The sequence below is a fragment of the Vibrio sp. 1874 genome, from assembly GCF_033344395.1.
GTDB lineage: Bacteria > Pseudomonadota > Gammaproteobacteria > Enterobacterales > Vibrionaceae > Vibrio > Vibrio alginolyticus.
This window is the reverse complement of record NZ_JAWPOR010000001.1, coordinates 230,687-288,357: the sequence shown is the minus strand read 5'-3', so window position 1 is coordinate 288,357 and position 57,671 is coordinate 230,687. Positions and strand designations below refer to the sequence as shown.

Here is a 57,671-nt window from a genome sequence, read left to right as displayed (position 1 = left end):
TTCAATTTGAGAACAGGATTCCATGTCAGTGACGTTTACTTTTCCACATGTAAATTCTTAAGCTAAATTTTGGCTGCTCAATCACATTTCGGCAAACCATTCGAAAGGGTGGGACGCAAAGCTTCCGGTCTGTCAGCATTTAAAAATCTAAAAGAATGCTCATGATAGCGGGGTTACCATGACGCAGTGTTACAGAAGTCCAATTTCTGTAGCGTTGCTTTATGCTCAGCATGCGCCGGGGTGTGACACTAGTTTGTCAGCCATAACAGAGGACATGTGATGAAATCATTTCCAACCAAATCCGTACTCGCGTTAGCACTTGCAAGCATTAGCTCAGGTACTGCGGCTCACGGTTATGTATCAGAAACCAATGGTGGTGTCGCTGCAAGTCGCTCGGCACTATGTAAGTATCCAACGCCAGATACTAACGAAAAAAATAATAACTGCGGTGCGATTCAATATGAACCGCAAAGCGTTGAAGGCCCTGATGGCTTTCCCGAAACAGGGCCTCGCGATGGTAAAATAGCGAGTGCCGAAACCGCTTTAGCAGCTGCCCTTGATGAGCAAACTGCCGACCGTTGGGTAAAACGCCCTATTCAAGCAGGTACACAAACTTTTGAATGGACATTTACCGCTAACCACGTGACGCGCGACTGGAAATATTACATCACCAAGCCTGATTGGAACCCAAACGCTTCACTATCACGAGACTCTTTTGATTTAACTCCTTTCTGTGTCGTCGACGGCAATATGGTTCAACCCCCGAAACAGGTAAGCCATCAATGTAATGTGCCTACTCGCGAGGGATACCATGTCATCCTGGCAGTATGGGATGTTGGCGACACTGCAGCCTCATTTTATAACGTGATCGATGTGAAATTTGATGGTGACAGTCCCGTAATTCCAGATTGGAAGCAAGGCGGTCAAATTATTCCTACAATGGATTTAAATATTGGGGATTCGGTTTATACGCGCGTATTTGATCAAGCAGGTGAAAACGTGGCGTATAGAACTGAACTAGAAATTACCGATGCAGCAATGGGCCAAGCGAAAAGCTGGTCTTACGCACTCGCGACTAAGCTAAACCAAGAACAAGCAAAACTGCAAGCTGGGCAGTATGCAGAGGATAAATTCACTCCTGTTTATGGTACTAATCCGGTGTATCTGCAAGCAAATAGCGGCCTTAAGCGAGTAGAGATCGGCTATAATATTGAAACTCCTGTTCCAGAATACTCACTCACAGTAGATGGCTTAGCAGACGAATATATCATTGAGTCAACACCGACAACGTTGGATCTGACACTAACTGCTGAAGGCGATTTAAATGCAGAACTCACCGTTTACAATCACCATCGCGAACCACTTGCAAGTTGGGCAAACGAAATGAAAGACGGCTCGGTAGAGGCGATATCGCTCGCTTTAAGTAAATCAGAGCCGGGTCACCATATGCTCGTGACACGTATTAAGGACAAAGATGGCAACTTGGTGGATCAGCAAACACTCGACTTTCACTTAAAAGAAGAGTCAGTTACTCCACCACCATCTGGTGAGTACGATTTTGTCTTCCCTGAAGGACTATCTAGCTACACTGCGGGCACAAAAGTGCTTGCCAGCGACGGGGGCATTTATCAATGTAAACCTTTCCCATACTCTGGTTACTGTATGCAGTGGAAAGAAAGCGCAAACCATTACGAGCCTGGAATAGGTTCACACTGGGAGATGGCTTGGGATAAAGTCAACTAAATCACCCTTCGAACGTTAAGTAAAAAGAGCCTCACTATGAGGCTCTTTTATAATCAAACGCAAAAATGACAATTTTCCCGGTCTAAACCATGAACACCAGATAAACTAGTGAGATGCGCTCGCCCCTCAATCAGCCCCATTTCATACCCTTCTAGTAAAACGGATTGTCGCATTGATAAGCGCTGAACATGAAAATTATCTGGTGGGGCAATCACCCTAACATGTGTTCCTGGTGGAGGGTTACGAATAAACTCTAATGATTGATTATAGTTATCTGCACGTCTTAACATCGCATCCGCCATTTTGGGGTGCTCCGCAAACAGTTTCTTCATCAGCCATGTGGTCTTAACTGGCTTTTTGGCATAATTCAGTGGGTGAGAGAGTACTACGGTTATGTCGCGAGCCCCTCGACGATAAGCCTCACGCACTGGGATAGAATCAGCGACCCCACCATCGGTATAACAACCACCAGAAAAACAAGGGGTATGCTTGTAGGCAATCGGTAATGCTGTTGTCGCTTCAATCGCATGGTGAAAATTATCACGTGTCACGCGATAGTAATCTGCCTGCCCTGTATCTACATTTGTTGTCGCTGCGAGAAAAGGAACGCCATTAAACAGTTTATTTTCATCGACGGGATACAAGCGATTAGATTCTTCAAACAACCACTTCACATCGATGAGATCCCCACCTTTAACGAAGCGAGTCGGGTCAAAAAAGCGTTTACTTGTGGCCAGCTTAGTAATGACGTTAATACTGCGATGCGGGTAGTCGGTCAAATACCCAATCAAATTTGATGCACCAGCAGATACACCGATTGCAAAATCAAACGGTTTATAACTCTGCTCTAAAAACGCATCTAACACTCCGCTTGCGAAGACGCCTCGCATCGCGCCACCTTCTACTACAATTGCTTTTGTTGCCATATTTCCCCCATTCTCCTTGCCAAAAGAGTAATGAAATTCGTGCAATCACAACAATTGAATATTCTTATTATTGAAATAGGTGAAGTCTATTTATTTCTCTCTTAGAAAATGAAAACTAAAGTTCAAAAAATCCGTACCCGTTAGAAATGTAATTGCGGGCTTAACCAAGGTGGCAAGGTCTAAGAGAAATCTAGGAGAAAACCGTTTTATAGGCTTCGCCCGCGCCATCAATGAACATTTGAGTACCAATAACCGCTAGAATTAAGCCCATCATTTTAGTCACAACATTTAGAGCACTTGGTCCAACCGCTTTGACCAATTTGTCTCCAAACAAAAACAGTACATAGGTGATCACACAAAGGACAGCGAAAGAAACGATAGTAATAATGGTTTGATCGAAACCACCCGCTGTCGCAAAGTTCATCGCGGTAGCAATCGTTCCAGGCCCAGCTAATATTGGCATCGCCAGTGGAGACACTGCAATACTCAATGCCGCCCGTTGCTGAGCTGGTGAATACGCCTTCTCTTTGGTTTTTTGATGCGTCGAATCACCTTGAAGCATGTTAAAACCTATCAAAAACACCAAAATACCGCCTGTTATTCGCAATGCATAAAGCGTGATACCAAACAAATCAAAAATTAACTTACCGGCAATAGAAAATATCGCGATGATAATAAATGCAATAAAAACCGAGCGGAGCGCAATGGAACGGATGGTTTCTTTATCTTCATCAGCAGTTAAACTCAAAAAGATGGGAATATTGGCGATAGGGTTCATGATGGCAAAGAAGCCCATAAACACCGTAACTGTATGAACAATGAGTTCTTTCATATTTTCCACTGCATTTAAATTATTGATTCTAAAAACAGTATATACGCTCTCAAACAGAACGAGTGGTGTATTCTCGATTCGTCTTCACACTTATGCACCAAGCATTGTTTTTCTTTTGAGATAGTTTACCGACTCATCAAATGTCGCTAAGGTGAGTCTTCAGCCTTTAACGTAACAGGGGATGTTAAGTCACCATGAACAGCACGATTCAAACAATTCTCAATCACCGCTCAATTCGAAAATTCACCTCACAACCGATTGAGAGTGAACAATTAGATGCCATTCTTCAAGCCGGCCTTGCGGCATCCTCATCAAGCATGTTGCAAGTCGTTTCAATTATCCGCGTGACCGACAAAGAAAAACGCACGCTATTAGCTCAATATGCCGGAAATCAAGGGTACGTTGAAAGCGCGGCTGAGTTTTTGGTGTTTTGTATTGATTACCAGCGCCATGCCAGTATCAACCCAGATGTTCAAGCTGACTTTACCGAGTTAACGCTAATAGGCGCTGTAGACTCGGGCATCATGGCACAAAATTGCTTGCTTGCGGCGGAGTCGATGGGACTAGGAGGTGTGTATATTGGTGGTTTACGAAACAATGCCCAAAAAGTAGACGAATTATTAGGTTTACCTAAAAATACCGCCATTTTATTTGGTATGTGTCTTGGTCATCCAGATCAAGCCCCTGAAGTAAAACCTCGCCTACCTAAGCATGTCGTGGTGCATGAAAATCAGTATCAAGACCTAAGCTTGGATGATATTCAGACGTATGACCAAACTATGCAAAACTACTATGCAAACCGTTCGAGCAATCAAAAACAGAGTACTTGGTCACAAGAAGTCACCAGTAAACTGGCTGGCGAATCACGTCCGCACATCCTTCCGTATTTGAATGGGAAGGGGTTAGCGAAGAAGTGACCATGTCGAAAGACAACAAAACAAAAAAGAGACATGAGTCACATTTTTAATAATCCTATTTAATACAACGAGATAATTAGTCGGTAGACTTTCTTGGTTGTATTTTAGAAAGAAAACACTACATATAGAGCTAATAAACAAAATTTGAGCTAATTGAACAAGTTTTTTATCCGCAATATGAAATCTTGTAAGTGAAAACATAAAAATACGATATTTATTTGGACACTTGCTGCATTACTGTCTATTGCTCTAACCATTGAAATTCATTAGAGTTCATGCCTCCAGATGCAATCAATCCCTTATTGAGCACTTTATAAATAGAAGAAGGTGGTGCTTATAAGGTTATGTTGTGAAGTCTTTTCTGGAAAAGAATGTTGCTACCAGCAACTCGCTCTTTACGTCAGATGAATGAAAAAACATGAATTTCAAACATAAAAAGCTAGCTAGTTTAGTGCTTTCCTCAGTACTTCTTTCTGGATGTACTGTACCCGGTAGTCACCTTTCCACAGATGGAAAAAACTTCGTCGAAGACAGCAATGTTAGTCGCACTTCTGATTTCAATGTTTTTCCACTTACACTTGATAAAGTATCTCAACTTAAAATTTTGGGGATAGAAGCCAAATCCAACCCTGAACTAGATCGCCAACTTAGCTCTTATGAGTATGAGGTTGGCCCTGGAGATATACTAAACATTACTATTTGGGATCACCCAGAACTAACTATTCCTGCTGGTTCTTATCGCAGCTCTGCTGAAGCGGGGAACTGGGTACATGCTGATGGCACTATCTTCTATCCATATATAGGTATTGTTGAAGTTGCGGGTAAAAACGTTCGTCAAATTCGTGCTGATATTTCTCGCCGATTAGCAAAGTACATAGAAAGTCCTCAAGTGGATGTCAGCGTAGCAGCTTTTCGTTCGAAAAAATCCTACATTACTGGTGAAGTAAGTAATCCTGGACAACAACCAATCACCAACATCCCACTCACCTTGTTAGATGCAATTAACCGTGCAGGTGGATTAGCCGAAAACGCCGACTGGAAAAATGTAACACTGACAAGAAACGGCATAGTTGAAAACATATCTCTTTATGCGCTGATGCAAGAAGGCGACCTCACTGAAAATAGGCTACTTCAACCAGGTGATATCATCCATGTGCCAAGAAATGATTCACAAAAGGTTTTCGTTATGGGTGAAGTTAACGATCCTAAACTACTGAAAATAGATCGCGCTGGCATGAGCCTTACGGAAGCTCTGAGCAACGTTGGCGGTATTAATCAGATATCAGCGGATGCGACAGGTGTATTCGTAATTAGGAGGTCACAAGACGCAGGTTCACTGGGCGACATATATCAACTTGATGTCTCCGATGCGGCAGCGCTCGTTATTGGTACTGAATTTGCTCTGAAACCGTATGACATCGTTTATGTCACTGCGGCGCCTATCAGTCGTTGGAATCGCGTTATTGCACAACTAGTACCTACCATCTCAGGCTTCAATGAACTTACAGAAGGCGTCCTTCGAGTCAGGACTTGGCCATAGAAAAAGCATTCTGAAGGGCTTGTTTGAACATAAACAAGTCATTCAAACGTTGTCTATAAGGAGCAAAACATGTTTTCGAACATTCTTGTCGTGTGTGTAGGTAATATTTGTCGCTCTCCCACAGGAGAGCGGTTACTACAGCAACTACTCCCAGATAAACAGATTTCTTCGGCGGGTATTGCCGTAGAAAAAAGTCGCCTAACCGGAAAGCCAGCAGATGAAACCGCCAGACTTGTCGCGTCAGAACGTGGTATCTACCTGCTAGACCACAAAGCGCAGCAGCTAACCGCTAAGTTGTGCGCAAAACAAGACCTAATATTGGTGATGGAACAAGGTCATATCGATGCTTTGACGGAGCTGGTACCAGAGGCTAGAGGTAAAACAATGTTATTTGGTCACTGGATAGGTTCCGTGGATATTCCAGATCCATACAGACAGAGTAGAGAAGCCTTTGAGCATGCATTATCTCTGATTGAAAATGCTGCTCATGCATGGGCAAAAAAAATATAAATTCAGATCACTTGGCGAAATAAAAAATAATGGCTAACCAAACAATACAACCATCTGCTCTTGCTGATGATGAGATCGACCTAGGCAAGCTCTTCGGCATATTGATAGACGCGAAATGGTTTATCATCAGTATTACACTCTTTTTTGCAACATTAGGTATCGCGGTCGCGTTGCTATCAACTCCGATTTACAAAGCCGACGCGTTAATACAAATCGAAAAGAAAAGTTCAGGTGGTATTTCGGCGATGGTCGGTGACATGGGAGAACTCTTTTCTGCCGAATCATCTGCAACTACAGAGATTGAAATAATTAAATCGAGAATGATTCTTGGCGATACCGTTGATAAGTTTAACTTAACAACCATTGCCACTCCTGATTACTTACCTTTTGTTGGTAAAGGTCTAGCACGAATCAACGGTACTCAAAACTACATTTCTTTGACCACGTTTGAAGTACCTCGAACGGCTAAAGGATTATCTCATCAACTGATTGCTACAGACATCGAGAAAGGTCAATTCAGCTTGATGCTTGAAGACCAAATGGTACTTTCTGGTTCAGTTGGTCAACTAATTGAGATGAATGGCTATCGTGTAAAAGTGAACCAGCTCAATGCTCAAAATGAAGATACTTTTACAATAAGTAAAATAAGCAAGTTAGATGCTATCAACAAGTTAGCCTCACAACTTTCTATTTCAGAGAGAGGTAGCCAAACAGGTATTGTATCTCTAAGTATTGAAGGTGAATACCCAGACCACAGTCAGCTTGTTTTAAATGATGTTGTTCAAAACTATTTTTTGCAGAATGTTAGAAGAAACTCAGCTGAAGCTGAGCAGAGCCTCAACTTCCTTAAAGGTCATTTACCCGAGATTAAGGACAAGCTAACTATTTCAGAAGATACATTGAACAGTTTTAGACAAGAAAACGAATCTATCGATTTAAATCTCGAAGCACAATCTACTCTAAAAGTGATGGTGGCACTTGAAGCCCAACTTAATGAGCTAACATTTAAAGAAAGTGAAATCAGTCAAAAATTCACCCAAGACCACCCAGCTTATAAATCGCTGTTAGACAAACGTCAGACATTACTACAAGAGAAAGAGCGTCTTAACAAACAAGTTCAAAAACTGCCAAAAACACAGCGCGAAGTCTTGCGTATGACTCGTGATGTCGAAGTAAACCAGCAAATCTACATCCAACTTTTGAATAAAGTTCAAGAGCTAAATATCATAAAAGCTGGCACCGTAGGTAATGTGCGTATTATTGACAACGCACAATCTTACGCAATTCCTATTAAACCGAAAAAACCTTTGATTGTAGTTTTGGCTACTCTTCTAGGAGGCATGGTAGCTGTCGCATTTGTTCTGGTAAAAACCGCGTTTCATCGTGGAGTGACTTCTCCTGATGAAATTGAGCAAACTGGAATATCTGTATATGCAAGTGTTCCAAAATCAGCACAACAATTGGAAGTTGCGAACAAGCTAAAACGTAAAAACAACAAAGACTTACTTCTTTTAGCAAATGCCAATCCAGCAGATCTATCAATTGAAGCACTACGTGGACTTCGAACCAGCTTACACTTCGCAATGTTGGAAGCCAAAAACAATGTCTTAATGATTTCAGGCCCAGCGCCTTCCATAGGTAAGACGTTCGTATCAACTAACTTTGCTGCAGTTGCGGCTAAAACGGGTCAAAAAGTCCTTTTGGTGGATGCTGACATGCGAAAAGGTTATTTACAGCAATGTTTTGGCCTCACAGCAGAGCAAGGGTTATCTGACTTACTAAGTGGAAAAATTGATCGAGCAACCGCAATCAAGCCAAGTCAAGTTGAAAACTTGGATGTGGTTACTCGCGGCCAAGTACCACCAAATCCGTCAGAACTTCTTATGCACCCTCGCTTCAAGAGCTTTGTTGACGAGATGTCTGCACAATACGATCTAGTCATCATCGATACGCCGCCTGTACTCGCAGTTACCGACCCAAGCATTGTTGGCGCGCTTGCAGGAACAACTCTGATGGTCGCTCGTTTTGATCAAACGACTTTGAAGGAGATTGAAGTCGCGCAAGGTCGCTTCGAGCAATCAGGCGTTGAAGTTAAAGGTGTGATTCTCAATGCAGTTGAGAAAAAAGCATCTAACTCATACGGCTATGGATACGGCTACTATAACTACGCGTACAAAAGCGAATCATAACTTGAATTTAGATCGCTAATTAAACCAAATATGACAAAGCCCTGCTAGAAACAGCAGGGCTTTTTCTATTGCACTCTTAATTGCTTGTACGTAATCAAACTAAGCAAGACAAAGAATATTGGGTCACTCCAACCAAAACCGACAAATACTCCGATAATGCCGGCATAGGTAGTAATCACTGCCCCTAAGCCATTAGTAATCAATAATGCTTTAAACAGCTGTTTCGCAGTATGCCCTGATTCCACATTACGTAACATCAAACTCACCGCTGCGATTCCACCTAAAAAGATCGAAGTATGCTGCGATAAAAACAGCGCGTACTGGTCGTTAATTTGTACTCCATACATCGGCCACATTATGGTTGGTACAAAAAACAACGCAAAAGCGAATACCGTATATACGACACCATGAACGGTTAGAAAAGTGCGGTTGGTCATCATCTCCTTATCCTCTAATAGGCCCTTGATTGAGCGTCGTTAACGGCACATTGATATCGAAAATTTGACCTCGTACTTCGACTACGCCCATTTTTCGTAAGCGTGCGGCATGCATTTCGAGATAAGCTTGCGCCGTGGCTTCATCTTCAAAAAGATAGATACCACCACCGAGTTTGTCTTTTTCGCTTTCCGTCCAGATTTTCCAAATCATGCCCGGCTCTTGGTTAATCGACTTAGCTAAGTCGACCAGAGCATTCGACATCTCGTCACCAAACGGACCATAAAATTCAAAATCAACTTGCAATAATTTCGCCATCTTGAGTCTCCTCTTCTTATTGACTCGTTTTCGATGACAAGATTATTACCTTTATAAAACTGACAGAAAAGTTCATAATTTCGCCATTAACTGTCTAAAAAATTGACTCATGAGACTAAAAACGACCTTAGAACAATGGCAAACGCTACAAGCGATTAATCAAGAAGGCAGCATTCAATCCGCAGCTTTACTGCTCAACAAGAGCCATACCACATTGATCTACTCGGTGAGGAAGTTAGAAGACCAACTTGGTATTCAACTTATCGAAGTACGAGGGCGCAAAGCGGGTTTGACAGAGCACGGCAAAACCATACTGCGTCGTGCACAATCCATGCTTGAACAAGCGCGGGAACTAGAAGTCATCAGCGAGCAGTTAAAAAGTGGGGTGGAATCTCAAATCACGGTCGCAGTAGATCATCTTTGTGACCCTTGTTGGCTTTATGCACCACTCAGTCAATTTTTGGAGGACAACAACACAACCTCCGTTCAAGTGGTTGAAACGTCACTGAGCAAAACAACCGAAATGGTCGTAAATGAGCTCGCTGACATCGCAATCATCAACTTACCGATAACCAACTACCCTGCCGAAGCATTTGGCGTAACAACCATGCTGCCTGTAATCGCAGCACACCATCCACTCGCTAAAAAGCCGCATGTTTCCATCGACGATTTTGCAACCACCAGCCAAATTGTCATCCGTGACTTAGGTGATTCAGACAAAACGAAAAGAGATGTGGGTTGGTTACGCGCACGTCAGCGTATTACCGTCGATAACTTCGACCACGCTTTTCACGCCGTAGAGCAAGGCGTTGGGTTTTGTCGGCTACCAGCGCACTTAGTCTCAGCCCGAAAGAGCGATAAAATTAAAGTATTGGAGCTCGAACACTCCCATCAATATCAAGTTGCGCTACACCTCACTTTGCCCAAAGGAGCCAAAAGTGGTCCTGCGACTCAAGCGCTTTATCGTACTTTACTCAAAAGTGTAGAAACTCGAGTCTAGCAACAGTGGTATTGAGTTGAATCGCTAGTGTTATCGGCTATTGATTCTCCCTAAATATAGAGAAACGGCCATTTTGTGACGCTACACTCTCACAAAAGGTTGCACGAAGGATAGCGACCACCTACTATCACTCTGCTCATGCCTAAAGCACCCAACACTCGCGGAAAGAACTCGGTTCACGGCAATATCCTCACCTGCTTGGTTTAGCAGGCACAATCTGTTTTTACCTTCTTTTTAGCTTCTATATAGGCGAGTGTGGAAGAAATAAGAAAGGTGAAATATGAACTCTACAAATAGCTTCTCGATCAATATCAATCAGCAAAAATCCATTGCTAAAAAAAGGCTCAAAGCTATCCGCCTATACGATGACGCCACGTTGGAGTTAGTTAAGCGATTTCACTCCAAACCAGAATCTTTGGCTCCCAATACAATTCAATTGGCTGACGTTCAACATGCACTCGCAAGAGAACTGGGCTTATCCAGTTGGAGTAAACTAAAAGTTCATGTCGAAGAGCTAGAAGCGCACAAACTAGCCATCAAAGAACAAAAACCGCCCCTAGATGCAAAAGTAAAAACGCTACACGTTCGTTGTGGCCACGACATTCAACAACAACTTAAAGCCAGCGGATTTGAAGGGGCATTTTTAGCCCTGATCGATCCGCTTTGTATTGGCCCCATACCAGCAACACCACAGAACTTCCTTGCCATTCGTGCCCAATATGTCGTAGAGACTCTGCTGCCTGTGATGAAGCGTGAAGACTCGGTTCAAGATATAGTCACATTGGAACAATCAAACCTCGATCTGTTGCAAAGTGATGTATTTGAACGAATCGTCTTTTGGGTCGAACATGACAGTTATGATCAATTGATGCTAATTCGTGCTCTAACACAGTTAGAGAATGTAGAGAATAAAGTGATAGAGGTCATTGAGTTGAACCAGTTCCCGGGCACTGAACGATTCATCGGCTTTGGGCAGTTGCCTGAAGAAGCTATTCGTTCTTGTTGGCGATACCGTAAACCTGTGACAGCAAAATTATTCAGTCAGGCTAAACGGTGTTGGCACGCTATTACATCACCGACACCTATTTCCATAATTAATTTGATTCAGCAGCATAACCTGGATTGCTTGCCCAATATATTCAACGTGCTTAAACGCCATTTGCAAGAGTTACCTAATTCACAAACTGGATTGAGCTTGACACAACACCTCGCACTAAAGGTTTTGAACTCGCAAAATCGTTCAATTCCCATCAAAGATTGGTTTGAGCAATATCAACAACTAGAACCTCTTCCTTACCTAGGAGACGTGATGTTTTACGCGTTACTCCTCCCTCTAGCACAGTGTCAAACACCTTTGATCACGATTGAGTCACGTGAAAGGCACTGGTGGGAACAAAGCGTCCGTATCACTGAGGCTGGCAAGCAGTGTTTGGAAGGCTTAATACGAGCGAAACAATGCTATTGGGTTGGAGGGATTAAAAATACCAGTCAAAGTTATTGGAGCTGGGATCACCTCCAACTAACTACACTTGCCAACCATCATTGAGTTGACAAATATGAAAGCATAACGGGTTCGTTGGCTCTGATGAACACTCAATACTAAATTATCCCTAAAGAAGCGACCGCTAGCCTGAATATAACTTAAATAGTTATGCAGAAATGCATCCACTCAAAGAGAGTATGCACTCTATCTCTTATTAAAATTTATTGTAAATCCTCTTTGTTATCGGTTGTATATTCGATAAAAGTGTTAAAATACAAACTTTTCATCCGGCCAATTCGTTAATATTTGGTTAAAATCCCATTTTTATTAGTGATAAAGTTCACATCTATTAACCATTTAGAGGATTATTCTTTCGTATTTTCTCACTCCGCTGCTAATCTGCTCGCCGCTTTGAAGTGAACTCAAGGTGCATAACTATAAGGAGTGTTCTCATGAATACCAAGAAACCGATGTCGCTTACCAGCCGCGTAATTTTAGGTATGGTTGCGGGTATCTTGACAGGATTTGCAATTCGCACACTTTTTGCCGACAACGGATTTGTCGACGCATACATTGTTAATGGATTATTCGAAGTTGGTGGACAGATCTTCGTTGCCAGCTTAAAAATGCTTGTTGTACCGCTAGTATTTGTTTCGTTAGTTTGTGGTACTAGCTCTCTCAAAGACCTCTCTACACTGGGTCGCATGGGCGGTAAAACCCTCGCTTTCTACGTTACGACAACGGCTATCGCGATTACGCTTGCTCTAACTATGGGTACTCTATTCCAGCCAGGGGCAGGGGCAGATCTAACGGCAGCAAGTTCATTCAAATCAGCCGAAGCGCCATCTTTAGGTCAGGTGATCATCGATATGTTCCCGACCAACCCAATCAGCGCAATGGCAGAAGGTAAAACTCTGCAAGTTATCGTGTTCGCCGTGCTATTCGGTATCGCGATCAGTGCAGCGGGTAAACCAGGCGAACGCATCGCAGCATTCTTCTCTGATCTGAATGAAGTGATCATGAAACTGGTCGCGATTTTGATGAACTTGGCGCCTTATGGGGTGTTCTTCTTAATGGCGAAGCTATTTACTGGTCTTGGTCTGGGCGCGATCGTCAATCTGGCAGAGTACTTCTTAGTACTGGCTGGTACGCTTGTCCTACACGGTCTAGTTACTTACAGCTTAATGTTAAAAGGTTTCACAGGTCTAAACCCAATTACGTTCCTACGTAAGATGGAAGACGCGATCATGTTTGCTTTTTCTACAGCATCATCGAACGCGACGATTCCAGTGACAATGGAAACAGCAAAGCACCGCATGGGTGTTGAGAACCGTGTATCATCGTTCACAGTACCACTTGGTGCAACCGTGAACATGGACGGTACGGCGATCATGCAGGGCGTAGCAACTGCGTTTATTGCTCAAGCTTTCAATATTGATTTAACTATGGGCGATTACCTAATGGTTATCATGACGGCAACTCTGGCGTCTATCGGTACCGCAGGTGTTCCTGGTGTGGGTCTTGTCATGCTTGCTATGGTATTGAACCAAGTTGGTCTGCCGCTTGAAGGTATCGCGCTCATCATGGGTGTTGACCGTCTTCTTGATATGATTCGTACCGCGGTAAATATCACTGGTGACAGTGCTGTAACCGTCATCGTTGCGAAATCAGAAGGTGCATTGGATGAAGCTCGCTTCAACGACCCAATGGCAGGCGTAGCCGAAGAAGAAGTGCATCTGAAGCGCGCGGAAGCTTAAATACTTCCAAGTTAAATTATCCTGTCTAAGCAAAAACCACCTTACTCTAAGGTGGTTTTTTATTTCCAATTAACCCGAAATCAAAAAGGTTTAGATAAAATTCTCGTCCCCCGAGGTTGTTTCAATTACTAATAGGTCAGTAGTTAGATTCTATATTAGTTCATCTAGAGGGTTAAGATAACTCGCCTATGTTTATCACTTTGAAAATGATATAAGGGACATTTTCATCATATAGAGATACAAATTCCATTATCAAATTAAAGTTCAAAACCAAATCGCGATAGATAGTAGTCTGATAATTAAGTTGGTACTAAGATACATACATCATAATTTCATGTTTAAAAATAGTCTTTTTTATTCATATTCTCACTTCCAATACTTGCATTAGGTTTCAACGAAAGTATGTTCGATTTTTTTAAGAAATTTAAATATACATTAAGCCCAGAGGTAAAAGGTACTTTAGTTCTTGATCAAAGACCTCTAGAAAATGTAACGGTTTACTTAGAAGCTAATTTTTTAAAAAATAATTACAAAAGGAGTTCAAGTACTAATGAGTTAGGTGAATTTCACTTTAAACCAGTCATACATGCTCAAAGGTTCAAAGAATCAGCTTTGAATCAAACATATTCATATATCGGAATATATACCTATATAAATGAAGAAAAGAAATATATTTGGGAGTCTCAGTTAAACTACGTTTCACCACCTATATTTATAGAGGACAACTTAAGTAATCTTTACTGTGAGCTTGAAGATACCGAGTTTCGATACTTTTTCAAGAATATCAATCTAGAAAATGCTGGAGATCTAATGGTTATTAGCAACTGCAATTTAAATGGATTTTTATATAAAAGACATTTTTCATAGAGTTTATGATTGTGATGATTATTAAACTCAAAGTTCTTTAAAAGAAAAAGCTATACCTGCACGCCTCAATCAAGTTTAAACATATCAATCAAAGTGCTAATTCGCAGAATATTTCTCTAAAGTAATTCACTACTTAACTTTCGTATACTCCTGATTCTACATAACCAGTTAGTTTGCACTGACTGTACACATAAGTATCATCTTCACCATTTCCAAAATAAGAAAAAGCGAAGTAGTAAACTTCATTGGTTACTTCACAATTCAAATTTCCCATATTTTCTCTAGCAAACTCATAAGTCTCATAACCATCAATTGAAGACTCCCATATCGTCACCTCTTCTCCATTTGCTAGATGAGTCTTCAGGAAAACGAGCACGTATTTCTGATCTAAGTTCAATAAGTCTTGAGACTCATGCTCTTCAAATACAGGGAAGGCAAACGATCCGTTAGCATCAGTAATAGTTTGAAACTCATGAATGGTTCCACGCACACCGACTCGGAGGACCACTAATTGAGATGACAACGGTTTTCCGTTCAAAGTTAGCATACCAATAATATCTGGCGTATACCTGTACATGAAAGGTTTCTCTTAGATAAAAACTTGAATCTGAAAGTACCCTTTCAAATCGAGCAAATCTACTACGGAAAAACGTATTGTGACGAGCTCGTGTGCTTTGAGTAAATGTTAAAAATAACAATTTCTTGTTTGCGCTAAACCAAACATAGAACATGTTTGATGGGCCATACCTACTCCACCATCGAATTCAGTTTTTCTCTAGCTTGTGCTTCGTGTTCTTTAGTGATGGCATTACCGACTGAGTTCGCGGCTAAGGTAAGTGCCGCCATATCATCGGTAAAACCGACGCCAGCTAGTACGTCTGGCACCATATCTGTTGGTAGGACGAAGTAAGCCAGTCCGCCACCTAAAATAGCCTTGTGGCGAACAGAGGTGTTGGAATCTGCCATCGCGAGCCATGATTTTATGCCCATTACGGCAATTTCTTCACCCGCTTTCTTAACCGACCCTTTCATTTTTCGCCAGAATGTTTTCTCATCTGGCGCTTGCATCGTTTGATCTTTGGCGTCTTTCGGCGCCGATTTTACAGACATTGTTGTGGTCATCGTTGCCTCCGAAATTTATGACTATGTCCAACATATTAATAAATCGAACCTGAACGCAAGATTAATAACAAGAAATGATAGTAAAGTGAAACACAGATAGAAAAATCCCCAAACCGAAGTCCGGGGATTATTGCCTTGGAAACAAAAAGTCTTGGAAAACAAAAGTTTTGAAACCAAAAGTTTTGAAACCAAAAGCTTTGGGAGCCAAGCTTTAGAAGCAGAATGCCTTATTGAACAATCTTCTCCAGTACACGTATCAACATTTTGATACTTGGTTCAATAGACTCAAGCAACAAGTACTCTTGATCGCTGTGGAAGCCCGCACCGATAGGTCCTAGACCATCCAAAGTTGGAACACCAAGAATCGCCGTGTTGTTTGCATCAGAGCCACCACCTACTTCTTTCCAGTTGATGTCGATCGCCAGTTCACTTGCGGCTTCTTCAACTAGCATCATCAGGCTTTCTGTTTGTGGGCTTGGCACCATAGAAGGCTTATAAGCTTCACGAACCAACTCAATTCTCACGCCATCAACGAATGGTGTTTCCAGCATGCCATTTAGCTTGCTATCGACATCATCGTATTCTTCGTTGCTCCAGAAACGCACATCCACGATCGCTTCCGCGTGCTCAGGGACGATGTTCGCACCGTTGCCGCCAGAAACAATGCCGACGTTCAGCGTAGTACCAGATTCAAAGTTGGTCATTGCATTGACAGCCAGAATCCAATTCGCCATCTCAGTGATTGCGCTGCGGCCGTTTTCTGGCTCGTTACCTGCGTGAGCAGCAACGCCATTAAAGGTCATTTTGTAGCGAGCCATGCCTTTGCGCGCTTTCACTAAACCACCGTCTGCACGTGCTGCTTCTGCAACCAGCACATTCTTAGCGTTTTTCGCAACTGATTGAATCCAATCCACAGAGTCCAGAGAGCCCGTCTCTTCATCTGGGTTCATGCAGATAGCGATAGACAACTTATCCAACACCGCTTGGTCTAGATTGCGCATCGCGTATACGATGTTCAGCAAGCCAGATTTCATGTCCGAGACGCCCGGACCGTAGGCTTTCTCTGCATCTTGAGACATTGGACGAAGCTCAGCAGTACCCACAGGGAACACGGTATCCATGTGACCAATCAGCATTACGTCGATTTGCTCAGCTTCCGGCTTGTTTCGAACTTCAAGACCGATGCCCGCTCTGCCACAGTCGATGCGTTTTACGCTCCAACCTGACATCGCTTGGTACTTCTCTTCAAATTGAGAAGCGATAAACTCGATACCATCAGTCGTGTAAGTGCCACAATCCACATTAATCAGCGGACGTAGCTCTTCTAGATATTCATTTAGAGAGAATTGCATGACTCACTCCTAGACAAACAGATTCATCACCAGCATTGCGCCAAACGCGTTCAATACTGAGATTGCAATCATAACTGGGATGTAACGACCTTCAGTACCGATTGGGCCCATGATACGACCCATGTACTGAACTTGAGAGCCCATAAGGTAGATGGCAGGCGCTAGAATCGCAATGTGCGTGCCGTTAAGGATACCTTGGTCAAACAGCGTGATAACCACACCCACTGCGCCACCCATCGACATCCAAGCACCGATCAATACCGCTGCAGCTTCACCCGGAAGACCAAACACCGCCATGATTGGAGAAAACACAGTGCCCATCAGATCCAACGCGCCAGTGATTTGCAGCGCTTTGATGATTACGAACGCCATCAATACGTTAGGCACCGTAGAGGTAGTCGCAATCACCCAACCTTTCTTAGCACCTTCGACGAAGATATCCGTCACCATTGGTTTTTTCGCTTTAACGTCACCCATTATGCCGTCTCCTCTTTTAAGTTCTCTGATTTGTTTTGGTCTTGCTTGTCTTCTTTACCTTCCGTCATGTTCAGGTAGATACGGAACAGGTTCGCGCCGATGATCTTAAATGCGAACATCACCACAACTGCTAAACCAATAGAAGACGTTACTGCTAGAGAGCCGTCAGCCATCGTCAGTGTGAACAGCACAGCACCCGATGAGAAGAAGTTCACGATGGTTGCACCTGCTGTGAACTGGAACATGGTAAATACGTCCGTTTCACGCTTAGTTAGGTGACCTTCATCTTTTAGCTGACGCGTCATTGCCGCACCTGCATCGGTACTTTGTAGAGAAGCAATTAAAGCCAGACCAGAGTTACCAGGGATGCCCATTAGAGGACGTAGAAGAGGAGTAAGAAGCTTACGAGCTGCTTCAAGTGCACCGTAGTGCTCAAGTACGTTGATCATACCTAAGGCGAACATAACAGTTGGAATCAAAGTAAGTGCGAAAATGAAACCGTCGCGAGCACCGCTACCACCAGTACCGCGAAGCGACGTTGTTGCAACTTGCACACCGTCAGCCGTTTCGGTGACACCATACGCCACCTTGCCGAAAGAGCCATTGAGCGTTGTAAAATCGAATACACCGTACCATTCGCTAGATTGCATCAGGCCAGAAAAGAACACAACCGCAAACGCCAGAGCAACGTAGCACCCCAGTGTAACTTTACGCTCAGTTTGAACAGGAATTTTCATAACATTACCTACACATGTGGAACTTAACACATATGTTCACCTGAATAATGTGCTAGAGAGATGATCAAAATCAATCCGCCTGCCGAACATTATCGCGACTCAGTTATGAAGTTTTGTTTTATGATTTCAATCACAATTGAAAGATAATGAAAGTTTGTTCTAACAATTAGGTATTTTAATCTATATCGATACCTCGGGACTTCTTTATCAACCCAACAAATGATTCTGACGAATATTACTTTCTACAACATTCATGACGAACTTCATACTTTGGCATTGAGGCAATATCGATTAACTCGAAAGTAACATTCAGCCACGAAATTTAGGTTAGGATGGTCCGGTCATATGTAAACGGCATAAACCAGAATTAACAGGACTATACGACCCATTGTTACGCTCACAATATAAAATAGCCAAATGGACACTCGCCCTCGTGCTTTGGGTGGTGATGATATGCTTAAGCCAAAATTCTGGTTTCTCGAAAAGCTGCCCGAAGGCTCACCAAATACAGAGTCAGCAAGATGAGAGTGTGAATTTATCACCATCTTGCGACCTTTCAGAAAAGCTGGTTCAAGCTTACCAACATCAGTTTGATCATATTCTTATTCCATTTTTTCTGTTTGCTTTGATTGTGGCGCTGCCGATGACAACCACAGCAATTCGTTATCTGGAATACACAGAACCGATACCGGAAAAGTATCGGGTTCACCTAAAACTTTGCGTGTTTAGAGAATAAAGCCAGCAAGGCGAGAGACCTTTCTGCCTGACTTTTGTGCATATTTTATTCACTTCACATAACAAACAACGAAATTTAAAAGTTTTAGGAAATATTATGACATTCACTCGTACACTTTTGGCGTTAACGATGGCTATCGTATCTGCCGTATCTTTCGCATCAGAAAAGACCGCAGAACAAAAGCTAGAGGAAGTTAATCAGATACTAAAAGATAACCCTCAAATTCTTGATTCATTGCACCAAAACCTTCAAGAGTACATTGCGTATCAACAGTCATTTGGCGACACCTTGAAGGAGGTTCGTCAATATCTAAGTGATGGCAAACATTCCTCTTTTGGTGCTGAAAACCCTGAGTTAACCATTATTAACGTAACAGACTACAGCTGCCCTTTTTGTAAACGTTTAGAAGGAGAGCTGGTCAAAGTTGGTAAGGAATATCCGCAGGTAAAAGTGCTTAACCTCAATGTCTCTTTTAAAGAACAATACGAGAAAAACGGCTACAACTCGGCAAGTTACGCATTAAATGTTTGGCAAAACCAGCGAGATAAGTACGAACAAGTGCATGAGTTATTGGTGAAAAAACCGGGCGCACATGACGCACGTTCCTTAAATCAAATCGCGAAAAAAACGGGGACAGAAGCGCAGCTTGTCGACGACAAAGAGACCAAGGCGTTGCTTGATAAAAACTATCAGTATTTCACGCAACTTGGTTTACGCGGCACGCCTGCGTTGATCATTAATGATCAAGTCATTCCTGGCTATGTGCCGTTTGACGAGCTAGAACAAGTCATCGACCAAGAACTGGCGAACTAAAACAACAAAGCCCTTCCCTGATAACTCAAGGAAGGGCTTTTTCTATCTAGGCTTAAAACGAAGTTCTAACTACTTTTCGCGACCCACAAACGCCACAACGACTTTGTCATTGCCAAGCGAGCGAGAGAACACATACGCACCTTCTTGTTCAATCACTTGATGTTGACCTGCACCAATCGCTGGGTGCGCTTTACGGAACTGACCAAGGGTTTGCCAGTGTTTGAGTAGCGCTTGCTTCTCATCCGATAGCTTCCACACCATGTCAGAACGTGTGCCTTGGTGGAAATCATCCGCGTAAGGACCAATGTTACGACCAACTTCATCACCATAATAAACCTGAACAGCACCAGGACTCAGAAGCAGTGCATTCGCGGCGTTACGCTGCATACCGTAATCTTTGAAGCGAGAGAAGAACAGCTCGGTATCGTGAGAAGACATGTAGCTCACAGGGTTAAAGTCTTTCTCATTGGCGATAGTATCTGCGTAACTTTGGTAAGTGTCTGCCATTTGGCTGAAACACGCCGCGCCTTTGTCTAACTTCTTCTGCATGTCGAAGTTAATCAACGCGTCAAAGCCATCGTCAAAGTAAGGGCTGCGATAAGCGCTATGTCCCCATACTTCACCCATCATCCAGAATGGCTGACCTGACTTACCGTTCTCTTTACGCCATTGCTCAAGGCTGCTTGATGCCTCTTCTTTCAAGCGTTTCCACACATCGCCTTCAACGTGCTTCACCGTGTCGACACGGTAACCATCAATACCAAAGCGTTTCACCCAATCAGTTTGCCACTCAATTAGGTAGTCCGAGACGGTGTAATTATCACGCGCCTCAACGCGAGTGCCAGGGTTATCCAATAGCCATTGAGCTGGCTTCACGGCTTTGTCTGATTCAGTGATAAAGTCAGGCAAACCCGCCAATGACATGGTGATATCACTGCTGCCCGGAACTGGGTATCCCGGTAGACCTGTTCTTATCCAGTCACCGCCCCACCATTTCGCCCAGTTTGGACTCTGGTAATCAATATTCTGGTGGTAGCTATGCCAATTTTCACCCGCTTTTGGTTGCCAATCCCCCCACTTCTTAGGTAGTTCAGCGTTTGGTTTTAACACCTCAATACCATCAAATTGCAAATCGGCTAACGTTGAGTAACCGGTGTGGTTGATTACTGCGTCCATCAATACTTTAAGGCCACGTTTGTGTGCCTCTTCCACCAGCTTTTTCAGGTCATCTTCGTTACCGAAGTTCTCATCAATCTTGGTGAAATCACGCGTCCAGTAACCGTGGTAAGCGTAAAATGGGAATGAGCCGCTATCGCCGCCGCCCACAAAACCATGCACTTGCTCAACGATTGGCGACAGCCAAATTGCATCTGTACCTAGGCTCTTGATGTAATCTAGCTTTTCGATCACGCCTTTTAGGTCACCACCGTGGAAGGTACCAATCTCTTCTTTGCCGTCTTTCTTGCGCCCATAGCTGTTATCATTGCTGGTATCGGCATTGTTAAAACGGTCGACCATCACGAAGTAAATGTTGGCATTACGGTAATCAAACGGTACTGCTTCTTTGGTTTTCTTCACTGGCTCTAGTAGCACCAAACCGCCGGAATCTTTGCTTGGTGTCAGCGATACTTGCTGATCTTTTACTTCGACCATTTGACCAGAATAGGCATCACGCAACTTGGTGCCATCGGGGAAACTGTCACCCAGCGCGATGGTGACTTCGCCGCCTTGGTAAACCTCACATTGCACTTGTGGGATTGGGCGTTTGAATTCTGTCTTGGCAGCTTTCTTAGGTTCACGCTTGAAGCGTAGAGTTTTGGCTTCCGCATCAAAAGCAAAAGAGTAATCGCCAGTAAAACGGATTTTTAACGGCAGTTCTGTTGGTTTTCCGCAGTTCAGCGCGATAGGTTTGTTGAATTTGACCTTCTGACCATCAGGCGCGACACAGTCGCCTTCAACACCCGTGATTTTGAGCGTGTATCCGTCTTTGGTTAAGGGCACAACCAAAGGTTGCTCTGCACTTAAAGGAAAGTCACGGCTGTTGGTCGTGGTAGAAATGGTGATGTTTGGCTCGGCGATGGCACTTGCCGATGCAAGCAATAAGGTCGTCGTAATCAGATTCAGTTTCATCGTTCAGTCCATTGGTTGCGCATAGGCGCAGTATTCGTGTTGTAGTTTTATTCACACTAATAGTAAATGGATGAAAAACTGAGCACATCATTCTGAAAGGCTACGCCCTAAAGCTTGTGACGCTTCACATTTTGCTTTTATTGGGGCGTAGTTCTATTTACGAGCAGGATAAAAGGGAGTTTAAAGCTGCACGCTGCCTAGGTTGCGCATTTGTCTCATCGCCCAATTGACGCGGCTGATGGTGTAAGAAGTCTGAGGGTAGACTTTGATGCGATACGGATTTGGCAGCACCACCGCAAGCCTTGCTGCTTGGCGTGTTGAAAGTTGTTTAGCTGGAATACCAAAGTAGTTTTGTGCAGCGGCTTCCGCCCCATAAATACCCGGCCCAAACTCCACCACATTCAAATACACTTCGAGAATGCGTTCTTTACTCCACATTGCTTCCATCAGCAGAGCAAAATAAAGTTCATACGCTTTGCGCACATAAGAGTGTGAAGGAAACAGAAACACGTTCTTTGCAGTTTGCTGAGTAATCGTGCTCGCACCGCGAGAGGGACCGTTCTCGCCAGACTCTGAGATCACTTTAAACAAGGAATCAAAATCCACTCCGTAATGGGTCGGGAACTTTTGATCTTCTGTCGCAATCACAGCCAATTGAATGTGTTTAGAAATATCACTCAAAGGCACCCATTCATTTTGACTCTCTTCAGGAAATCCTTCAGGAGGAGAAATCATGCGGCTGATCTTCCATCCCCAAATTGGTGGATCGATGTATTTCACTATGCCAACGAGCATCACTGGTAAAAGCAAAAGCACCAATAAGATATTGAACAGAAGGGATTTAATCTTTCTCAAAGTCCGACCTAGCCTGATTTAATAAAACAATATGATGCAAGTATAGAGTATGCAGTCTGTTTATCGTTAGTGAAAACTTGGTCAAAAAAAGCCCGATTTACAATGTAAAACGGGCTTAGAATTTGATTAGACTAAATTATTTGTGCAGCTTGTAGAACACGGTTGAAAGTGGAGGCAAACGAAGCTCAAGTGATTGAGGCAGTGATTCACTTTCAACTTTTTCCGTTTTCACACTGGTCAGCACTTTAAAATCGCTGCCGCCGTATTTGCTGTCGTCTGTATTCAGTAGCAGTTCGTATTGACCTGCATTTGGAACGCCTAAACGAAAGCGCTCGTGTGGTACGGGCGTAAAGTTGGTGATGATCAGAATACGCTCACCTTCTTTACTAATACGCTCGTGCGCTAGGATGCTCGCATCCGCTTCGTCTTGTAGACGCCACTCAAAACCAGCAGGAACACAATCTTGATCGTGCATCGCAGCTTCATTTCGGTACAAGTGGTTCAAATCTCGCATCAGCTTTTGAACGCCTTGATGACGCTCGTATTCTAGCAAGAACCATTGCAACTGATCATCGTGGTTCCACTCCGCCGTTTGACCGATTTCCGCGCCCATGAAGTTCAGCTTTTTGCCCGGTTGACCATACATATAACCGTAGTATGCACGTAGGTTTGCGGTTTGCTGCCATTCATCGCCCGGCATCTTGTTATGGATAGAGCCTTTTCCGTACACCACCTCGTCGTGAGAGAGAGACAAGACGTAGTTTTCGCTGTGCGCATAAACCAGCGGGAAGGTGATGGTATTGTGGTGGTATTTGCGGTGAACAGGATCTTCTTTGATGTATGAAAGACTGTCGTGCATCCACCCCATATTCCACTTGAAGCCAAAACCTAAACCACCCATAAAGGTTGGCGCAGACACCCCCGGAAACGCCGTTGACTCTTCCGCAATCGTCATCGCATTCGGGAAGTGCTTGTACACTTCTTCGTTCATCCATTTTAAGGTTGCGATTGCGTCGTAGTTTTCGTTGCCACCATCGACGTTTGGAACCCACTGGTCGTGGCTACGTGAGTAGTCGAGGTAAAGCATCGATGCGACTGCGTCCACGCGAATACCATCAATATGGAATTGTTCAAACCAGTACAGCGCATTCGAGACAAGGAAGCGGCGCACATGTTCACGGCCTAAATCGTAAATGTAGGAGTTCCAGTCTTGGTGCCAACCGCGACGCGGATCTGGATCATGGAACAGAGGCGTACCATCAAAGTTCGCTAAACCATGATCATCCGATGGGAAATGCGCAGGAACCCAATCCAGCACTACACCGATACCAGCTTGGTGACACGCATCCACGAAGAATTTGAAATCATCAGGTGAGCCAAAACGGCTAGTTGGTGCAAACAAGCCAACAGGTTGATAGCCCCATGAACCATAGAATGGATGCTCAGACACAGGCATCAGCTCAACGTGGGTGTAGCCCATATCCACAAGGTATGGCACCAACTGCTCCGCGAGTTCGCGGTAGTTCAAGAAATCACCGTTCTCGTCGCGCTTCCATGATCCAGCATGTAGCTCGTAAAACGATAACGCTTCATCACGCTTTTGTGTCACTGCACGGTTTTGCCATTTCGCATCTTGCCATTGGTAACGCTTGTGATCGTAGGTAATGGATGCGAACGATGGGTATTGCTCAGAGTAGAAACCCCAAGGGTCTTGTTTGTGTGGCAACCCTTCCCCATTTGGCCCTTTGAGCTCAAATTTGTATTGTACCCCCTCTTCCAAACCAGGAATGAATAGGCCCCAGATACCGTAGTCTAAGCGTTGCATTGGATGACGACGGCCATCCCATTGGTTGAAGCAACCCACAAGGCTAACAGCAGATGCATGTGGTGCATAAACAAGGAAACGCACACCAGAGATGTTTTCACCGCCACGCTCTAGCGTGACAAAGTGCGCGCCCATGTAGTGATACATGTCTTTTGGCGTATGCAGATGCTCGTACTCTTGGTAGATATTGTGGTACTGGTACGGGTCATCAATAATTTGTTCAACACCATTCCAATCGACCGCTAAACGGTAGTGGGTCAGATGTAAATCGCGTTGCTCTTTTAAGATGAAACCGCTGTCGCCATCACGCTCAAGCGCCACGCGAGGTTCACCATTAACAAGCAGTTCAACCTTGTTTGCGCCCGGCATCCAAACTCTCAGCGAAGCTTCGTCGTCAATGAATGGACCCAGCGCCGCAAATGGATCTGAGTAAGCCGCCTCAGCAAGCAGTTCGTATGCGCGTTCGTGTTGTTTCTTTATTTTCTTGGTTTTGGTGGTTTTCAAATCTTTCTCCCTAGAGCCAACATCCTTTTCAAGACCAGAGATCTGAATCAAACATCGGTTTCTCCACAGCCAACGTTGTGAACTCACAAAAAGACTCCGCTTCTCACGTTCGTTGCGTAAACGGCGTCAAAATACAAAAATGCCCGCTATTGTCGCGGGCATAATAACGGTACTTCATCCTAACGGATTGTGTTTTAGGAATGAGTGACCTAGACGGAACTTTCGTACCTCTGAGCTAACAAAATTGGTAATCAGCTCGTCCATCTACGCCACTCTAGGCATCTTACTTACTCGCCTGTGCGCGAACTTCAGTAAGGCGTTTAGAAATACGATTCACATCTTCACGGCTGAAGATTTCATCTAGGTTCATCGACAATTTACGACGCCAGTTTGGATACTCATCCACCGTACCAGGAATATTGACAGGTTGATCCATTTCTAGCCAGTCTTCAAGCTGAACGCTAAGCAGTGCAGAGTCACCCGCGGCTACGTGCAGTTGCAGCGCTTCGCTTAGGTATGAATCCATTGGCACGTACTGAGCATCATGACCAATGCCTTCTGGCAGATAGCCATGCCAGCGAACACTGTCTAGAATGCCTTGTTTGCACTTCAAGCGGTCAGCGAATAGGCCTTCCAACTGCTGCTCATCAGGGTACAGACCAATCTCACGCCCCATCTTCAAGTCATCACAGTGCCAGAAACCGCGTAGTGTTGGCATATCGTGCGTACACAGCGCAGCCATAGACTGCTCAGCGTAGTGCTTCGGAGAAATAAAGCCACCGTCGTCTTTTGATGTTTCGAAGAAGAAGACTTTGTACGAATGCACACCCGCATCACGAAGGATATCAACGATTTCATCAGGTACAGTACCCAAGTCTTCACCGATTACAGAACACTGATGACGGTGAGATTCCAACGCTAGGATTGCTAGCATGTCTTCCACTGGGTAGTACAAGTATGCGCCTTCTGTCGCTTTCTCGCCTTTTGGAATCCACCAAAGGCGAAGCAGGCCAAGTACGTGGTCGATACGCAATGCACCACAATGCTTCATGTTAGCACGTAGCAATTTGATGTAAGCGTCGTAGCCAGTCGCTTCTAAAACCTGAGGGTTAAGCGGAGGCAGACCCCAGTTTTGGCCTAGTGGACCAAGTACATCTGGTGGCGCACCGATGCTTGCATCCAATACTAGCGCGCCTTCGTCAGCCCATGTTTCGCTGCCTGAATCTGCAACACCAACCGCAAGGTCGCGGTACAAACCCACAGCCATGCCTTTTTCTTCGGCTAGCGCTTGCGCTTCTTTGATTTGATCGTCTGCGATCCATTGCAGGTATATGTACAAGTGAACACGATCTTGGTTGTCCTTAATGTACTTCTGAGTACCAGCTGCGTCGAATGTGCGGTACTTCTCAGGGAACACAGGCCAACCCCACATGTTTGCATCTTCTGCATGTAAATCAGCATGAAGTGCATCGAATGCAGCTTGGTGTAGCAAGCTGTCGCCGCCTTTTTCAACAAAGTCCAAGAAGGCACGAGCGCGATCGGTGTTCTTGTCTAAATGGCGAGCTTTAAACTCACTGAATAGCAGCGGAAGAACGCTCATTTTTAGTTGTGAAACTTCGGTGTAATTCACCCAATGAGAGTCTCGCGCTTTTTGTAGACGTTGTTGGAACTCTGCGCTACCCACTCGCTGTTGTGCTTCTGCACTTAGCGCGAATTCAGGTACAGAGCTTACGTCGATGTACATGATGTTCAACCAACGACGAGAAGACGGGCTGTATGGGCTTGCCCCTTCTGGATTCGCAGGGAACAGCGAGTGAATAGGGTTCAAGCCAATGAAGTCACCGCCACGAGAGGCAATATCACTCACCAGTTGTTTTAGGTCACCAAAATCACCGATGCCCCAGTTATGCTGAGTACGCAGTGTGTAAAGCTGGATACTAGGACCCCATAGCTTTTTGTGTTGGTTTAGATCGTCTTGTTTGAAACACGCTTTCGGCGTAATGATCAATGACATCTCGTAAGGTGTTTTACGACGCTTACGACTGATGATCAGTTTGTGATAACCCCAAGCCAAGTTCTTTGGCAATGCAAACACTAGAGGGCCACCCTCAGCACGCTCATCACGAACAATTTGGGACTGAAGATAGCCTTCAAGTACCTCTCCTTGTTCTGTTTCTAAACGCCAGCTGAATTCACTCTCACGAGCACTCGTACCTAGGTTTAGTTCCACTTCGACTGGTTCGCCGTCGCGTAAAACAAGAACAGGGGCTAGTACGTCTTTTTTATGTTTCTTTTCAGCAGAAGCCAGTAGTTTTTCATCACTGCTAGTATCGTAGCCAAGCGAAGCGAGCAAGCGGCGTAGCGTCTCCTCAGACACTTTAGCCTCATCTCCCCAAGCACTGACATAGCTATCAGCCAATCTCGCCATTTCCGCGACTTTCTTTAATGCTGTTTGTTCTTTCATCGCTTTCTCCGAAGGTAATACCAACACCTTCCATGTAGGGTTTTATTGTTATCAATAACTTCTTTTGGAAAATGACCAAAGGTAGCGCTTGGCTACCTTGGTCTTAACTAGGTTCTATTAGCGTTTCACCGCTTCAAGTTTCCAGATATTGTTCACGTAGTCTCGGATTGAGCGGTCTGACGTGAACTTGCCAACAAGGGCGGTATTAAGAATGGCCTTCTTCGCCCAGCCAGCTTGATCTTTATATTGTTCGCTCATGTCTTCGTGCGCTTTCACATACGATGCGAAGTCCGCAAGACATAGGTATGGGTCACCGCCATCCAGCAGGCTATCGTACGTTGCACGTAGTAGGCCCGGTTGACCTGGAGTGAATTCTTCACCCAGTAGTAGGTCCATGGACGCTTTGAGTAGGTGATCCGCGTTGTAGTAGTCAAATGGGTTATAACCTTGAGCTTTTAGCGCTTTCACACCTTCAACGTCTAGACCGAAGATGTAGATGTTCTCATCGCCCACTTCTTCACGAATTTCAACGTTCGCACCATCCATCGTACCGATAGTTAGGGCACCGTTTAGCGCCATCTTCATGTTACCTGTACCTGATGCTTCTTTACCCGCTAGCGAGATTTGTTGAGAAACGTCAGCCGCAGGGATAATGATTTCAGCCATGCTCACGCGGTAGTCAGGGATGAATACCACTTTCAGCTTGTTACCGATGCGAGGATCGTTGTTCACCTTGTCTGCAATCTTGTTGATTGCGAAGATGATTTCTTTCGCTAGGTGGTAACCCGGTGCTGCTTTTGCTGCGAAGAACACAACGCGTGGCGTACACTCAAAACCTGGTTCATTAAGAATACGGTGGTACAGAGACAGTACGTGTAGCAAGTCTAGATGCTGACGTTTGTACTCGTGCAGACGCTTGATTTGAACATCGAAGATTGCATTAGTATCGAGCTCGATACCCATGTTCTCTTTCACCCAAGTTGCTAGGCGTTCTTTGTTCTCTTTCTTCACTGCCATGAATTCTTTTTGGAATGTCGCGTCAGTAGCGTACTTCGCAATACCTTCAAGTTGCTCTAGTTTCGCTGGCCATTCTGGGCCGACTTTCTCAGTGATAAGCTGAGACAGACCTGGGTTACAGAACTTCAACCAGCGACGTGGCGTAATACCGTTCGTTACGTTGTGTAGACGTGTCGGGTACATTTCGTGGAACTCTGGGAATAGGTCTTTCTTAACCAATTCAGAGTGAAGTGCTGCTACACCGTTTACTGCGTAAGAGCCGATTACACATAGGTTTGCCATGCGAACCATGCGGTGGAAACCTTCTTCGATGATAGAAAGCTTCTGTTGCTTCGCGACATCACCCGGCCACATTGCACGTACGTCTTGTAGGAAGCGGTGGTTGATCTCGTAAATGATCTCCATGTGACGTGGTAGCAGGTGCTGGATTAGCGACTCTGGCCATGTCTCTAGTGCTTCTGGAAGTAGCGTGTGGTTGGTGTACGCAAATGTCTTAGAGCTGATTTCCCAAGCCGCTTCCCAAGTTAAACCTTTTTCATCCATCAGGATGCGCATTAGTTCAGGAATCGCAATCGTTGGGTGTGTATCGTTAAGCTGGATAGTCTCTTGCTTAGGTAGATCCGCTAGCGAGTAGCCCGCAGCTTCGTGGCGACGTAGGATGTCACGTACAGACGCTGCTGAGTGGAAGTACTGCTGCATTAGACGCAGTGTTTTACCTTTCTCGTGGTTGTCGTTCGGGTAAAGCACTTTAGTGATGTTACCTGCGTCGATCAGTGCGTGCTGAGCTTCGAAGTAATCACCATTGTTAAAGCTTGCTAGTGAGAATGGTGCAATCGCCTGACATTCCCAAAGACGTAGCGGGTAAACCGTGTCTGATTCGTAACCCACAATTGGAAGATCCCAAGGCATTGCTCTTACTGTCATGCCTGGTACCCATTTGCGAACTTCTTTACCGTTCTCGTTAATCACTTCAACGTGACCGTAGAAGCCGATCTCTTGCGCAAGTTCTGGACGCGCAATTTCCCAAGGGTAGCCTTCTACACCGCGCCATGCGTCAGGTGCTTCTTGCTGGCGACCATCTTTGAATGACTGTTTAAATAGACCGTATTCGTAATGTAAACCATAGCCGACAGTTGGGAATTCTTGTGCCGCACATGAATCCATGAAACACGCAGCCAGACGACCAAGGCCACCGTTACCCAATGATGGGTCGCGCTCTTCTTCTAGCAGATCAGTTAGGTTGTAACCTAGTTCAGCCATTGCTTCTGTTACTTGTTCGTACAGACCCATGCTGATTAGGTTGTTACCAGTCAAACGACCGATAAGGAATTCTAGCGAAAGGTAGTTAACGCTCTTCGCACTTTTAATGCGTGGATCTTCTTCTGTCGCAAGCAAATCTAGAGTAGTAAATTCAGCCAGAGCATGCCCCATTGCTAGGTACCATGCGCGGCTGTCTGCGTTTTCAATCGTATGAGCGTAAGTTACAGATAGGTGTTTCTTTACGCTTTCTTGGAACGACTTCTTGTCAAATTGTTTTTGTTGAGTAGGTTTCATTACGAAATTCTCACGTCTTTTGGTAATTCATCTGCCATACATCGTGCATTTACCTCTGTGAATAAACATCCTCCTAATTCTCATCCTTTGAAGGAGGAGGGCTGAGGGCGTAGAGGGGGTACCATTGCTAGGTTAGTGATCCAAATCTCAACAAAGTGAACTTTGCACCAGTTCTTAGTGATTTTGATCACAATGGAATGTGAGAAAGGTTAAAACCCGTTCATGACGCTTTTTATAGTCCACTCATCTGATGATGTGAAAATTGTAATATCGGTCACATTAACTCGGTCAGCGTAGAAGAACTTTTCGTAATCTATGTGCAACGCGATCTTAACGCTAACGAAACAAACGATATTTAAGTGACGACAATCACAAATAAAGGGCGTAGTTGATGGTAAATCCATCAACCCTTGAGAATTAGGAAGTGGATCAAAGTAACGAACATTTCTGATGTCGTAACATCCCACTCAGCTCACAGGATTGTACGCTTTTTATACAAACTAGAATTAGGCGATGTGAGTTATTTCTAGTTTTCGCTAGCTTTTATATCTAAGTGACCGTATGGAATGGTTTTTCAGACGGACGCAAGCCCCAACAGTAGCGACATTATCCGGCATTCAAACAGTGTTTTTGATGCTGATGACATCATTCAGTAAGACGGCTTTCAAGGGGGCTTTACTAGAATGATCACGTTGCTGTCATTTGGGTATACATAAATAAGGACATAACTACTAATGTGGATTCCATCTAAGCTTACTCGACCAGGACGCCTGCACAATGCCATCGTGCGCCCACGAGTGTTGGACTTACTACAGCAAGCGCCTTACTACAAATTGGTTTTATTCCGCTCCCCAGCAGGTTACGGAAAAACAACAATGGCAGCGCAGTGGCTATCCGATAAGCCAAACGTCGGTTGGTACAGCATTGATGACAGCGATAACGACGGCTTTCGCTTTGTAAACTATCTGCTTCAAGCATTAAACAAAGCCACCAACTTCAGTTGCGCTAACGCACAAAAACTGGCGGAAAAACGTCAGATCTCGTCTTTACGCTCCCTATTTAGCGAAGTATTCGCTGAAATGGCTGACTTTCATCAAGAGTGCTACGTGGTACTTGATGACTACCATTTAATCACGAATGATGAAATCCATGAATCCATGCGTTTCTTCTTAAAGCACATGCCAGACAACCTCACCGTTGTGGTAACCAGTCGTGCAGCGCCGCCTCTGGGCACTGCAAACTTACGTGTTCGTGATTTAATGATCGAAATCGGCAACGAGATGTTGGCGTTCGATACCGAAGAAACGACTCGCTTCTTTAATCAGCGTATTGCCGATGGCATCGACGAAGACATGGCAAACAGCCTCAGAACCTATGTTGAAGGTTGGCCATCGGCGATGCAGTTGATCGCATTACAAGCCCAACATCAAAACCGCACATTGGCACAAACTGTAGAGTCGGTATCGCAGTTCAATCACGCGCACTTGTGGGATTACTTGGTCGAAGAAGTGTTTGACTTACTCGATCACGAAACTCGTCACTTTTTAATGCAAGTATCCGTGCTTGACCACTTCAATGATGAGCTAGTGTTTGCCCTTACCCAACGCGAAGATGCACTGGGAATGATTGAATCGCTTAACCGTTACGGCTTATTCATTTATCCGCTCGAAGGGGAACAGAACTGGTTCCGGTTCCATAACTTATTTGGCGAGTTTTTGTCTCATGAGCGCCAAGCTCGTATTCCTCAGCAAGAAAAAGATCTCCACCGCAATGCTGCTATCGCTTGGTTACAACAAAAAGCACCACACCAAGCGATTCATCATGCACAAAAATCGAATGATAAGGACTTAGTGGTAGAGATCCTAAACGAATTCGGCTGGAAGATGTTTAACCAAGGCGAACTCAGCACACTGGAAAGCTCAATTAACAAGTTGGACGATGATCTGTTGTTCAGCCACCCAAAACTTACGATGCTCCGAGCATGGTTGGCTCAAAGTCAGCATCGTTATAACCAAGTGGGCCACCTGCTTGAAGAAGCGGAAGAGGAACACAAAAAGCGTAACATTGCGTTAGATATTCATTATCAAGGTCAAGCAAACGCGTTGCTTGCTCAAGTGGCTATCAACAGTAACCAACCAGAAAAAGCTCTCGAATTAGCGGAGCTAGCGCTTAGCCAACTTGATAACACTATTTACCGTAGCCGAATTGTGGCGACTTCGGTTGTTGGTGAAGTTAACCACGTGCTAGGTAAACTAGACCGTGCTTTGCCGATGATGCAACAAACTGAAAAGCTAGCTCGTCAGTATCAGGTATATCACCAAGCGTTATGGGCAATATTGCAGCAAAGCGAGATTTTAATTGCACAAGGTTACGTGCAAGCGGCCTTTGAACTACAAGATTCCGCATTCCGTCTGATTGAAGATCAGCAGCTTCAGCATGTTCCTCTTCATGAATTTTTGCTGCGTATTCGCGCGCAAGTACTTTGGTGCTGGAACCGACTTGATGAAGCGGAAGAATGCGCGTACAAAGGTCTGCAAATTCTCGAAAACCATTCACCAAGCAAGCACTTACATAGCTATTCGATGTTGGCGCGTATTGCGATTGGACGCGGTGAATTAGACAAAGCCGGTAAATTCATTGAGCACATCCAACACTTGATGAAACAGTCGACTTACCACGTAGATTGGACTGCAAACGCTTCACTATCGTTGATTCTATTTTGGCAAGCGCGCGGGAATACCGATGCAATGCAAGAATGGCTCAACACTGCGGTTCGTCCTGAATCGGCATGCAACCACTTTTCTCAATTGCAATGGCGTAACATTGCCCGCGCCCACATTAACTTAGGCCAATATACCGACGCTCGTGCTGCGTTAGATTTCCTCCAAGGTGAAGCTCGTCGCACTAACCTAATCACAGATACTAATCGCAACTTAGTGGTTGAAGCGGTCCTTTCTGCTCGCCAAAAAGATGAGGAGCAAGCCAAGGCTCTGTTAAAAGAAGCATTAGTAATGACGAACCAAACTGGCATGGTCGGAAACTTCCTGATTGATGGTGCAACCATTGGCGGTCTGCTGGAGAAGTTGAGCCTCCGCCATGAACTGGGCGATCTTGAGCGTCACCGTGCTCAACAGTTAATGAAGGACATTTCATCGAATCAACGTAGCCGGTCGATTCACTTTGATGAAGACTTTATTGAAAAGTTGGTGAATCACCCTAATGTGCCAGAGCTAGTACGTACCAGCCCATTAACACAACGCGAATGGCAGGTTCTGGGGCTGATTTATTCAGGCTTTAGTAACGAGCAAATCGCACAAGAGCTGGATGTGGCAGGTACGACAATTAAAACCCACATTCGCAACCTGTACCAAAAGCTTAATATTGCTAATCGTAAAGAAGCCATTGTGACAGCTGAAAATTTGCTGCAGTTGATGGGATACTGAACTGCTCGATAAACGGGTTAAAACGTAAAGTAAAACACAAGGGTTGGCGTAACACGTCAGCCCTTTTTTATGACTGACAGTAAGAGAAGTGCAATTTGCAAAGCACGTAAGTAACGTTGTTCATATAAAAAAATAGCCAACCGCAATAATCGCGATTGGCTTATATTTAGTGTGAACAAATTGTATTCACTAACAACGTCAGTTGGCTAGGTGACCCTCGGCTTAAGAAGGGTCGAGTAGTATTATGCATTAATCATGCCAAAATGCAAAGACTTATTTTTGGGCACAAGATCTCATATAAGCTGGATTTATTCACGCGCAAATTATCAAAATGCAATTTGATAATGCAAATTGCAATTGCACAATGCAACCAAGATTGATAATTGATAGTAGAGTTAATCATCTCAAAAATGTAAACCAAGCATTAAAAGCTCGTTACGGCGGCATTGTCTCTTGGCGGGTAATAAAGATAGGCAATAGATTGGATATAAAACCAAGTAGTTACAGCACTATTTCATACTTTTTTCATCGCAATGTTTGTATACTCTCTGCCATCGAAACGACTTAGCATTAGAGCAATGAACTACTTAATTACTTTCTTCAAGGGAATCGCCATGGGTGCAGCAGATGTTGTACCTGGTGTATCTGGCGGCACCATCGCGTTTATCACTGGTATTTACGATACGCTGCTTGAAAGCATTCGACGCATTAACCCCTCACTTTTCTCTATCTGGCGAAAAGAAGGGGTTAAAGCCGCGTTTAATCACATCAACGGATTCTTCCTTATCGCTCTGTTTGCCGGCATTTTCACCAGTATTGCAACGCTAGCAAAGTTGATTACTTGGCTTCTTGACACACACCCGATCCCACTTTGGTCATTTTTCTTTGGTCTGATTTTGGTCTCTGTGTATCACATTATTCGTCAGGTTGAGCAACGCGATCTTGTCCGCTTTGTCATTCTGCTCGTTGGTGTCGGGTTTGCTTATAGTATTACTGTGCTCAAACCTTTACACATGGAACCAACGGCCATTAACACCTTATTCGCTGGAGCTATCGCGATTTGTGCGATGATCTTGCCGGGTATCTCTGGCAGTTTTATTTTGCTGCTGATTGGCATGTATGCTCCTGTATTAGCCGCAGTGAAAGGTTTTCAAGTCGATACATTAGCGCTATTTTTGTCTGGCTGCGTGATCGGTTTACTGTCCTTCTCTCACTTATTGTCGTGGTTACTACGCAAGTTCCGTGATTTCACCCTGATGTTTTTGACTGGATTAATGATTGGTACGTTGCCAAAGATTTGGCCATGGAAAGAAACCATCACTTGGCGCACCAATTCGAAGGGCGAACAAGTGCCATTGCTACAGCACAACCTATCACCATTTGAATTTGAACACGTGACATCACAACCTTCTCAGTTAGTACTTGCTGTCGTAATGATGCTTGCAGCCATTGCTCTGGTTTTGGGTCTAGAGAAATTCGCAGATTCAGATAAATAACTTTGGTATCAAACACATACTGAACCAAATAAAAACGGAGCCAATTGGCTCCGTTTTTATCTATTGGCTAAGGGCAAAAACATCTCAATTGAAAACTCTGCTGTATTTGATGCAATAACGTCCGTCGCGTTACTAAGAAGCTGGTCACCGAGGTATAACGCACAATTTACCGAGGTCACGAGTTGGCGAGCGGCGCATCTGTGCTACGATGCTCGTAATGTTAAGTGATAAATGCTGAACCTTAATGAAACTGTTACAAATCGCCGCTGTTTCAGCCGCATTAGTTGCGGGATTTTATGCCCCGACTCTAATAAAAAGCTTTTCTTCTTCCACTCAAAGCAAGTCAATAGATGAATACTGCTTTCTCTCTACAACCTCTTGCGTCCAAGAAAATGTTACGATGACGCTAAACTCAGAAACTGCTCAACCCTTGGTTCCTACCACTCTAAATGTTGAGTGGCATACAAGCGATGCTAAGCAACTCATCCTAAGTCTTTCAGGAAGAGAAATGGAGATGGGTGAGCCTAAGTTTTTACTGAAGCAAATCGCTCCTGGCCAATATCAAGGTGACATCATTCTCCCGGTTTGCACGGAGGATGCAATGACTTGGGTTGGTGAACTCAGTGATGGAGAGAATACCGTTTACCCTGCTATAAAAATGCAAAGATAAGGAATCGTTATGAGCCGCAATTGGTCCCTATTTCTCGTAGCTGCTTTCGCACTCGGATTTGGCGTAAAGAGCTATTTAGATAATCAGAAAACGAAGCCAGAGCAAGTGGACAGTTCTACCTCTCAACAAACGGTATTGTTTGGGGAAAATAACCAAGCCGTCAATATCTTCGATGTGAATGACCCTCGCATCCGAGTCGTCTATTTTGGCTTTACTCGCTGCCCAGACGTTTGCCCAACTTCTCTTGCAATGCTGGCAGGAGCACTGAATCAAATTGACGACGCGCAAAAAGCACAACTACGCCCGATGTTCATTTCTTTAGACCCAGAGCGTGATGAGGCCGATGCATCAGCAAAATATGCCCATTACTTCCATCCAATGATTGAAGGCCTATCGGCACCACTTGATGTAACGACACCTTTGGCACACAACTATGGTGTCATTTTCCGCAAGACAGAATTGGAAGGCTCGGAACTAAAGTACACGCTGGATCATAGCTCTTACTTTTACTTCTTGAAGCCGGATGGCACGTTAATCACTAAAGTACCGCATACGCTCTCGCCGGCACCGATTGTTGAAGCCATTTCAAAACTAACGACCGAAGGCTCTTCAAATGACGGTTAAGTCAGTGCTGAAGCAATTTTTCAATTTCCTAACTCATACCAACCCCAATGTCGAACAAGACGTCGATACGATCATTGACGCCATTGGGGGCATAGAAAACCTGCTAGAAACTGGTGCATGTGCGACTCGGCTGCGTCTTACCCTCAGAGCGACGTCCGTCATCGATAAGAACGCACTCAAAAATCATGGCGCGCATGGCGTCGTGATATTGGATGATCGTCATATCCAAATCATATACGGCTTAAAAGCCAACACGTATTCGCAGATTATGGAAGAGCGCATCACAAAACAAAGTTAATATTTTTGCAGTATAGCTACCCTCTTTAAAAAAGGGCAGCTATACTCTTTTGGCTTAATTAACTCACTTATTTATTAACCAACGAAGAGGACACAAGATGATTGTATTGAATAACACTAACTGGGCATCGCAAGGGTAACCCTAACAGCACCAACTCTGTGGCATAACCACAACTCCCCTTCTCTGCCCGGTCTTCACCGGGGTCAACTCTATCCGAATTAGACCCTAATGCGATTTGTATTAAGGCGCTTTGTTGCGTCAGGGATAATTCAATAATGAATCAAACACATACTTTTTGTGACACATTAGTTTCAACTTCAAACCCTCTAAAACAATTGGGTTGGAAACCATTTTTTCAGCAACAACTGACATTAGACGATTACGACAACACTATTTTTGCTCGTGTAATTGCGCATCACCGAAGTGGTTATTTATTGGCAACAGAAACTGGGCAAGTTCATCTTAATGCCCACCATTCTTTACCCAATATGACCGTCGGAGACTGGGTAATCTTAAATGAAGATCAGCAATTTGTTCGCTTACTGGATCGCTTGAGCCTCTTTAGCCGCAAAGCCGCTGGCAGCAAAGTGGCAGAGCAACTCATCGCAGCCAATGTGGATACAGTGTTTATCGTCTGTTCCCTTAACGACGACTTCAATTTAAGTCGTATTGAACGTTATCTTGCCTTGGCTCATGAAGCCGAAGTCGAACCCGTCATCGTGCTTTCCAAAGCCGATTTGTGTGACAATACTGATGAACTAAAAAGCCAAGTACAGAAGCTCGACCCTCTATTAGCTATAGAGACAGTCAACGGCTTAGAAATAGAGAGTGCTTCTAAACTCATGACCTGGTGCAAAGAAGGACAAACCCTCGCTTTTATCGGTTCTTCAGGCGTTGGCAAATCAACTCTTGTTAATGCATTACTCGGGCAACAAGAACAGGCAACTGGGCATATTCGTGAAGACGATAGCAAAGGGCGACATACAACTACATCGCGCTCTATCCATCTATTACCTGATGGCGGCATCTTGATTGATACTCCGGGAATGCGCGAGCTTCAACTAGCAGATTGTGAATCGGGGGTCAGTGAGGCATTTTCTGACATTGAGGCTCTCGCTCAGCGTTGTCGCTTTGGTGATTGCCAGCATCAAACTGAGCCGGGTTGCGCAGTTCAAACTGCGATTGAAAATGGCAAACTGGAAGTTCGTCGTTTCAATAACTATCAAAAACTATTGCGAGAACAAGCCTTTAACGGTGCGACTTTGGCAGAGCAACGAGCTCAAAGTCGACAGTTCGGGAAACTCACTCGAAATGCCATGAGTGATAAGCGCAGGCGCCAACAAAGTTATTAATTTGTTGCGTTTGAGTTGTCAATAAAATCAAAGGAGACGAAAGTCTCCTTTTTAACAACTTTATTAAAAACCATTACTCATAACTAATGATAATTTTCAACATAAAAATCTTATTTAAATAACATTGAGCAAACATTTAATCCAAAAACAAACTAAAACTAGACACAAAATATTACCAAGCTAAGATATGTGATATTCAGCAAGAAAATGGCTGAATTTATAAAAACAGGATAATTGATAATCATGTGTCTTAGTGACCAGAAGCAATGCTCACCCCTTGCAATATAAGGGCATTATCGCCGTGTAATGATGGACTATTGCCCTGCCACTCTGGCATAAAATTGCAGGAATGATGTATGCAACACAACAGCCTCGTTGCCCGATATGCTCGTGGTAACCTCGTCGTCCAGATCCTTGTCGGTATCGTCTTTGGTATTTTGCTCGCGACAATTTCTCCAAGCCATGCCGAAAGCGCGGGATTAATTGGTAGCCTTTTTGTCGGTGCGCTTAAAGCGATCGCGCCAATTCTTGTGTTTATTTTGGTTGCCGCTTCAATTGCAAACCAAAAGAAAAACCAACACACTTACATGCGCCCAATCGTTGTACTGTACCTGATGGGTACATTCTTCGCGGCGCTATCAGCAGTGGTTCTAAGCTTCCTTTTCCCGACCAATTTAACGCTTGTCACCGGCGCTGAAGGTGCAACGCCTCCTCAAGGTATTGCTGAAATTCTACGCACATTGTTGTTTAAACTGGTCGACAACCCAGTAAATGCACTAGTAGAAGCAAACTACATCGGCATTCTTGCTTGGGGTGTGGGTCTGGGTCTTGCACTACACCACGCATCGGCGACAACGAAGGCCGTATTTGAAGATCTAAGCCACAGCGTGTCTCACATTGTGCGCTTTATCATTCGTCTTGCACCATTTGGTATTTTTGGCTTGGTTGCTTCAACGTTTGCGACAACGGGCTTTAGCGCACTAGCAAGCTACGCACACCTTCTGGCGGTTCTTCTTGGCGCAATGATGATCATCGCACTCGTTGTAAACCCAGCGATCGTGTTCGTTAAAACCAAACAAAACCCTTACCCACTTGTATTCCGTTGTCTACGTGAAAGTGGTGTAACTGCGTTCTTCACTCGTTCAAGTGCGGCGAATATTCCAGTAAATATGGCACTATGTGAGAAACTAAAACTGGACGAGGATACATACTCAGTATCTATCCCTCTAGGTGCGACCATCAACATGGCTGGTGCTGCAATCACTATCACAACGCTAACGCTTGCAGCTGTGCACACTATGGGTATCGAAGTTGATCTACTGACTGCGCTACTTCTAAGTATTGTAGCTGCGGTTTCTGCATGCGGCGCATCAGGTGTTGCAGGTGGCTCTCTACTACTTATCCCACTTGCGTGTGGCCTGTTTGGTATCTCAAACGACGTAGCAATGCAGGTTGTAGCGGTTGGCTTCATTATCGGTGTGATTCAAGACTCTGCAGAAACTGCGCTAAACAGCTCAACAGACGTTGTCTTTACGGCAGCAGTTTGTAAATCAGAGCAGCAAAAAGCTCAGTAAGACTGACAGAACAAAGAGAAAGGGGAGCCGATGATGGCTCCCCTTTTTTGTTTAATTGCGCTCAATTACGCGGTGACCAAAGCCACCTCTTCAATTGAGAAATGCTTACTTGGCTCAACAAACTCTTGCTGCGCTGCGATGGTTTGCAGTTCCCATTCGCCTGCATGGTAAGTGGCGCTTAACACCCCGTAACACGCGTCGTGACAATGTTGGAAAGCTTGTTTAGGAGACCAACCTTTCAGCAATCCTGAAGTGAAGATCGCCGAGATAAGGTCGCCCACGCCAACAGGTTGTTTAGCAAACTCAAATTGAGGACGCTTCGCAAGGTAAATGCCTTCTTGCGTAGCCAGTAGCATGTTAAAGCTGCCATTTTCTAGGCAGTAAAGGTGCTTAACTAGCACAACTTTTGGACCTTTCTCTAGCGCACGTTGGCATGCGGTGATCGCATCGTCTAGTGAGTGGATTTCCATCTCAGCAAATTGACTTAGCTCGAATTGGTTCGGAACGATCACGTCCGCCATTGGCATCAAACGCGTTAGAAGATTTTCAGCAATGCCCGGAGCCACAATGCAGCCTTTGTCTGGCGCGCCCATCACAGGGTCGCAAACGTAAAGTGCGTTCGGGTTCGCTTGCTTCACTTTCGTCACGGTATCTTCAACAGCAAGGCACTGCTCTGCGCTACCTTGGTAGCCCGTCAATACCGCTTGGCACTTTTCCAGCACGCCGATGTTACCAAGTCCACGAACTAACTCGCTGATGTCTTCAGCCGCAAACGCTCGCCCAGTCCAGCCTTCTTGATACTGCGTGTGGTTAGAAAATTGAACGGTATGAATCGGCCATACTTCGAAACCCATGCGTTGCATTGGGAAAACGGCACTGCTGTTACCAGCATGACCAAAAGAAACATGAGATTGTATAGAGAGGATACCTTGCATAGTACCTTACCTCTTATTGTAGTTATCGATAGTTCAAAGACAGCGGCAAGCGCCAGTTTTGCGAAACCAGTAGTGTATCCGACAAACCAAGATTCTCTAACTCAATTCTCCTCAATATCTTCAGAGTAAGTTGGCGCGCTGGTTTTCAACACCATCTTCTTAATTTCCATTTTGTCTTTATTCAGTGCGATTTCTAGGGTATCTCCTTCCCTTATCCCGAGCTGAGCCAGGATTGCGCTTGGAATGACTACGGCGGTATCGCCACCGATTTTAACAGGTTGACTTATCATCTTTCGTCCTCCAAATGTCGAAAATGAGTTTTCACGTCATTGGATGTCTAGCCTCAAATGCATTGAGCTGACTTGGATTGGCGTAACATTTTAAAGACAAAAGAAAAGCCTCAATCTTGAGGCTTCTGGATAAGATAGGTTATGGCTGAAGGAAGTTTTGAGTGAAATCGAGCGCATCTTTAGAGAGTTTTTTTTCGTTGGGCGATGTGCTTGCCTGACCTTCTGCTGTTACCGTTGTCATGTTAGGCTGAAAATCTAGTGTTGATGCCTCCTCCCAAGCTTCGGAGGCGTCTTTATTCTCATCATTCAACACCGCATTGAGCTCCTCTTCCGCAGGAAAATACGCTTCGCGTTTGTACACTTTGTTAAGGGCTCGAATAATAGAGTGCTTTCTCACCATTCCTGAGGCCAGCTTTCTTTGCAACGGCTTCGCTATGGACTGCAATCCAACGACAACATCAACACCAATATTGGTTGCCACTTCATCACGTAACGTACGCGCAGGTTGGTAGCCCATATTGGCAGCAAGAAACAGCCAAACGTAAGCAATTGCATTACCCGTTTTACCTTTATCCTTCCACGCTTCGCCAGCATGATACATCGCTTTAGCACTGCCACCTTCCGCGGCCCGTTCCAGCCAGTAGCAACCTTTAACCATGCTTTTTTCTGTACCAATGCCATTTAGGTAACATAAGCCGACTTGGATCTTGCCATCTGCACTGTCTTTTTCCGCCGCTTTCATAAACCAGTAAAGCGCATCTGCACTGCGTCCTGCACTATTGTCTGGTGAAAGCTGCCATTCCCCCATATAAATCATGGCATCAATGCAGCCTTCTTCGGCGGCAGTTTCAATCAGTTGGTTACCTTTTGGGATATTTTTTTCAGTTCCTCGACCAAAGACCAAGGCCTTGCCCGTCGAAAATTTCGCTTCGGTATCCCCTTCCATTCCCGCAATTGCGGTACGCCAGAAGTTTGCCTGCTCTTTTAAAATCACATCTTCGCGCATGCGTTCACTTAAGCGAACAATGCCGTACATCCCCGTCACATTGTCCAGTTTAGCGGCTTTATCATACCAATACAGCGCTTGACGAATGTTGTCCTTTTCGGCTTCTTTCGCTAGAAATAAAATGGTGGGGATATGCCCGGTTTCTGCTTTGAACTCTCGCTCTTTACGCTCTTGCTCTCGCGCTTTATGCATCGCCTTTCGATAAGCGGCTTCGCGAGCTTTCCTCTCTGCCTCGAGTCTCTGTTTCCGCATCGACAACGAGATCATCCACACAAATATCAGGACGAGTGAAAGGCCAGTTGCCGCAATGGCAATGCCCATACTACTCATAAATAGCCTCTTTTGGTTTCAGGGCCCAATTCAACTCCCTTTCAGGGAAATCTTATGATTACGCGCCGACGTAACGCCGACTACCTTCATTATATAACGACCACTTAGCGAAAATCTGAAGCTTGCGAAGACTTAATGGCGGTATTTTATTCAACATCACTGCAACTTATTTTTAAAAGAAAAATATAGCCCTCATTTTTATAGAACTTAATCACGGTTTTGGGGCTGAGACATTCTCATCCCCTATCATCCCCCCTTACTCATCCCATAAAAATTTACATTTTAATGGTGTGCAGAATCTCTCACTATGCGCCTGTTTTATTATTTAATTTGTGAACAAAATCGACTGTGACAGAAAATTTGCACCTGTAAAAAACTTAACAGCCTGCTCTCACATTTTGCTGATGATTCAGTGTATTAGCATCTAATTGAACATTTCCTTTTTTGGCATCTGCCTTTCTAGCGTGTGCAAAACCTTCTTGATGATTGAGTCAGCGAAGGCAGCGCGCAGCTCAATATCAATTCAATAACAATGGATTTGTAAACGTGGACAATAAGACATTTAAATTATCAACAATTGCCAAAACCGTACTGCCTTTGATTTCCGTCGCGGTAATCAGCGGTTGTGGTAGTGATAGCACGAACGAAGATACGACGAACCCTGGCTCAGGCTTGTACCCTGCGGGAGAGAACGAAGTCGTCATTTATTACAAACGTGACGTAGCATCAGCTTCAACAGCAAGCGACTACGAAGGTTGGGGCTTGCACCTATGGAACGGTGAGGGCTGTACCAGCACAGATTTAGACGCAATGGGCATTCCGGGAACAGGAACGGATTGGTCTGCGCCACACCCATTCGATGGCATCAACGACACCTACGGTGCTTACTACGTACTGAAAATAAACCCTGACGCCTCTGACCCACACGAATGCATGAACTTCATTCTGCACAAAGGTGATGAGAAAGCGTTCGGCAGCGCAAACTCAAAAGTAGAGTTGACGAAAATCGGCGAATCGAAAGGTTTGTTTGGCTTCCACGGCAGCAGTGAACTTTACTACGAGCCAATAGAAGAGCGCCCTGTTGATATTGATGGTCAAAAAGCGCATTGGCTAGATGCCAACACCATCGCGTGGGAAGCGGCGGCCAATGCGGATTCCATGAAGCTGTTCTACAGCCTTAGCAATGACATCAAAATGGATGAAGATAAGCAAATCTCTGGCGGTACAGCGGTTGAGCTGACAAAAGCTGGTGAGTTGTCTGATGGTCTGAAATCACGCTTCCGTCACCTTGCTAGCCTTCAAGCTGCGGGTATCGATGTCGATGACGCGACCTTGCGTACGATCCTGAAGTCACAAATCGTTATGGTGGCTTACAACGCAAATGGTGACGTCATTTCTGCAACTGAAGTGCAAAAACCGGGCGTTTTGGATGCGGTGTTTGCCGATTCCAAGGCAGGTAACGCGATCGGTCAAGAACTCGGTGCGATTGTGGAAGGCGGTGCCGCAACCTTCAAACTATGGGCACCAACTGCCCAAGATGTTGATCTGATAATCTACGATGAAAACTTAGCAGAAGAAGCGACCGTTGCCATGACGGAAGACCCAGCAACAGGTATCTGGGTTTCTGAGGCACAAAGCAACGTTGTCAACAAATACTATCGCTACCAAGTTAAGGTATACCACCCAACAACTGGCGTCGTTGAAACGCGTTTGGTAACAGACCCATATTCAATGAGCTTGTCTAAGAACTCACGATACTCACAAGTGGTTGATTTAGATGATCCAAGCTTAATGCCTCAAGATTGGAAAAACTACGCACGCCCAACGGTTAAAAAAGACGAAGACCACGTCCTTTACGAGTCACACATTCGTGATTTCAGCTTTAACGACAGCAAAGGCACACCAAGTCTTGATGGCAAATATCTGGCGCTTACAGAACCTGAGCGTGAGTCTGTATCTCACTTACAAGCTTTAAAAGATGCTGGCCTAACAACGCTACATATCTTGCCAGCATTTGATATTGCAACCGTGGATGAAGACGCTGACCAGCGAGTCGATATCACCGACACCGTGGGTAAACTTTGTGGCATCAAGCCAGAAGCCTCCATTTGTGAGACCGAAGATGACGGCAAAGTAATTGAAGAGGTATTAAATAGCTACGACCCAACAACGGGCAAAGCACAAGCGTTGATGAACGATCTTCGCATGCTAGACAGCTTCAACTGGGGTTATGACCCTTACCACTACACCGTGCCAGAAGGCAGTTATGCGACCGATCCTAACGGGTCTAAGCGTATTCTTGAGTTCCGCGAAATGGTTCAAGCGACGCATAAAATGGATCTGAAACTGGTCATGGACGTCGTGTACAACCACACAAATGCATCTGGTGTGAACGAAAAATCAGTACTGGATAAGATTGTCCCTGGGTACTACCACCGCCTAAACGTCAACACTGGCGGCGTCGAAAACTCAACCTGTTGTGATAACACCGCAACCGAGAACTTGATGATGGGTAAACTAATGGTTGACTCATTGATGGTATGGGCGGATGACTATAAAGTCGATGGTTTCCGTTTTGACCTTATGGGCCACCAGCCGAAAGATGTGATGGTTTACGCACTTGAAAAAGTCCGTGAAATTGATCCGAATACTCTGTTCTACGGCGAAGGTTGGGACTTTGGTGAAGTCGCGCAAAACGCTCGCTTCGATCAGGCGACACAAGTCAACATGGCAGGGACAGAAATCGGTACTTTCTCTGATCGTCTGCGTGACGCAGTTCGTGGCGGAAGCCCGTTTGATGGCGGTGTAGATTCAGAAGGTAAGCACCCACTTCGCTTTAACCAAGGCTTTGGTAATGCTGCTTACCCTAACGAAGAAACCAAAACTGACGCAGAATCGGTGAATGGTCGTTTACACAACCAAGATCTGGTTCGTCTAGGTATGGCTGGTAACTTGGCTGACTACATCCTTCTTGATTACAAAGGCGAAACCAAACTGGGTAAGAACGTTGATTACAATGGTGCGCCTGCAGGCTACACAAAAGTGCCATCAGAGAACATCTCTTACGTGTCTAAGCACGACAACCAAACATTGTGGGATAACAACGCCTACAAGATTGCGACAGGCACTTCATCTGCCGAGCGTGCACGTATGCAGTCTGTGTCCCTATCAACGGTGATGCTTGGTCAAGGCATTCCATTCATCCACATGGGTTCTGAGCTATTGCGCTCTAAATCCATGCAGCGCGACTCTTACGATTCTGGTGACTGGTTCAACCGCGTCTTCTTCGACGGCAGTGACAACAACTGGAACGTAGGTCTGCCTCGTGAAGACAAAGACGGCGCAAACTGGGAGCTGATCAAGAAGATCGTTTCTGATACGACAGCGAAGCCAGATGCAACCGACATTGAGCTAACCAAACAACAATTCCTAGAACTACTAAAAATCCGTAGTTCAAGTGAACTGTTCCGCTTAGATACCGCTCAAGAAGTCATGAACCGTGTTGACTTCCGCAACGTTGGTAAAGACCAAGTGGAAGGCTTGATCGTTATGTCTATCGACGATGGTAAATCAGCAGGTGCCGATTTAGATTCGAACTACGATGCTGTCGTGGCCGTTGTGAACTCAACATCAACTGAGAAGTCTTTCAAAGTTGCTGGCGCAACTGGTTTCGAGTTACATGAAGTTCAACAAAACTCTGCGGATGACATCGTGAAAGGTGCAAGCTTCACCAATGAAACGTTCACAGTACCAGCACTGACAACAGCGGTATTCGTGCAGCCACAAAACGGCGCACAAGGTGCTGGCCTACCAGTAAACACGGATAACAAAGACGTATCGAGCATTCCTCCTTACGGCGAAACCGTTGTTTACGTGAAAGGCACGATGAACGAGTGGTCTGATAGCAGTGATTGGGCGATGACCTTTATTGGCAACGGTATGTACTCTGTAACTGGCGTTCTTGAAGCTGGTGAACACGAGTTCAAATTCGCGGACTCTGGTTGGGCAAATCCAAACATCGGTTGTGATATTGCGAATATAGCTTCTGGTTCACTAGACTTAGGTTCAGAAGGTAACTGTAAGCTGTCTGTTGCTGAAACAGGTAAGTACAACTTCACTCTGAACGCGCTGCATGTTCAAGATGAAAGCGTAGAAAAACCGGTCGTGTCAGTGACCAAATCAGCAGATGCACCAACATTCGGTGAAACAGCACTTTACTTACGTGGCACTATCACTACATGGGATGCTCCAGCACAAGACTCAACAGCGAAGTTCAGCTATGTTGCAAATGACGTTTATTCGCTAGACATTGACCTAGCGGCGGGCAACTACGAGATGAAAGTTGCGAGCGCAGACTGGGCAGCAGACACCAACTTCGGTGGCGAAGGCAGTGTTGAGCTTGGTAAAGCGCTAACGATGGAAGTCGGTGGCGGTAGTGCAAACCTGAAAATTGCGATTGCAGAAGCAGGAAATTACAACTTCCATTTCAATGCGGCTGACAAGTCAGCGCCAATCGTAACCGTCACGAAGAACTGAGTTCTCCAGTTTTCACAACATCCGTAAATACAAGGGGAAGCATTATGCTTCCCCTTTCTTATTCTCAATGGTTCGCCGTGAGATTGACTCGCAATGTTGAAACCAATTGCGCGTTAATTCCCCCAAATTTGCTCAACAAATTCAGGATGATCGATAAACGGGTTGCGGTTTCCTTGGAACTCAAACACCAAGTCATTGCGACGGATTTCTTTCGCGCTAACAGGATCATTTTTGTGCCAACGTTTCAGCATGTTTAGCATCCAAGGTTCAAATACGTTCGTACTGGTGCCATCCAACACCGCGTCAGAGTTGCTCGTGTTGTTCTCCCAATTGCCAATCACGTTCTCGTAACGGGTTGCCATGTAAAAATACGCGCGCGCAAAATCGCCTTTAAACTCATCAATCGGCTCAAACACGGTGCCTGAATAACCCAGTGCTGTGCTCGCTTGACCTAGCTTAGAACCATTGCTGGAAACATAAGTCGAGGTGCCCACTTCGCCAAATGGCCAGTTGCTACGTTTGGCGTTTACATAACCATCGGTGACAAACAAATGGTGACCGTCTGAGTTCATCGGTTCAACTTTTCCACCAAACCAGCTTTTCGGGAACGAGTGTTCACGGTTGTAGCAATCCCCTTCTTGACTGTATTGACCGCATTGGTCGGTTACTTTCGTGAAACTCACTGCATCGTTGCCCGCAGGCTTCTCTGAATACATATCAAGAATGGAGCCGTCTTTCTCGTAGTAGTTATCCAAATCTACGTCTTTTACCAAAGTCCAAATCGCTGAATAGCCACGGCTGGAGTGATTATTGATGATGTTAAACAACGCCGTTTTGAGTGCGTAGCCTGTCTTGCCAGACGCGGCTTGATAATACCCATCAACCACTGGTGGAGTCGTGGTGGTGTCACCTAACGTAAAATCAGTGGTTTCGCTTTTGGCGAACTCAGCGCCAGAAGCAAGGGTCTTGGTTCCTTCCATCAACGTGTACGAACCCGCGCCACTTCCACAACAAATGCCGTCACCATACTCATCTTGAATGGTGAACTGGTAATCACCGTCGGCTAAACACATGCTTTTTTCAACGGTGGTTGCCGACTCATAACCCTGACCAGAGAACAGCACTGCGGATTGGCTGTTTTTCAGCGTCCAACTCGTTTCAGAGCCATAGTTGTCGGTCGTGAGAGTCAAGACCACTTGGTGATCACTACAGCTCTCTACGGGAGGCTGCGTGCTTGTCTCAGTCGGTTGAAAATTATCGACGTAGACAACTTCTGAGCCATCAAAACTGGCTTCATCGTAAAAACGCAAACCGACGTTGATGGTCTTGTTCGAGCTCGCTGTGTAGTTGTGCGCGAGCTCTTGCCACTGGTTTATCTGTTGTGGGTTCGAGTAATTGTGATAACCATCAACCACCAGACGTGCTTTTACATTTCCTTCGGTATGATAAACCGAGACAGAAAACGGATAGGTTTTCCCTTGCTCCACATTAATGGTTTGCAAAAAGTCGGTGTTGCTTTGGGTACCTGTATTCACGACGAGCTGGGCAGCCAGACCACCCGATTTGATTTGCTCGCTGCTTGGCGACACTGTAATGCCCGCGTCAATCTCTGACCACTGCGTAGGTACATTGCCATTCCACTGCTCAAAGTCACCGTTGATAATTTGGCTATATGCAAACGGAGAGCTAACAGCAGCAAGGAGACAGAGGGAGTTCGTTATGGATTTCATTATACTTTTCCATTAGTTATATAAATCCCAAACACGATAAACATATTAGTGGGGCATAAGTAATCCTTCAGTCACATTTTTACGTTGCACAAGTGTTAATTTACTTTTTAATGTGCAGCTTATCTCACAAATATTCACCTGCTGAAAACAAACGCCAATACAAAAAGCGAAGCTACTTGTTGGCTACATCGTCGTAAAACCATTAAGGGAAAAGTAAAACAGACAGAAAAAAGCCAAGTGTGCGCCTATGGGGGTCAGCAACAACACTTGGCTTGTTTATAAGAAAGCTTGTGGTCAGCTCAACTGGTGAGCATCAATTCTGGATAATTCCTTAAGGTTTTACCGCAAAGAATCGCCCTTGTAATGGCGACATCGGAAGTTGATATTGACCATTGCTCGGAGTAATTTTTTCTTTCGTAAGCAAATCCACCAACTCACCAGTACCAACACTCTCCTGAGTAAGAGTGACGCTTCTAGCGCTCTCTAAGGTATTTAGCGCAAACAAGACTTTGTCCGAACCAGATTGTTTCAAGTCCACATAACTGCCGTTACTCGCAACTAAATTCGTGCGTGACCCCTGATAAAGTGCAGGATGCGCATCGCGCATTGTCATCAGCGATGTCACATAAGATTTGAGATCGGCTTGGTTTGCATCAAGCGTCGCCGTCACGCCTTCAATTTTCGCACTGCTGCGCGCAACGTGATCATCGCACAAACCTTGAATGGCGCAGGTGCTGTTGTCTTCTTTTACGGCAAAACCATCCACTTGATCCCCGATTTCATCACCGTAGTACAACGTGATTGGCCCGGTGTACGCCGCTTGGAAAGCAAACGCGGCTTTATGGCGTAACCAATATTCTGCATCATTCACATCCGCTAAATTTCCGCGCTGTAACAAGTCACCAAAGCGCACTAAATCATGGTTGCCGATCATCAAATTCGGCTGCGCATGTGTTGGATATTGGTTGTGTGTGCTGTAGCCGTTGTCTAACCAATCCGCACCGCGACCACCCACGCCGCTCTCATTCACGGCCAAAGTTTCAACGAGGCGATATCGCATAGGGAAGTCAAACGCAGAGCACAATGCTGGATCGCTGTTCGATCCATACGCCTCATTCGCGATTTCAGACTCCCCTTTCCAAATCTCTGCCACCATGTAACCCAACGGATTCACTTGTTCGCCTTTGCTATTGGTGTACGTCACACTTTGTGAGGCTTCATCGACGGCTTTACGAATTTGTGTCCAAGCGTCTGTCGGAACTTGATAGGCTTGATCTAAACGCCAGCCGTCAATCTTCAGTTCTTTGATCCAATACGTTGCCACTTCTTTGTAGAAATCGAGACTGGCCGGGTAATCAACGGGATTGCTCGATCCCGATGGCAACAAACCGGAAGGAGATGGTTTGATCAAACCATCTTTGTGATGACCAAATACACCATCAAAAAACACGTATAAGCCGCGTTTGTGTGCTTCCTCGACCAAGGTTCTCGCCGTTTCTAAATCACCAAAACGTGGATCAATGGTGAAGTAATCCGTTGCAAAGTAGCCCGTGGCATCCAGGTGTTCTTGGCCCGCTATCGCTTCCGATTCAAAAACTGGCGTCAACCAAATCGCGTTCATCCCTAAATCTTGGATGTAATCGAGTGAATCAATCACTCCTTGCAAATCGCCGTTATGATGGCTGGTGCCATAACCTGTACCGTGACCAATGCTCGCATCACCATCCACAAAACTCTCTACCATGATTTGATAAGTACGAAGTTGGTTACTTTGCGCCATGACATTGGCTTGGCAAGCATAACTGGTATCCGGTAGCGGAGTGCTGCTATTAGTGTCGCTACCACCAGAAGAATTACACGCAGATAAAGCACCAATCACACTTAACGCAAGCAACGATCGAGACAGGCGATGGTTACGTAGGATATTACGCATTTTATTCTCCCTAACTTACTCAAATAAACTACTGACATTTGAGTAATAAAATTAACCCCGACATTTGTTTCATGCAGGGGTTAATAAATAAAAATAGATTTTAAATAATTGAATGGAATATTATTGGCACTTATTTACCATAATTGAATAAGGTGAGCCATCATCTGTAAATTCTAAACTCCAAAGATATTTACCAGGCTCTTTAATTTCTAGTTTTGTATCTGTACCGTAACCACCGTAAGTCAGTTCATTTAATTGTCCGACCGATAATTTTTTACCTTTGGCAGTAAACTGTGGTTTCCATTGTTCAGCGGCATACTGCATTTTATAATTACCTGAAATTTCATCGGTAATCACTTGATAGACATTGTTCCCCTTATAGGTCAGCTTGCGCTCGGCAGTGTGCTTCCAATCTGCATTTGGGAAACTACCTACAACAAAAATGTCTTTAGACAATGGGCCAGATTCGGCTGAATCCGGCAAACTACAATTTGTCATCATATCAATCTGCGTGCTCGTAAACGCAACCGCATTATTTACTTCACCTTGGGTTGTATTTTCTGATGATGTGGACGAGCAAGCAGACAAGATAGACACAGCAGCTAAAGTACATGCTGTATTTATAATTATTTTTTTCACGTTATATCCTTATTTTTATTAGACCAAGTACTAATTAAATTAGAACATATATATTATGGATCGAAATAAAATAAATTTTAAATAGGAATAATATAATATGTGAAAAAGATAACTAAATGCGTAATAAAAAAGCCGACTATCTTAGCCGGCTTTTTAAAATTATCTATTTACTATTAACTGCTTTTACAAATACTTCTTGCGCACCTTCAATTCCTAACGCTTTTGCTTCATCAAGTAAGCTCAGAGCTTTAGGGATATCATCTGCTTTTACGGCCGCTTTAATTGCGTTGTGGTAGTAAGTTTGTGTTTCAGGCTGTACTGATTCAACCGCCTTAGCCGCAATTGGAGCCGCCGCTGGTTCATTACTTGATGTTCCGATTGAGAAGAAACTCACACGGTCAATCGAGACTTCAATCTTACCTGTATCACTGTTAGGAATTGGAATATCTTTTACTTCTGGTAAGTAGTTACCTCTCCCCTCAGCGTCCAAACGCGCGGGGTGAATCACTTCGGTAAACCCGCCAAGGTCGGCTTTATCTGTATAAATAATAAGATAAACAGAATCTAATCCCGTTGGGGGGAAAAAGTCTTTTTCGGCAGCCAAGCGATTACCAAGATGCAGGCGAGGTTTTTTGTACTCAAATTCAGTTTTATCATAATTTTCGAGCTCTCTACCATTTTTATCGACAATAACTGCTCTTGGTACAAAAGCCGTCTCTTCGATTAGACTGGTGATTTTAATAGCAAACTCACCACGATCTGCTGGAAGCTCAAACACAGCGACACGGCTATCGATATTCTGATACTTCAGAACTTGGCTTTGAGCAGTGATATCAATAATGGCAGAGCTAGGAAGCTTCATTTTTACCGATTGAAGTTCAGAGAGTGTGTCAACTTGTTGCATTTGAGCAACTTGAACTTGTTCGATAACTTCAGTGGATTGGCAGCCAGCAAGCGCTACACATCCACTTAACATGAGGGCACGGAAGTACATACTTTTTCCTTCTAGTTATTTTTCTAAAGGTTTTGGCACTAAAGCATCTTAGAGTGACTTTAATGAAACGTCTAACTTTTCAATAACCCTTAGAAAAATAGCCGACTGATGTCGGCTATTTGACTAGGACAGCTAGATAACTAAGAGTTTATTTGATTACCACCAAGCCTCAGCTTGAACACCAAATACGAACTCTGTATCGTCACCGTTGAACGTATTGTCATTTTCAGTATCTAGCAAGTAAGTTCCGTATACACGTAGTTCTGGACGAGCCCAGAAGCTGTCACCCATAGCCCAAGCTTGAGCAACTGTGAATTTAGCATTACCAAAATCTTCTTTTGCTAGGCCACTATCTGCGATTTTCTCACCAGAGTTGTAACCCGCTTCGAATACTGTGCGCATTGTATCGTTCCACTTGTACATAGGACGAACAACTACAGAATATTGATCAATATCGAAGTTTTTACCTGTGTAAGCGCCAGCAGCTTGACCACCAATGTCGCTACCTGATAGGTAAGCAAGTTGGTGACCCATTTCCCAGTTCTCAGCTAGGTTCATTACACCCCAGTTGATCAAACGGAAGCCTGATGCATCATTAAATGCCTCTGTACCTCGCGCGTAATAAGCACCAGATCCCCAGAAGTTAGCAGCTTGAACACCGTAACCATTTGTACCGTATTGAAATACTGTTTGGTTAAAACCGTTACTCATACCTTGATGGATAATCGCAGACGCCAATACGCCGTCATCCGCTTCTTCTTTTGCATCGTTAGAATCTGTCGCAAAGTTGTAAGCAACAGCCAACTCAAGAGCAGCATTATCCCAAAGGCCGATGTTCGCTAAACGAGCATCAAAGATGTAACCCGTTGAATCTGAAGTTTCACCATCTTGAATCAATGCTAGAGATAGTTTTTGGTTGCCTACTGAGAGGTTTTCGATACCACCACCAGTACCAGAAGTGTTTAGGAAATAGAAATCAGTGATGTGGATATCTTTACGCTGGTAGTAAGTTTTACCAGCCCACATAGTTGCGTCTTTATCAGAAGCAATCAGACCTTTAGCTTTTACAGCAAACTGAGCAACGTTAAAATCAGCATCTTCCCAACCATTCGCACCAGGAGCACCAGAAGCAATCATAGATTCGATACGCCAAGTCTGGTCACCCATTTTCAACTCTTCCGCCAAACCAAACTCAGAGTAGTTATCGTCTTCGTTACCCAGACGACCAATACCAAATTTGTTTACAGCAAGGTCACCATTACCATTACCGCTGATACCAGTACCAGCGCGCATGTAACCGTTAAAATCCACTGCAAACGCAGAACCAGCAGCTAAAGTTGCAGCAACAGCAGCAGCAATTACACTTACTTTTTTCATTCTTAACTCCATTAAGGGTATTTATAATTCTGTCTTCCCTGCTCACTCTTTTAGGTGAATATAGGCAGTAAAAACACACCTAAAGAAAGAGAGGTAAGATGGGAACGAATCCCCGTTTGTTTCAACAGTTGTGAGATTACCCGAGGCGTACAAGGATGACTTCCTCCGCCCTAAACTAATTTAAGGGGGATGAGAAGGGAGTAGAAAATTTACCGAATGGTGTTTTTTCGAGTCAGATCACCAATCTAGGGAGGAATTAGTAAGTTTGTTCGGTTTTGAGCCGCTACAAAGTGATAGCCATTTCATATTTTTGACTCTAAGCCGTCACATAAAGTAATTAAATTACACGAATATTTTTATATTTAGGGTGGTTGACCTTAGTAAGACAAAGTTTTTAACTTATAGTTTCCTAAAGGTAGCAATAAATATTAAATAAAGTATCTCCGATGACACGACTTCTCTCTCGCCCCTACCCCCTGGGCGCAACATTGAATAAAGAAGGCTGTAACTTCTCTATTCATGCTCCGGGCGTAAAAGACATTCAACTGGCATTGTTTGCAGACGATGGCAGCTACGAGCTTCGCGGTTTACCGAATGAATACGCTGGCATACGTCATACTTTTATTCCAGATATTGAGCCGGGGCAAAAATACGGTTATCTTGTCTCCCACAAGGACGAGCCACTGTTAATTTCTGATCCGTACGCAAAATCAATAGATAAAGCCCTCCACTATCATCCTCCCTACTCTCCAGCCAAAAGTTTCGATATGCCGAAGTGCGTCGTTATCGAAGATGATTTTGACTGGCAAAACACGGATCACCCGCGTATACCCAGAGAAGAGATGGTGTTGTTTGAGACGCACGTCAAAGGGATTACCCAACGCCACCCAGAGGTTGAGGACAAGCTGAGGGGGCGCTATTTAGGTCTTGCATCACCTGAAATGCTGGCCTTTTACGAACAACAAAACATCAACACGCTGCAATTGCTACCTGTCGCAGCATGCATGCATGAGCCTCACCTACTAGAGATGGAAAAGGTCAATTATTGGGGATACAACCCTTATCTCTTTATGGTGCCCGATCCGCGCTACGCAGAACAAGACGCCGTTACGGAATTAAAAACAACAATTCGCGAATTGCATAAAAACGGCATCGAAGTGATTCTCGACGTGGTTTACAACCACACTGCTGAAGGTGGTGAAGGGCCTACAATTTTCAACCTGAAGGCCCTCGATTCCTGTTTTTACATCAAACATGGCAACCACTTCGCCAATTACACTGGCTGCGGAAATACAGTGGATCTCACCTACCAACCAGCCTTAAACCTTGTGATGGATACATTGCGCTACTGGGTTAGCGAATTTAAAGTCGATGGCTTCCGTTTTGACTTAGCTGCAACGTTAGGTCGACAGGGCGATGATTACAACCCAGAAGCAGCTTTCTTTAAAGCCGTTGCGCAAGACCCAATTTTGCGTGAAACCAAATTGATTGCCGAACCTTGGGATATTGGTCCAAATGGCTACCAAGTGGGTAACTTTCCATTTGGTTGGAACGAATGTAATGACAAACTGCGTGATATTTCCCGCAGTTTTTGGCGCGGTGATCAAGGCTATTTAAAAGAGTTTGCCACTCGATTAATGGGCTCTCGTGACATTTACAGTGCAGCGAACTGGCCATACAAACTCACCGTAAATTACATCACGTATCACGATGGCTTCACACTGCAAGATTTAGTGTCTTACAAGCACAAACATAACGAAGCCAATGGCGAAGAAAATCGCGACGGTCACGGTGACAATCGTTCAGAAAACTACGGTGTTGAAGGCGAGACCGAAAATCTGATGATCATCGCCACGCGTGAGAAGCAAAAACGCAACCTTATTGCTAGCTTGCTGTTTGCCTTCGGTATCCCACACATTCTCACTGCTGATGTTCTGTCTCACACCCAAGGCGGTAACAATAATGCCTATTGCCAAGATAACGAAACCAGTTGGCTGAACTGGGAAGAGACAGAACGTAAGCAACATTTCAAAGCATGGATGTCACAAATGGTCGCCAACCGAAATCAATACATGGTGCCATTTATCCGAGCTTTCAGTGGCGAGAATCGCAATAACAACCGTATTTTCTGGCGCCGTACAGACGGTCGCTTAATGGAGCACGATGATTGGAACCGTTTAAGCTCTGTCGCACTTCACCTTGGTATCGGTAAAGAAGGACAAGAGCTGGTTTACCTCATCAACCAAACTAACGCCACAGCGCGCTTTAAGCTCCCCAATGAGCGAAAGCAAGAATGGGTGACGATCTGTGATACAAACGTACGTAACCTCAACCCAGGACATGCTGAAGGCGAAGTCTTGCTGTCACCCACCTCGATGGTGATTTTGCACTATCAACCAAACCAAAGCACACCAAAAGGTGAGCAAACGCATAGCTAAGTTATAAACGCTCCAAAAAAGGAAAGCCGATGCATCTCAGTGCTTCGGCTTTTTTGTTGGTTAGATGTGCCTAACTCATTATTCGCAAGGCGGCGCTAGGTGAATCAAAGCTAACCCACCCAGTGACGTCTCACGGTATTTCTTGTTCATGTCTTTGCCCGTTTGGTACATGGTTTCAATTACCTTATCCAACGAGATCAGACATTTACTATTACGCTTTAATGCCATGCGAGATGCATTGATCGCTTTCATTGCGCCCATTGCATTACGCTCAATACACGGTACTTGCACTAAGCCACCGATTGGGTCACAAGTCATGCCTAGTGAGTGCTCCATGGCAATCTCAGCCGCAATACAAATTTGCTCATTGCTGCCACCACGTAGCGCGGTCAAGCCAGCTGCCGCCATAGAAGAAGAAACACCGACTTCACCCTGACAACCTACTTCGGCACCCGAAATAGACGCATTGGTTTTGTACAAAATGCCAATCGCACCGGACACAGCAAGGAAGTCTTTAAGCTGTTTAGTATCAAGCTCTTTGATGAAGCGATGGTAGTACATCAATACCGCAGGAATCACACCCGCCGCACCATTAGTTGGCGACGTTACGACTTGTCCACCAGCCGCGTTTTCTTCACTCACAGCAAAAGCAAACAGGTTAATCCAATCCATGATTTCCATCGGATCGTTTTCGATTGCTTCATTTGCTTCAAGCTTCTTCAGTAAGTTAGGCGCACGGCGGGTCACATTCAAGCCGCCATCCAAGATGCCTTCTGTTTCGAAACCACGCTCCATGCAACGCGTCATCACACGCCAGATCTGTTCTGCACGTTGATTGATGGCTTCCATATCCTGAAACGCTTGTTCGTTTTTCAGAATCATGCCGCCAAGGCTCATGCCATTCTTCTCTGCCTGTGCCAACATTTCGTCTGCACTGGAGAATGGGAACTCAACTTCTACGGGAGCAGTCGCACTGCCATTTTGCAGTTCATCCGCCGTTGCGATGAAACCACCACCGATAGAGTAGTAAGTTTCAAACCCAACCTGATTGCCGTGCGCATCTAACGCAGTAATCGTCATTCCATTCTCATGCAGAGGAAGGTTCTCTTCATGGAACAACATGTCCGTTTTGTAGTTGAATTCGATTTCATGACGGCCATCGACAGACATCATGCCCTCTTCAATCGCCTTGCGCATCGCTTTGTTCGCAGAAGCGATTTTGATGGTATCTGGTTTGTTACCCAACAGACCCAAAATGGTCGCACGGTCTGTATGGTGACCAATCCCCGTTAACGAAAGTGAACCGTATAAATCAACTTGAATACGAACCACTTTTGCCAAGTTAGATTCAATCAAACGAGTGAAGTGGTAACCCGCGATCATTGGACCATTGGTGTGAGAGCTAGAAGGACCCACACCAATCTTGTAAATATCAAAGATGGACAGCATAAACTTACCTATTACGACAATGCAGCATAAAGCCAATCAGGGAGAACCATACAAGCAGCGATGGTCGCCACGGCGAACACCAACAGCCCGTAATGGCTTGCGGTTGGCTTTGCAAAAAGATGTTTTTGATTATTGATAAAAATTTGTTGCTCGGCAGTCACAGCGCCCCAACGACGGCTCACTAACACACCAAACAAAAGGAAGACAAACGTACCAATTGGCGCGAACCACGGCCAAGCCACGTCGAGATACATGGCAGTAAACACCGCAATCACACTCATGATACTGCCAACGATCACGCCTTTCTCATTGGCTTTTGCCCAGAATAAGCCAAGCACGAATGACCCAAGACGGATACCAACAAAGATGGAAGTCAGGCTAGCGATGGTTTTGAGTACCGATTCATTCGATACCGCCAGAAGAGCTGGCACTACCACCATAGCCGCAGCGAGCA

The 57,671-nt window shown here is 44.7% G+C and carries 44 protein-coding genes and 1 riboswitch (1 of these 45 cut by a window edge); of the genes, 20 read left to right on the top strand and 24 right to left on the bottom strand.

Annotation, left to right across the window (positions count from 1 at the left end; translation table 11 throughout):
* Positions 1-80: 80 nt before the first annotated feature.
* A riboswitch (cyclic di-GMP riboswitch) is annotated at positions 81-181 on the top strand.
* A 98-nt stretch (positions 182-279) separates the two neighbouring features.
* Positions 280-1,743, top strand: coding sequence for an N-acetylglucosamine-binding protein GbpA (gene gbpA / locus R8N46_RS01285; protein WP_213972102.1), 1,464 nt, complete (start codon positions 280-282; stop codon positions 1,741-1,743).
* 53 nt (positions 1,744-1,796) lie between these two features.
* Here gbpA and R8N46_RS01280 read toward each other — a convergent pair whose 3' ends face one another.
* Together R8N46_RS01280 and R8N46_RS01275 are read right to left on the bottom strand one after the other, a co-directional pair.
* Positions 1,797-2,669 (bottom strand): patatin family protein, encoded by an 873-nt coding sequence (locus tag R8N46_RS01280; protein WP_017634445.1) that lies wholly within the window; start codon positions 2,667-2,669, stop codon positions 1,797-1,799.
* A 190-nt stretch (positions 2,670-2,859) separates the two neighbouring features.
* Positions 2,860-3,501 carry a MarC family protein gene (locus R8N46_RS01275; RefSeq protein WP_005374889.1) on the bottom strand — a complete coding sequence of 214 codons (642 nt, stop codon included), beginning with the start codon at positions 3,499-3,501 and terminating at the stop codon, positions 2,860-2,862.
* A 194-nt stretch (positions 3,502-3,695) separates the two neighbouring features.
* Between R8N46_RS01275 and nfsA the strand changes: the two genes are divergently transcribed.
* The 4 genes from nfsA (at position 3,696) to R8N46_RS01255 (ending at position 8,657) form a co-directional block, all read left to right on the top strand.
* A complete protein-coding gene (gene nfsA / locus R8N46_RS01270) occupies positions 3,696-4,418 on the top strand; it encodes an oxygen-insensitive NADPH nitroreductase (protein ID WP_053303898.1) in 723 nt (240 codons plus the stop codon).
* A 418-nt stretch (positions 4,419-4,836) separates the two neighbouring features.
* Positions 4,837-5,958, top strand: a complete 1,122-nt coding sequence (locus tag R8N46_RS01265) for a polysaccharide export protein (protein ID WP_017634447.1) — start codon at positions 4,837-4,839, stop codon at positions 5,956-5,958.
* 69 nt (positions 5,959-6,027) lie between these two features.
* Positions 6,028-6,468, top strand: a complete 441-nt coding sequence (locus tag R8N46_RS01260; RefSeq protein WP_053303899.1) for a low molecular weight protein-tyrosine-phosphatase — start codon at positions 6,028-6,030, stop codon at positions 6,466-6,468.
* A 29-nt stretch (positions 6,469-6,497) separates the two neighbouring features.
* Entirely contained in the window at positions 6,498-8,657 is a 2,160-nt protein-coding gene (locus R8N46_RS01255) for a polysaccharide biosynthesis tyrosine autokinase (RefSeq protein WP_115386832.1), read from the top strand.
* Positions 8,658-8,722: 65 nt separating this feature from the next.
* Here the strand turns inward: R8N46_RS01255 and R8N46_RS01250 are convergent, their stop codons facing one another.
* Positions 8,723-9,094: a hypothetical protein gene (locus R8N46_RS01250; protein ID WP_017634450.1), complete on the bottom strand. Its 372-nt coding sequence runs from the start codon at positions 9,092-9,094 to the stop codon at positions 8,723-8,725.
* 7 nt (positions 9,095-9,101) lie between these two features.
* Positions 9,102-9,410 carry a monooxygenase gene (locus tag R8N46_RS01245; RefSeq protein WP_213972101.1) on the bottom strand — a complete coding sequence of 103 codons (309 nt, stop codon included), beginning with the start codon at positions 9,408-9,410 and terminating at the stop codon, positions 9,102-9,104.
* 109 nt (positions 9,411-9,519) lie between these two features.
* Here R8N46_RS01245 and R8N46_RS01240 point away from each other — a divergent pair, with 109 nt between their 5' ends.
* The 4 genes from R8N46_RS01240 to R8N46_RS01225 all read left to right on the top strand — a co-directional run bounded on the left by R8N46_RS01240 (position 9,520) and on the right by R8N46_RS01225 (position 14,517).
* Positions 9,520-10,410 carry a LysR family transcriptional regulator gene (locus tag R8N46_RS01240; protein WP_115386833.1) on the top strand — a complete coding sequence of 297 codons (891 nt, stop codon included), beginning with the start codon at positions 9,520-9,522 and terminating at the stop codon, positions 10,408-10,410.
* Between the two features lie 280 nt (positions 10,411-10,690).
* The gene (locus R8N46_RS01235) at positions 10,691-11,956 is read left to right on the top strand and encodes a DUF1835 domain-containing protein (protein WP_115386834.1); all 1,266 of its coding nucleotides are present in this window, start codon (positions 10,691-10,693) and stop codon (positions 11,954-11,956) included.
* Positions 11,957-12,345: 389 nt separating this feature from the next.
* Positions 12,346-13,650: a dicarboxylate/amino acid:cation symporter gene (locus R8N46_RS01230; RefSeq protein WP_054576578.1), complete on the top strand. Its 1,305-nt coding sequence runs from the start codon at positions 12,346-12,348 to the stop codon at positions 13,648-13,650.
* A gap of 402 nt (positions 13,651-14,052) precedes the next feature.
* Complete coding sequence (locus tag R8N46_RS01225) at positions 14,053-14,517, top strand: DUF6795 domain-containing protein (RefSeq protein WP_225491615.1); 465 nt, start codon at positions 14,053-14,055, stop codon at positions 14,515-14,517.
* A 133-nt stretch (positions 14,518-14,650) separates the two neighbouring features.
* On the opposite strand, the gene R8N46_RS01220 is transcribed toward R8N46_RS01225, so the two are convergent.
* From R8N46_RS01220 to R8N46_RS01200, 5 genes are all read right to left on the bottom strand, one after another.
* Positions 14,651-15,094 (bottom strand): DUF6795 domain-containing protein, encoded by a 444-nt coding sequence (locus tag R8N46_RS01220; RefSeq protein ID WP_104980194.1) that lies wholly within the window; start codon positions 15,092-15,094, stop codon positions 14,651-14,653.
* Positions 15,095-15,264: 170 nt separating this feature from the next.
* Positions 15,265-15,639 (bottom strand): YkvA family protein, encoded by a 375-nt coding sequence (locus R8N46_RS01215; RefSeq protein WP_115386835.1) that lies wholly within the window; start codon positions 15,637-15,639, stop codon positions 15,265-15,267.
* Positions 15,640-15,866: 227 nt separating this feature from the next.
* Positions 15,867-16,991 carry a M20 family metallopeptidase gene (locus R8N46_RS01210; RefSeq protein ID WP_005374856.1) on the bottom strand — a complete coding sequence of 375 codons (1,125 nt, stop codon included), beginning with the start codon at positions 16,989-16,991 and terminating at the stop codon, positions 15,867-15,869.
* A 9-nt stretch (positions 16,992-17,000) separates the two neighbouring features.
* Positions 17,001-17,468: a YjiG family protein gene (locus tag R8N46_RS01205; protein WP_005374849.1), complete on the bottom strand. Its 468-nt coding sequence runs from the start codon at positions 17,466-17,468 to the stop codon at positions 17,001-17,003.
* Complete coding sequence (locus R8N46_RS01200; protein ID WP_005374846.1) at positions 17,468-18,205, bottom strand: nucleoside recognition domain-containing protein; 738 nt, start codon at positions 18,203-18,205, stop codon at positions 17,468-17,470. The genes R8N46_RS01205 and R8N46_RS01200 overlap by 1 nt, the downstream gene beginning before the upstream one ends.
* A 448-nt stretch (positions 18,206-18,653) precedes the next feature.
* Here R8N46_RS01200 and R8N46_RS01195 point away from each other — a divergent pair, with 448 nt between their 5' ends.
* A complete protein-coding gene (locus tag R8N46_RS01195; protein WP_049872671.1) occupies positions 18,654-18,941 on the top strand; it encodes a hypothetical protein in 288 nt (95 codons plus the stop codon).
* Positions 18,942-19,037: 96 nt separating this feature from the next.
* Positions 19,038-19,754: a DsbA family protein gene (locus tag R8N46_RS01190; protein WP_053349997.1), complete on the top strand. Its 717-nt coding sequence runs from the start codon at positions 19,038-19,040 to the stop codon at positions 19,752-19,754.
* Positions 19,755-19,823: 69 nt separating this feature from the next.
* Here R8N46_RS01190 and R8N46_RS01185 read toward each other — a convergent pair whose 3' ends face one another.
* The 5 genes from R8N46_RS01185 to R8N46_RS01165 all read right to left on the bottom strand — a co-directional run bounded on the left by R8N46_RS01185 (position 19,824) and on the right by R8N46_RS01165 (position 30,103).
* Entirely contained in the window at positions 19,824-21,884 is a 2,061-nt protein-coding gene (locus tag R8N46_RS01185) for an alpha-amylase (protein WP_115386836.1), read from the bottom strand.
* A gap of 180 nt (positions 21,885-22,064) precedes the next feature.
* Positions 22,065-22,739 carry a monofunctional biosynthetic peptidoglycan transglycosylase gene (gene mtgA / locus R8N46_RS01180; protein WP_025998606.1) on the bottom strand — a complete coding sequence of 225 codons (675 nt, stop codon included), beginning with the start codon at positions 22,737-22,739 and terminating at the stop codon, positions 22,065-22,067.
* A gap of 136 nt (positions 22,740-22,875) precedes the next feature.
* On the bottom strand, positions 22,876-25,119 hold the full coding sequence (gene glgB, locus R8N46_RS01175; protein ID WP_171345592.1) for a 1,4-alpha-glucan branching protein GlgB: 2,244 nt from the start codon (positions 25,117-25,119) through the stop codon (positions 22,876-22,878).
* A 232-nt stretch (positions 25,120-25,351) separates the two neighbouring features.
* A complete protein-coding gene (gene malQ, locus R8N46_RS01170; protein ID WP_318098213.1) occupies positions 25,352-27,532 on the bottom strand; it encodes a 4-alpha-glucanotransferase in 2,181 nt (726 codons plus the stop codon).
* 117 nt (positions 27,533-27,649) lie between these two features.
* Entirely contained in the window at positions 27,650-30,103 is a 2,454-nt protein-coding gene (locus R8N46_RS01165; RefSeq protein ID WP_053307964.1) for a glycogen/starch/alpha-glucan phosphorylase, read from the bottom strand.
* 734 nt (positions 30,104-30,837) lie between these two features.
* Between R8N46_RS01165 and malT the strand changes: the two genes are divergently transcribed.
* From malT to sstT, 7 genes are all read left to right on the top strand, one after another.
* Positions 30,838-33,546: an HTH-type transcriptional regulator MalT gene (malT, locus tag R8N46_RS01160; protein ID WP_005374834.1), complete on the top strand. Its 2,709-nt coding sequence runs from the start codon at positions 30,838-30,840 to the stop codon at positions 33,544-33,546.
* A 578-nt stretch (positions 33,547-34,124) separates the two neighbouring features.
* Positions 34,125-35,042, top strand: coding sequence for a DUF368 domain-containing protein (locus R8N46_RS01155; RefSeq protein ID WP_031778872.1), 918 nt, complete (start codon positions 34,125-34,127; stop codon positions 35,040-35,042).
* A gap of 244 nt (positions 35,043-35,286) precedes the next feature.
* Positions 35,287-35,712: a hypothetical protein gene (locus R8N46_RS01150; protein ID WP_025768641.1), complete on the top strand. Its 426-nt coding sequence runs from the start codon at positions 35,287-35,289 to the stop codon at positions 35,710-35,712.
* 9 nt (positions 35,713-35,721) lie between these two features.
* Positions 35,722-36,336 carry an SCO family protein gene (locus tag R8N46_RS01145; protein WP_042522188.1) on the top strand — a complete coding sequence of 205 codons (615 nt, stop codon included), beginning with the start codon at positions 35,722-35,724 and terminating at the stop codon, positions 36,334-36,336.
* Positions 36,326-36,634, top strand: coding sequence for a PTS transporter subunit EIIB (locus R8N46_RS01140; protein ID WP_047102409.1), 309 nt, complete (start codon positions 36,326-36,328; stop codon positions 36,632-36,634). The genes R8N46_RS01145 and R8N46_RS01140 overlap by 11 nt, the downstream gene beginning before the upstream one ends.
* A gap of 275 nt (positions 36,635-36,909) precedes the next feature.
* Positions 36,910-37,986, top strand: coding sequence for a ribosome small subunit-dependent GTPase A (gene rsgA, locus R8N46_RS01135; protein WP_151515268.1), 1,077 nt, complete (start codon positions 36,910-36,912; stop codon positions 37,984-37,986).
* Positions 37,987-38,342: 356 nt separating this feature from the next.
* Positions 38,343-39,560, top strand: coding sequence for a serine/threonine transporter SstT (gene sstT / locus R8N46_RS01130; RefSeq protein WP_005374821.1), 1,218 nt, complete (start codon positions 38,343-38,345; stop codon positions 39,558-39,560).
* 65 nt (positions 39,561-39,625) lie between these two features.
* On the opposite strand, the gene pdxY is transcribed toward sstT, so the two are convergent.
* The 3 genes from pdxY to R8N46_RS01115 all read right to left on the bottom strand — a co-directional run bounded on the left by pdxY (position 39,626) and on the right by R8N46_RS01115 (position 42,121).
* On the bottom strand, positions 39,626-40,495 hold the full coding sequence (pdxY, locus tag R8N46_RS01125) for a pyridoxal kinase PdxY (RefSeq protein WP_115386838.1): 870 nt from the start codon (positions 40,493-40,495) through the stop codon (positions 39,626-39,628).
* 101 nt (positions 40,496-40,596) lie between these two features.
* A complete protein-coding gene (locus R8N46_RS01120) occupies positions 40,597-40,785 on the bottom strand; it encodes an AbrB/MazE/SpoVT family DNA-binding domain-containing protein (RefSeq protein WP_115386839.1) in 189 nt (62 codons plus the stop codon).
* Positions 40,786-40,924: 139 nt separating this feature from the next.
* Positions 40,925-42,121, bottom strand: coding sequence for a tetratricopeptide repeat protein (locus R8N46_RS01115; RefSeq protein ID WP_115386840.1), 1,197 nt, complete (start codon positions 42,119-42,121; stop codon positions 40,925-40,927).
* A gap of 546 nt (positions 42,122-42,667) precedes the next feature.
* Here R8N46_RS01115 and pulA point away from each other — a divergent pair.
* The gene (gene pulA / locus R8N46_RS01110) at positions 42,668-46,657 is read left to right on the top strand and encodes a pullulanase-type alpha-1,6-glucosidase (RefSeq protein ID WP_213972100.1); all 3,990 of its coding nucleotides are present in this window, start codon (positions 42,668-42,670) and stop codon (positions 46,655-46,657) included.
* Positions 46,658-46,770: 113 nt separating this feature from the next.
* Here the strand turns inward: pulA and R8N46_RS01105 are convergent, their stop codons facing one another.
* The 5 genes from R8N46_RS01105 to lamB all read right to left on the bottom strand — a co-directional run bounded on the left by R8N46_RS01105 (position 46,771) and on the right by lamB (position 53,330).
* Positions 46,771-48,387, bottom strand: coding sequence for an endonuclease (locus tag R8N46_RS01105; protein WP_213972099.1), 1,617 nt, complete (start codon positions 48,385-48,387; stop codon positions 46,771-46,773).
* 331 nt (positions 48,388-48,718) lie between these two features.
* A complete protein-coding gene (locus tag R8N46_RS01100) occupies positions 48,719-50,320 on the bottom strand; it encodes an alpha-amylase family glycosyl hydrolase (RefSeq protein WP_213972098.1) in 1,602 nt (533 codons plus the stop codon).
* 120 nt (positions 50,321-50,440) lie between these two features.
* Positions 50,441-50,959: a glycosidase gene (locus tag R8N46_RS01095; RefSeq protein WP_225466189.1), complete on the bottom strand. Its 519-nt coding sequence runs from the start codon at positions 50,957-50,959 to the stop codon at positions 50,441-50,443.
* 163 nt (positions 50,960-51,122) lie between these two features.
* Entirely contained in the window at positions 51,123-51,953 is an 831-nt protein-coding gene (locus R8N46_RS01090; protein WP_053307972.1) for a MalM family protein, read from the bottom strand.
* Positions 51,954-52,109: 156 nt separating this feature from the next.
* The gene (gene lamB / locus R8N46_RS01085; protein ID WP_213972097.1) at positions 52,110-53,330 is read right to left on the bottom strand and encodes a maltoporin LamB; all 1,221 of its coding nucleotides are present in this window, start codon (positions 53,328-53,330) and stop codon (positions 52,110-52,112) included.
* Between the two features lie 446 nt (positions 53,331-53,776).
* Between lamB and glgX the strand changes: the two genes are divergently transcribed.
* A complete protein-coding gene (glgX, locus tag R8N46_RS01080) occupies positions 53,777-55,768 on the top strand; it encodes a glycogen debranching protein GlgX (protein ID WP_213972096.1) in 1,992 nt (663 codons plus the stop codon).
* A gap of 78 nt (positions 55,769-55,846) precedes the next feature.
* On the opposite strand, the gene R8N46_RS01075 is transcribed toward glgX, so the two are convergent.
* The gene (locus R8N46_RS01075; protein ID WP_017634477.1) at positions 55,847-57,217 is read right to left on the bottom strand and encodes an L-serine ammonia-lyase; all 1,371 of its coding nucleotides are present in this window, start codon (positions 57,215-57,217) and stop codon (positions 55,847-55,849) included.
* Positions 57,218-57,228: 11 nt separating this feature from the next.
* Positions 57,229-57,671 carry the final stretch of a sodium:solute symporter gene (locus tag R8N46_RS01070; RefSeq protein WP_318098217.1) on the bottom strand. The gene runs 1,099 nt beyond the window's last position, so 443 of the gene's 1,542 nt are visible here — the last part of the coding sequence; the start codon falls outside the window, past its right edge; it ends in the stop codon at positions 57,229-57,231.

Excerpts from the sequence above, each read along its gene's own strand:
- gbpA (WP_213972102.1), top strand. The coding sequence starts at position 280 with ATGAAATCATTTCCAACCAAATCCGTACTCGCGTTAGCACTTGCAAGC.
- R8N46_RS01280 (WP_017634445.1), bottom strand. The coding sequence starts at position 2,669 with ATGGCAACAAAAGCAATTGTAGTAGAAGGTGGCGCGATGCGAGGCGTC.
- R8N46_RS01275 (WP_005374889.1), bottom strand. The coding sequence starts at position 3,501 with ATGAAAGAACTCATTGTTCATACAGTTACGGTGTTTATGGGCTTCTTT.
- nfsA (WP_053303898.1), top strand. The coding sequence starts at position 3,696 with ATGAACAGCACGATTCAAACAATTCTCAATCACCGCTCAATTCGAAAA.
- R8N46_RS01265 (WP_017634447.1), top strand. The coding sequence starts at position 4,837 with ATGAATTTCAAACATAAAAAGCTAGCTAGTTTAGTGCTTTCCTCAGTA.
- R8N46_RS01260 (WP_053303899.1), top strand. The coding sequence starts at position 6,028 with ATGTTTTCGAACATTCTTGTCGTGTGTGTAGGTAATATTTGTCGCTCT.
- R8N46_RS01255 (WP_115386832.1), top strand. The coding sequence starts at position 6,498 with ATGGCTAACCAAACAATACAACCATCTGCTCTTGCTGATGATGAGATC.
- R8N46_RS01250 (WP_017634450.1), bottom strand. The coding sequence starts at position 9,094 with ATGACCAACCGCACTTTTCTAACCGTTCATGGTGTCGTATATACGGTA.
- R8N46_RS01245 (WP_213972101.1), bottom strand. The coding sequence starts at position 9,410 with ATGGCGAAATTATTGCAAGTTGATTTTGAATTTTATGGTCCGTTTGGT.
- R8N46_RS01240 (WP_115386833.1), top strand. The coding sequence starts at position 9,520 with ATGAGACTAAAAACGACCTTAGAACAATGGCAAACGCTACAAGCGATT.
- R8N46_RS01235 (WP_115386834.1), top strand. The coding sequence starts at position 10,691 with ATGAACTCTACAAATAGCTTCTCGATCAATATCAATCAGCAAAAATCC.
- R8N46_RS01230 (WP_054576578.1), top strand. The coding sequence starts at position 12,346 with ATGAATACCAAGAAACCGATGTCGCTTACCAGCCGCGTAATTTTAGGT.
- R8N46_RS01225 (WP_225491615.1), top strand. The coding sequence starts at position 14,053 with ATGTTCGATTTTTTTAAGAAATTTAAATATACATTAAGCCCAGAGGTA.
- R8N46_RS01220 (WP_104980194.1), bottom strand. The coding sequence starts at position 15,094 with ATGTACAGGTATACGCCAGATATTATTGGTATGCTAACTTTGAACGGA.
- R8N46_RS01215 (WP_115386835.1), bottom strand. The coding sequence starts at position 15,639 with ATGACCACAACAATGTCTGTAAAATCGGCGCCGAAAGACGCCAAAGAT.
- R8N46_RS01210 (WP_005374856.1), bottom strand. The coding sequence starts at position 16,991 with ATGCAATTCTCTCTAAATGAATATCTAGAAGAGCTACGTCCGCTGATT.
- R8N46_RS01205 (WP_005374849.1), bottom strand. The coding sequence starts at position 17,468 with ATGGGTGACGTTAAAGCGAAAAAACCAATGGTGACGGATATCTTCGTC.
- R8N46_RS01200 (WP_005374846.1), bottom strand. The coding sequence starts at position 18,205 with ATGAAAATTCCTGTTCAAACTGAGCGTAAAGTTACACTGGGGTGCTAC.
- R8N46_RS01195 (WP_049872671.1), top strand. The coding sequence starts at position 18,654 with ATGATATGCTTAAGCCAAAATTCTGGTTTCTCGAAAAGCTGCCCGAAG.
- R8N46_RS01190 (WP_053349997.1), top strand. The coding sequence starts at position 19,038 with ATGACATTCACTCGTACACTTTTGGCGTTAACGATGGCTATCGTATCT.
- R8N46_RS01185 (WP_115386836.1), bottom strand. The coding sequence starts at position 21,884 with ATGAAACTGAATCTGATTACGACGACCTTATTGCTTGCATCGGCAAGT.
- malQ (WP_318098213.1), bottom strand. The coding sequence starts at position 27,532 with ATGAAAGAACAAACAGCATTAAAGAAAGTCGCGGAAATGGCGAGATTG.
- R8N46_RS01165 (WP_053307964.1), bottom strand. The coding sequence starts at position 30,103 with ATGAAACCTACTCAACAAAAACAATTTGACAAGAAGTCGTTCCAAGAA.
- malT (WP_005374834.1), top strand. The coding sequence starts at position 30,838 with ATGTGGATTCCATCTAAGCTTACTCGACCAGGACGCCTGCACAATGCC.
- R8N46_RS01155 (WP_031778872.1), top strand. The coding sequence starts at position 34,125 with ATGAACTACTTAATTACTTTCTTCAAGGGAATCGCCATGGGTGCAGCA.
- R8N46_RS01150 (WP_025768641.1), top strand. The coding sequence starts at position 35,287 with ATGAAACTGTTACAAATCGCCGCTGTTTCAGCCGCATTAGTTGCGGGA.
- R8N46_RS01145 (WP_042522188.1), top strand. The coding sequence starts at position 35,722 with ATGAGCCGCAATTGGTCCCTATTTCTCGTAGCTGCTTTCGCACTCGGA.
- R8N46_RS01140 (WP_047102409.1), top strand. The coding sequence starts at position 36,326 with ATGACGGTTAAGTCAGTGCTGAAGCAATTTTTCAATTTCCTAACTCAT.
- rsgA (WP_151515268.1), top strand. The coding sequence starts at position 36,910 with ATGAATCAAACACATACTTTTTGTGACACATTAGTTTCAACTTCAAAC.
- sstT (WP_005374821.1), top strand. The coding sequence starts at position 38,343 with ATGCAACACAACAGCCTCGTTGCCCGATATGCTCGTGGTAACCTCGTC.
- pdxY (WP_115386838.1), bottom strand. The coding sequence starts at position 40,495 with ATGCAAGGTATCCTCTCTATACAATCTCATGTTTCTTTTGGTCATGCT.
- R8N46_RS01120 (WP_115386839.1), bottom strand. The coding sequence starts at position 40,785 with ATGATAAGTCAACCTGTTAAAATCGGTGGCGATACCGCCGTAGTCATT.
- R8N46_RS01115 (WP_115386840.1), bottom strand. The coding sequence starts at position 42,121 with ATGAGTAGTATGGGCATTGCCATTGCGGCAACTGGCCTTTCACTCGTC.
- R8N46_RS01105 (WP_213972099.1), bottom strand. The coding sequence starts at position 48,387 with ATGAAATCCATAACGAACTCCCTCTGTCTCCTTGCTGCTGTTAGCTCT.
- R8N46_RS01100 (WP_213972098.1), bottom strand. The coding sequence starts at position 50,320 with ATGCGTAATATCCTACGTAACCATCGCCTGTCTCGATCGTTGCTTGCG.
- R8N46_RS01090 (WP_053307972.1), bottom strand. The coding sequence starts at position 51,953 with ATGTACTTCCGTGCCCTCATGTTAAGTGGATGTGTAGCGCTTGCTGGC.
- lamB (WP_213972097.1), bottom strand. The coding sequence starts at position 53,330 with ATGAAAAAAGTAAGTGTAATTGCTGCTGCTGTTGCTGCAACTTTAGCT.
- glgX (WP_213972096.1), top strand. The coding sequence starts at position 53,777 with ATGACACGACTTCTCTCTCGCCCCTACCCCCTGGGCGCAACATTGAAT.
- R8N46_RS01075 (WP_017634477.1), bottom strand. The coding sequence starts at position 57,217 with ATGCTGTCCATCTTTGATATTTACAAGATTGGTGTGGGTCCTTCTAGC.